Here is a 57,010-nt window from a genome sequence, read left to right on the forward strand (position 1 = left end):
TCACGGCGATCGCATCAATATCCACGCCGTCCTTGCGCATGACCGCTTGCAGATAGTCGCGGTTGGTGACGATGTTGCGAACAACGAGCTTCGGAAGCGGTCCGTCATCATCCAGATAGGACGACAGGTAGCGAAGCGCACCCTGCTTCCCGACAAAGGCTTCCAACAAACCGGAAGTCGAGGGAAACGCAGCAGATCCTTCCGGTCCGGCGATCAGCAGACCTTCGGTCCGCTTAGCAAAACTGCCATTGTTCAGCAGACCTGGCAATCCGCCGACATGATCGCCGTGGAAATGGGTGAGCAATATGGCGTCATGATCGGTAAACTGAGCGCCCGCTTCCGCGTGACGGATGAAGCTGCCTGGACCGGCGTCGATCACCACGCGCGCTTTGCCATCAACCCAGATGAGATTGCCTGCACCGGCACGATTATCGTCGGCAATCGGACCGCCGGACCCCATGATCTGAACGGCCAGGCTATTTGTCTGGCAGGATTTCGGATCGGCATTGACAAGGTTTCGGGATTGTTCCGGTTCAGACGTGCAGGCACCAAGCATCAGAGCAGCAGCAATCGGAAAGAGGGCAAGGCGCATCACATATCCTTGATTGATTTGTTAAATTTCGAATGTCCCGACAATAGCGCAGCCGCGCGGCATCAGCAACTTGCCGAAGTTTCGCGGATCACGTCTTGACGCCATTCGGTCTGCCTGACAGGTTTTAAACTGAAACTTTTGACAGGAGCCCGCCATGTCCGATTTTGCCGCAGCGATCAAAGCCGTTCGTACCCCCGATGATCGCTTCTCCGGGGTTCCGGATTTTGATTATCCGGTTCACTATGTCGAAGATCTGCCGGGATATGAAGGTTTGCGCGCCGCTTATGTTGATGCCGGTTCACCGGATGCTGACCGCAGCTTTCTGTGTCTGCACGGCGAGCCAAGCTGGTCGTTTCTCTATCGCCGGATGATCCCGGTTTTTCTCGAATCCGGTGCCCGGGTCGTAGCGCCGGATTTCTTCGGCTTCGGCCGGTCAGACAAACCGACCGAGCTCGACACCTACACATTTGACTTTCATCGGAATTACATATTGGCTCTGGTTGAACGACTGGACCTGACCAACATCACACTGGTGGTTCAGGACTGGGGTGGTTTGATTGGCCTCACTTTGCCGGTCGATAATCAGTTCAAGGAACGTCTGTCACGTTTGATCGTGATGAATACCGCGCTGGGGTTGGGGCGCTCGCCGGGCGATGGTTTTAACGCCTGGAAGGAGTTTGCGCTCAACACCCCGGAATTTAAAACGGGCCAGATTATCGCCAGCGGGACGCCGCATCTGACAGCCGAAGAAATTGCCGCTTATGATGCCCCTTTCCCAGACCCCAGTTATCAGGCAGGCGCGCGAAAATTCCCTGCGCTCGTGCCCGTTTCTCCTGAAATGGGCGGTGTGGAAGTCAGTATGGAAGCTGCCGTCTTCTGGAAAGAAGAGTGGCAGGGTCAAAGTTTCATGGCAGTTGGCGATGCAGATCCGGTCCTCGGGCCACCGGCTATGATGAAGCTGAAACAGCTGATTAACGGGTGCCCCGAACCGATGATGATCGAGGGCGGTGGTCATTTTGTACAGGAATGGGGCGAGCCCATTGCCAAGGCTGCGCTGAAGGCATTTGGCGATATTTGAGCTGCTGACTTTGAGGGAGAAAACATGACGACAATTCTGGACAAAATGTTTCTGCGTCCGCTTGCCACGACACAGATTTTCCGGATTTCAACAGGCTTAACTGTTGCAGCGGCTATTTATTGTCTAGCCTATACCGCCTTTGCCGGACGTATGGCCACTCTGGAAGAGGCGTTTGTATGGCCGATCCTCAATATCCTTCCCTGGTTTGTCTGTTTTGAAATCGCCAAGCGACTTGCCGGCTGGCCAAAAAAAGTCGCTTTGATCCTGTCAGTCCTTTTCGTCATGGCGATCATTGACAGCCTGTTCTCGCATGACCTTTCTGTGTCGACCGGGACGGTGCTGTTTGAAATGACCCGACGTGTTCCGGGAGCGGGACTGGTTGTGGGGCTGCTGGCTTTGAGTGAAATCACAAAGCATTTTGCTCTGGCAGAAGCACCCGCCAACAGTCCCCTATTGGATTCTGAGGATCTCCCCCTGCTCGCCAGCCAGATTAACTGGATCTCGGCCGCAGGAAATTATGTCGAATTGCACGGGGTAGAAAAACCGGTGTTGCATCGCGCACCAATCTCGATGGTTGAACGCGCGCTGGCTGATCACGGTTTCGTCCGCGTACATCGTTCAGTGCTTGTTTCCCGCCGTGCAATTGCAAGCGTTGCCAAAGGTCTCGTGACGTTGAAATGCGGACGCACATTCAAGATTGGCAACCGGTACCGGTCGGCACTTGATCAGATAGGTTAGTCACCCACAAAAATTTCATCCCTTCGTCACATCTGGCTTCTCCAATGGTGATTCCATCATCCATGTGGTTCTGACCAATGCAAGAAAGGGAAATCCATGCGTATCATGTTAACCGGGCTGGCTCTGCTTTTTTCACAAACGGCCGCACATTCCGAAACACGTTTGAACGGTGATCTGCCGGTCAAGGCAGCGGTTGCTCTGGAGTCGACCGAAGGACTGGAAACCGAATATGGAATGATCCGCACCAGCGAAGGCTTGCGCTTGCGCAGTTTTGTGACGCGTCCGCAAGGAACAAGCGAGCGACTGCCCGCAATATTCGTTACCCAGTGGGTGTCTTGTGGTTCCATGCGTTTTTCCGATGCACGTGATTCACAGTTGAAACTGCTCGCCCGGCAATCCGGCATGGTCATGATCCGGATTGACCGATCTGGTTCGGGAGACAGTGAAGGTCTCGGCTGCGACAAGCTCGATTATGATACTGAAGTCCGGCATTATCGCGAGGCTCTTGTTCAGGTGAAGCAGCACCCTTGGGTTGACCCGGATCGTGTCGTCATTTTGGGTAGCAGTCTGGGTTCAACAACCGCGCCACTGGTTGCGGAAGGTAACAACGTCGCCGGTGTTGTCGTGCAGGGTGGCGGAGCGGTAACCTATATGGAACGAATGATCGGATTTGAACGAAACTACCTCGAACGGTCCGGCAAAGTGACCCCACGGGACATTCATGCGCAAATGGTCCTGCGAATGAGATTCCTGCACCACTATCTCACCGAAAAGAAGACTCCCGCGCAAATTGCCGTGCAATACCCAGATCTCGCAAACGTCTGGAAAAATATTCGTGGCACCGAGGACAACACCCATTACGGACGCCCCTTTGCCTGGCACCAGCAGGCAGCAGACCGAAACTTTCTCTCCGCATGGCTATCGCTGGACGTCCCTGTGATGACCATTTTCGGAGAATATGATCAGTTTGAAACGCGACATGGCCACCGCATGATAGTGGATCTGATAAATCGCAAAAGTCCCGGAAAGGCTGAATGGCTGGAACTTGGCCAGGCGGACCACAGTTTGTGGCTGTATGCGGATGAATATGCAGCATATGCCGATGAAAATGGCACACGCGCACATGCGCTATATGTGACGCCTGTCAGTCGCTGGCTGCAACGTATCACCGGCCTTCCCAGATAGGATGAAGGTCGTGTCCAGAGCTTCTGGCTCAGGCCGCCATTGCGGTTTTGCTGAAATTCTCCGTAAACCGCGGTTGCATCGGCTGACTGGCCACCATGGCCAGCGGCAGAGCGGTTTCGCAATGTGCGCATTCGGCGCTGAAGCGACCGATATGCCAGTGCGATTTTCCGCATCCGGGACAGCGATTGACGATGTCCAGATGATAAATCGGCTGATAGCCGCGCTGCACCTGTTCTTCCTGCGCAGAATGGGATGATCCGGCATTGTGCTGAGGCCGGTTGATGAATGAACGGGGGGACAAATACATCTTCACTTCCTTCTGGTTTGTGCCAAACTCAACTCGCAGATAATCGTCATTTCAGACTGAATTGACGGTGAACCGTTTGTTTCGGTCGGTGAAAGGATATTCGGTTCACAAGATTTAGATAGTATGTTTCTGCCAACCCCCCGTGATGTATCGCACATTGCCACTTAAACCATTGAATCGGGACGGTAAAAAAACGCAAAATCTCGTCCCGATTTGAACCAGTCTGTTTATGGAAATGCTTAATTCAACGATTCATCCAGCAGACGGGCGAGCCGCAGCCCTGCGCGCTGGATCTGGAGTCGGGTGATCGGGACCAGATTTCTGATCTCTTCATTGTCGACACGGGCGCGTCCGGTGACCGGCGGGCCACAGGATGGCGCATCTTCGGCCGTTTTATAACTATGGTCGCGCGAAACCTGCCACGCCTGCATGGCCCAGAAATCCGTGGTTCCAAAGGCCATTTCCGCTTTTTTGTCAGGGTGATAGCGACGGACCAGATCCGGACCGTCGCTGATCGCGCGCTCGGCCATCGGGCCGTCCCATAGGGAATGGAGATTCAAGCGTCCTTCGATGATGCCATAGGCCGCGCTGACGTCATTTCCACCGCGATCCCCGCGGTCACCAATGTGCAAGGGCATGTGCATGTCACCGACAAAATGGACCAGGAAGGTTAACGCCTCCAGCCGGACATGGGCGGGACGTGATTTGTCCTTGAGCAGAGCGGCGTTGCGATCAATCTGCGCGGATACGCAATTGCCGTTTGCACAGGCGGCCTTGAGATCAAATGGCTTGCAGATATCAATATTTTGATAGTGCCAGGGGAAGGTATAATTCCAGCGCAGGCGATCCTGACGGATACAATCTGGCCAGACGCTGGCATCGCTAATGGTCTTTAACTTGCATTGCGGGGTGCCGAGCAGCTTCGATACCCGAAACAGTGCGTTCATCTGCCGTTTGGTGGTGGTTGAAATATTCTTGTCCGCGATACCGGCAATCGTGCGATGGCCATAATCCCACCATGCGAGAGCCGGTGCGGGAGCGCAAAGCATCGCGGTCAAAAGCAGGTGGCTCAACAATCGCATCATCGTGACCCGCATCTCAGGACATGCATGTGACAGGCCCGTGTCATTCCGCCGCCAGTTTCTGCCATGCCAGTTCCGTGAATTCGCACAGCAGCGGGCGCGTATCGCGAGGATCGATGATATCCTCGACGCTGAATTGCTCTGCAGTGCGAAATGGTGACGTAACCTGATTGAGTTTCGCCTTGATTTCGGCCAGCCGTGCCGCCGGATCTTCGGACGCTTCGATATCAGCTTTATAGGCGACCTCCAGCCCGCCCGCGATAGGCAGGGAGCCCCAGTCGCCAGAGGGCCAGGCAAAGCGATACTGGAATTTCTCGGCATTGCTCATAGCGCTGCCGGCGATGCCATAAGCGCGGCGCACGATCACGCTGGCCCACGGTACCGTCGCTTTATATACCGCATTCATCGCCTGGACCCCGTACCGGATCGTGCCGGTGCGTTCGGCGTCCTCACCAATCATGAAGCCGGGATTGTCGACAAGATGGATGACAGGCAGCCGGAACTGATCAGCCATTTTTGCAAAACGTTCGACTTTCTCCGAAGACTTGGCTTCCCATGACCCGCCCAGAAAACTGGGATCGTTGGCCAGTACCGCAACCGGATATCCATCGAGCCGCGCAAAGGCCGTGATTGCCGCCCGGCCCCAACGCTTGCCCATCTCAAATACACTGCCTTCATCGAACACGCTCTGCATGATCTTGCGCATCGAATAGACTTGCTTGTCTTCCCGCGGCACCGCGGAGAGCAAGCTCTCGTCCCGCCGGTCGACCGGGTCCCGGCATTCGGTTCGGGTGGCGCGCTGGTTGACGTTGCTCGGCAAATAAGAGAGAAACTTGCGCGCTGTCGCAAAGGCTTCGGCCTCGCTGCTCACTTCTTCGTCCACGACACCATTGGTGGCATGAATCTCGCTGCCGCCCAGTTCTTCCTTGGTCAGTGTGTCGCCAATGGCCGCTGCAACGGCGGGGCCAGCTGCGAATAATTGCGACAGGCCGCGCACCATGATCGAATAATGGCTGGCTACCGTGCGCGCGGCACCCATGCCGGCAGTCGGGCCCAAAGCCAGTGCGACGACGGGAACGGTTTCCTGATTTTTGATAATGTCTTCCCAGCCAGGCACTGCCGGGACATACGTAAATCCCATATCTTCGAGGCTTTTGACCGAACCACCGCCGCCAGTGCCGTCGATCATCCGGATCATCGGGATGCCCAGAGTGTGTGCCATTTTCTCGCATTGCGTGAACTTGCGATGCAACGCTGCATCCGCTGCCCCGCCGCGCACGGTAAAATCATCCGCCGATGCCACGACAGGCCGACCTTCAATATTGGCGCGACCAAAAATCAGATTGCTTGGAGCAAAATCCTCAAATTCGGCCTTGTCATTATACGTGCCGCGCCCGGCAATTTTCCCGATCTCACGAAAGCTGCCTTCATCGACAATACCGGCGATACGCGCCCGCGCGTCCAGTTTGCCGCGTCCGTGCTGACGCGCGACTTTCTCCTCGCCGCCCATTTTCTCCGCGAGCCGTTCGCGCTCGCGTAATTCTTCTATCTCAGGTTTCCATGTCATGGCAGAAGCTTAACCGAGCGATTAAGTCAGGGGAAGCGTGAATCTCAACCCAAAGTCGGGACAGGCGAGGCGCCTATTCTTCGTCGCCGTAAATCCCGACCATTTTTACGCCCCTGCTGTTCGCCTTGCCGCGATACATGCCGGGGGTGTTGTAGCTCCAGGCGAATGTCCCGTCCGGGGCCGCGACAATGACGCCGCCGGTTCCGCCCAGTTCACCCAGTTCCTTCATTACCTGATCAGCAGCGGTCTTCGCATCTTCGCCTTTGAACCGCATCCGGGCACAGATTTCATGGGCAACGCCGAGGCGGATATAATATTCACCTGCTCCAGTCGCCGAGATCGCGCAGGCGCGATTGTCAGCATAGGTGCCAGCGCCAATAATCGGCGAATCGCCAATCCGGCCCCAGCGTTTTCCGGTCAGGCCGCCGGTAGATGTCCCGGCCGCGACGTTGCCGGCCTGGTCAACAGCGACTGCGCCGACGGTGCCATATTTCATGTCGATATCGAAATAACTGACCTTGTCGCCATCTTTACCGGCCTGTCGTGCCTTGAGTTCCTCCAGCTGACGGTAACGCTCGTCTGTAGCAAACCATTGTGGTCCGGCCTGTTCGAGACCGCGCAACTGCGCAAATTCATTCGCGCCTTCGCGGCTGAGCAGAACATGGGGGCTTTGATCTTTGACCGCCCGGGCCAGCTTGATCGGGTTCTTGGTGGTGGTGCTGCCAGCCACGGCTCCGGCTTCACGGGTTTCGCCGTCCATGAACGCGGCGTCCATTTCGTTGCGGCCTTTATAGGTAAACACGCTGCCACGCCCGGCGTTGAAATTGGGATCATCTTCCAGCACGACAATCGCAGCTTCGACGGCATCCATCGATGTTCCGCCACCGTCCAGTACCGCTGATCCGGCTTCCAGCGCACGTGTTAGAGCTGCGCGGACTTCACTATCTTTCTCTGCAGTCAGTCGATTGCGTTCAATAACACCCGCACCGCCGTGAATCACCAGGGACCAGTTTTTATCAGACATAGGTTCGGCTTTCTTCTCTTGAGCGGTGGCCGCGCTGCCCAAAGACAGGGCGGCGATTGCGGCAATCAGGGATTTGAACATTGCGCATCTCCTCTTTGTCACGGGATTAGCGCGGACCGGAAAACCCCGCAAGCGAATAGCGGGCCTGCTTACCAGGGAATGCTCTGCCCGTCATAATTGTGGAATGTTCCGGTCTGATCATGATTCAGTCCATCAATTACCTGCCGCATTCCGCTGACGCTTTCTTGTGGGGACAACGGGGCCTGCGGGCCTCCCATATCGGTTTTTACCCAGCCGGGGTGCAGCATCGCCAAAGTCAGGCCGTCGTCTTTCCACTGCAGTGCAAGAGATTTCCATGCCTGATTCACGGCGGCCTTGCTCGAACGGTAATACATCATGCTGCCGGTGTCATTCTCGGCAATGCTGCCCACCTGACTGGAAAGCACCATCATTTTCTTGTCCTTTGATCGCGCGACATTGTCCTTGAGCGCGGTGGCCAGTTGAACAGGTGCCACGACGTTAACGGCGAAAAGGTCCAGCCAGCCACTGCGATCCAGGTCCATCGGTCCGTAAATGCCGGCATTGTTGATAAACAGATCGATCGGTTGATCGCCAATTTCGGCAGCAAATTGTGCAATGCTGGTCTCGTCTGCGGCATCCAGCGCCATGACTTGCACATTGCCAATCGCGTTCAGTTCTTCCGCTTTTTCCGGCGCTCGTGCAGTCGCCATGACATCCCAGCCATTGTTCGAATATTGCTTTGCCATTTCGAGGCCAAGGCCGCGATTGGCTCCGGTAATCAATACTGTTCCCATGGCTATTTCCTTTGAATCTGGGGTTTTTTCGTGCGGGATGCAATCGCCCCTCGCACCAGTGATGTGAAGCCGCTATATAGCGCGTAATGAACAACAGTGTAGCAGGTTTTCGAGCATGACCACCCATAATCCCTCATTGCGTCCGTGGCGTGACATCGAGCGCCGCAAAAGCCGCCAGATCATGGTCGGCGATGTGGCCGTGGGCGGCGATGCACCGATTACCGTGCAGACCATGACTAACACGTTGACGTCGGATGCCAAGGCAACGATTGACCAGATTCGCCGCTGCGAAGATGCGGGTGTGGATATTATTCGTGTCTCTTGCCCCGATGTCGAAAGCACCACGGCATTGAAGCAGATTGTTCGCGCCAGCCGTGTGCCTGTGGTTGCGGATATCCACTTCCACTACAAGAGAGGCATAGAGGCGGCCGAGGCAGGCGCGGCCTGTTTGCGTATCAATCCGGGCAATATCGGATCGTCGGCGCGGGTAAAGGAAGTGGTCGATGCGGCCAAGGCCAATGGATGTGCCATCCGGATTGGCGTCAACGCGGGCAGCCTCGAAAAAGACCTGCTCGAGAAATATGGCGAACCTTGCCCGGAGGCTTTGGTCGAAAGCGCGCTGGATCATATCAAGCTGCTGCAGGACCATGATTTTCATGAGTATAAGGTCGCGGTAAAGGCATCGGACGTGTTTCTGGCGGTGGCGGCTTACATGCAGCTCGCTGATGCGGTGGATTGCCCTCTGCATGTCGGGGTTACCGAAGCCGGCGGGTTAATCGGCGGCACAGTGAAAAGCGCTATCGGTATCGGCAACTTGCTGTGGGCAGGAATTGGCGACACAATCCGTGTCAGCCTGTCCGCCGATCCCGAGGAGGAAGTTCGCGTCGGTTATGAAATGCTGAAATCACTGGGTCTGCGGACGCGCGGTGTCCGGGTGGTCTCCTGCCCATCCTGTGCGCGCCAGGGATTTGACGTTATCCGCACGGTTCAGACGCTGGAAGAACGGCTCCAGCATATCCGCACACCGCTGTCGCTCTCCGTGCTCGGCTGCGTTGTCAATGGACCCGGCGAGGCACGCGAAACTGATATCGGCATCACCGGCGGCGGCAAGGGCAAGCATATGGTCTATCTGTCCGGCGTGACCGATCACCATGTCGAAGATGGCGATATGGTCGATCATATCGTGAAGCTCGTCGAAGCCAAGGCAGCGGAGATTGAGGACGCCGGAGAGCAGGTTGAAGCGGCGGAGTGACGGTTGACCAAACTGTCAACATCTGGCTACCGACTTTCCCAAAGGCACGGCCTCCGCATTCAGCCAGCCCATGACATCCAGCAAATGCTCCTGCTCTGAATCCTGTACCACTTGCGCACCGAGTTCGGCCAGCGTTGTCGCCTTCAACATATCGCGAAATGCTGTTTCTGCGGCGGTAAAAGCGGAGGCTATCTGACACGGGTTTTTGCAATCTTTCCGCTTCAGACCGCACGGCCCGTTCTGCCGGATTTCGGTGCAGCGAAAAGCAGGCCCCGTGCCTTCAATGGCCGCCGTGATGTCCCACAGATTAATCTCGGTTGCCGGTTTCGCCAGCCGATAGCCGCCGTGAGCACCACGTGAACTTTGCACGATTCCGGCCTTGCTGAGTGCCTGCAGCTGCTTCGCCATATAGGCGGTCGGAACTTCATGATATCGCGCCAGTGCTTCTGCCTTGAGACCCCGACCTTCCGGCAATGCGATCATCATGGCCGCGGCGTGCGCAGCCCATTCAACGCCCTTGGAGATTTGCACAGCTTGACTCTTTTCTTAATTCAGACAATATATATCCGAATAACATGAACTCGCGCCTTTCCAAAGGAAAAAATCATGCAGACCGGCAAAACTGACTTTCTTGATCGTCTCGCGCAATATCTGGTACTTGCTGTCGGCTTGTTTGCGCTATTGTTCGGTGCGTTCATGATCATCAGTCCGCTCGACTGGTACACTGCCCTGCCGACCGTCATCACTACCGGTCCGCCCAACAAGCATTTCATTCGCGATATCGGCATTGCCTATTCAGCCTGCGGATTGATCCTGCTTTATGCGGGCGTTAGCATTCACATGCGATGGCTGGCCGCATTTGCGGGTGCGTTGTGGCTGTCGCTGCATGGCGTTCTCCATATTTACGAAGTTTCCGTGGGCATTTGCTCGCCTGATATATTCTGGGCCGACGCACCCGGTGTGCTGGGCCCGCCATTGCTGGTGTATCTGGCGCTGGCGATTTTGTTTGTCCGTCAGCGCGTGGCGCCAGCGGGAATTCCGAATTCCGCCTTCTTGAAGATCATTGATCAAATGACGCCTGACGAGAGCGCCTATGTCCACGAAATTGCTGCTGCCCCGGGTCATGCGCTTGAAAAGTTCAAACATTTTATGCCGGTCAGCAATCATCGCCGGGAGGCTTCTGCCGAAATGCTGGCGGCGGTCAGAATCGGGGCGACTCTGATCGAGGATTGCGGTCCCTGTGCGATCACCGCAGCACAGGGCGCTCTTGCCGATGGCGTCGACAAAGACACGGTCAACAGGATGTTGGCCGGTGATGTTGACGGGGAGGTCAAAACGGCGTTCGATTTTGGTCAGGCCATGGCCCGTCAGTCGGATGACAGCTTTGCGCTGGGAGATCAGATTGAGGCGCAGCATGGCCGGATAACACGGCTGGAACTGGCGATGGCCGCCGCAACAGTGCGGGTATATCCGGCAATGAAGCGAGGTCTGGGCCTCAGCAAGGCCTGTTCAATGACACCACTGCAAGTTTGATTGCTCCAGCCTCGTTTGATCGTTAGAGGATCAGGAGCCTTATCGAAAAGGAAGCCTGATGCCGAACGCCGAAACCGATTATCTGATCATTGGCAGCGGCGCTGTTGGAATGGCCTTTGCAGATACGTTGCTGGATGAAAGTGATGCGCATATCACCATTGTCGATCGGCACGGCAAACCGGGCGGGCACTGGAACGATGCCTATCCTTTTGTTTCACTGCATCAACCTTCTGCCTTTTACGGTGTGAATTCCACCCAGCTGGGTAGCGGAGAGATTGACAGCACCGGGCCAAATCAGGGCTTTTACGAGCTGGCAACCGGTACCGAGGTTAGCGCCTATTTCGAGCATGTCATGCACCAGCGTTTCCTGCCCAGTGGTCGGGTCGATTATCATTCCATGACCGACTATCTTGGTGACGGGAAATTTGTATCGTTGCTGTCGGGCAAGGAAACCCAACTGACGGTGCGCAAAAAAATTGTGGATTCCACTTATTATGGCACGACCGTGCCATCGACCCACAAACCAAAATTTGATCTGGCTGACGATGTGAATTTCATTCCGCCCAACGATTTGCCAAAACTGTGGCAGGGTCAAGGCCCGCGTCCGGAGAAGTTTGTGATCGTTGGAGCAGGCAAAACCGCGATGGATGTCGGTGTCTGGCTTGTGCGATCCGGCGCGGATCCGGACAGCATCATCTGGGTCTGTCCCCGCGATTCCTGGATACTCAATCGCAATAGCACCCAGCCGGGCAATGAGTTTTTCCACCAAACCATAGGCGGCCAACGCGATATCATGGCGGCCTTGTCTCAGGCAGAAGATGTCGATGATCTGTTCGCCCGTCTCGAAGCCAGCGGCGTGATGCTGCGGATTGATCCGTCCTGCAAACCTGCCATGTTTCACTATGCCACGATCTCGCAGGGTGAAGTCGATATCTTGCGGACGATCAAGAATGTTGTGCGCATGGGCCATGTCGAAAGCATCGACGCGTCTGGCATGCATCTTGTTGATGGCGACTATCCCGTGGAAGGTGAAGCCATTTATATTGATTGCACGGCCACAGCGGTCGAGCGCCGTCCTCTTGTACCGCAATTCCAGGGGGATCTCATAACCCTGCAGATGATCCGTATTCCGCAACCCGCCTTTAGCGCTGCCTTGTCAGCTTTTCTTGAAGTCACCTATGACGATGATGAAACCAAAAACCGCCTGGGCGCACCTATCCCGCTGCCTGACGGCATTGAAGGCTATCCGGCGGCAACCATGACCAACATGATGAACCAGTTTCAATGGTCACAGGACGAGGTTGTGAACAATTGGATTACCGAAAGCCGGCTCGACGGGTTCGGAAAAATGATATTCGGCGTCGCGCCGGATGATGCCGAGAAGATGGCCGTGCTGGAGCAGTTCCGGGCACATGCCATGGCTGCAATGGGAAATATTCCAAAGCTCATCGCGCAGGCAAACGGTTAGATGTTCAAGTGTTTGATAACTGCCTTGAGCCTGCTCATGCTGGTACCCGCTGTGGCTTCAGCCGCGGCTAAATCGGGGTCAGAGCATCCCGAAGCCCGGCCCTATGACAAGACGGCTGAGGCTTCGGTCGTGGTTGATCAGGCGCTGGAACGCGCTGCGGCAACTGGCAAGAAGGTGATCCTGGTGATGGGGGCCAACTGGTGTCACGACAGCCGGGGACTGGCTGGATGGTTTGCGAAACCGCGCTTTGCAGACATGCTGACGGAGCGCTACGAGACCGTTTATATCGACGTCGGGATGCGCGACCGCAATATTGATATTGCCCAGCGGTTTGGAATCAAGCAGATCAAAGGCACTCCCACGATTTTGGTTCTGTCGTCCGCCGGGGTGCTGCTCAACCCGAAATCAGCTCCCAAATGGCGCAATGCAGCGAGCCGGGACGAAGATGACATTTTTCACTATTTTGAAAGTTTTGAGCCAGAGACCGAGAGCAAGACCGAAACAGGGAAACAGGAAAACAGGTGAAACGCGCTTTGACTTATTTGCTCATCCTTCTGGGACTGCTGGCCGTGCTTCTGTTTTTTATGCCGCTGCGTCTGGCGGTCAGCATGGCGGGTCTCGAGGAAACGAAATTTTCTGCGCGTGAAATTAGCGGCAGTATTTGGAACGGGCATATCGAAGCCGCGCGGCTCGGTTCGTTTGATCTCGGTGATCTGGACGCGGGTGTACAATTTTGGCCCTTGCTGTCGGGGCAGATCAAGCTGGATCTGGAACGTCCTGCAACCACTGAGAAAGACGGGCTGACGGCGACTATTGGCAAGCAGGGCAATAGCCTGCTGGTCGAAGGTGCCACGACACGGTTGCTTTTGGGATCACAATTTGCGCCCCTGCCGGCATCCGAAATCGATCTGGATGCCGTGAGCGCCACCTTTGCCAACGGTCGTTGCCAATCAGCAAGCGGGAAAGTCAGACTGTCTCTCGACGCCAATATCCCCGGGTTGGATCTGCGGCAGGGTCTGCTGGGCAATGCAAAATGTGAAGACGGTGTCCTCATCCTGCCGCTGGTAAGTGGATCCGGAATGGAAGAACTCACCATGAAACTGGAAGGCAATGGCTTCTATACAGCGCGCCTGCTGCTGCGCGGTAATCAGAGTGCATGGACGCTCATCCTGCCGACTCTGGGGTTTTTGAAAACACCGGATGGTTATGCGATCAAGATTGCGGGGCAACTGGGACAATAAACCCGGAAGAGTGCCTTCAATATTTGTGGTAGGCTGAACTTTTTTTGTAGGTTTTCTTGCCAGACAGTATTTCAAACGCACGGCGGGTCATTTTTCCCGGAATTCTGATCAACAATGTCATGGCGTGCTTCAGAAGGTACATAAAAACGAAGATCGGGATGAACGGAAAGAGATAGAAATGTTTCCGCAAGGTCTTCGCCACAGGCGATTGATCAGCGAAGCGCACATAAAGTGCGGAAAAAATGAAACTGCTCAATAAATAGCATGTTGATGCAATAGTGATGGTCAACGTCATCGCGACATCCCTCAAATACCGTGTTCCGTTCCCTTGTTTTAAAGATCGTCCTGGTTGGCCCTTCGGCAAGTTTACACTGGTTTCGAAGCTACGCAAATCTGTCCGAACCTATTTGTCGTTCGGTTCAACCCGGGTTCCCGACTCAATCGGGCTTGCTGTTCGTACCTCAGCGCGCTAGCCAAACCGGCGAACAGGAACCATCTACCATGCACGACTCCGTAAAATTCTCTATTCTGGATCTGTCTCCTGTCCCGCAGGGCGCGGATGTAAAGACCGCACTGGATCGTTCTCTAGCGCTTGCACAACATGGAGAGAAGCTTGGTTTTGAGCGCTTCTGGATGGCGGAACATCACGGCATGGCGGGAATTGCCAGTGCCGCGACCTCGGTTGCACTGGCCCATATCGGACAGGGAACATCACGCATTCGCATCGGAGCGGGCGGTATCATGCTGCCCAATCACGCACCCATGGTCATCGCCGAGCAATTCGGCACGCTCGAAGCTTTATTCCCCGGTCGTATCGATCTCGGACTGGGCAGGGCGCCCGGTTCCGATCAACGGGTGGCTCAGGCATTGCGGCGCAATCTTGATACGGACCCCAACGCATTCCCGCGCGATGTTGTCGAATTGCAAGCGTTGTTCGAAGGCGATGAACGGCTGGGTATTCAGGCGACTCCGGGCAGTGGAGCCAAAGTACCACTCTATATATTGGGCAGCAGCCTGTTTGGCGCCCAGCTTGCCGCCGCACTCGGCTTGCCTTACGCCTTTGCATCGCATTTTGCACCGCAGGCACTGGATGATGCTCTGGCAATTTACCGGCGGGATTTCAAACCGTCGGCACAGCTGGCCGAGCCATATGTCATGTGTGGATTTAACATTTTTGCAGCGGATACTGATGATGAGGCGGAGCATCTTGCTACCAGCATGATGCAGAGCTTTGTCGCGCTGCGTACCGGAAATCCGGGAAAATTACCACCACCCGTGGAAGGTTATCGCGACAGCCTGCCGCCATCCGCTCAGGCGATGCTCGCGCAGATCATGCAGGGCAGTGCCGTGGGTGCTACCGACGCTGTTCTGTCGGCCACACGTGCGTTTCTGGATCGGACCCGGGCCGATGAACTGATCGTCAGTGGATCGATCTTTGATCAATCCGCCCGAGAGAAATCCTATGGGCTGGCCGCCGAAGTTCGTGACCTTATAGCTGCCTGAACCAAATCTGGTTCGAGTTGGCTCTTGATTTTACAAATCTGTCTGCGCAAGAGAATCACAACATATCCCAATCACAAGGTCCCCTATGTCGACTGAAAAAATAGCGCGATCCGGAACAGACTCAGCACTCCGCGAATTTTTGAAAAGCGAAGCCGCTGGCGGCATCTTGCTGATGGTCGCGGCGGCTCTGGCGATGATCGTCGCCAACAGCCCGCTCTACGACATGTACCATCACTTTCTCCACGAAATGAAAGGCCCGACCCTGTCGAGCAAACTTGGTCCGATGACCCCGCATTTGTGGATAAATGACGGTCTGATGGCGATATTCTTCATGCTGGTTGGCCTGGAGATCAAGCGTGAATTTGTCGATGGCAGATTGAATACATGGGAGCGACGGCGCTTGCCGGTGCTGGCCGCAGCGGCAGGCATGGTGGTTCCTGCATTATTTTTCCTCGCGATCGTCAAGGATGTTCCGGCGCTCTATAATGGCTGGGCAATTCCTGCTGCTACCGATATTGCATTTGCAATTGGCGTACTGGCGCTGCTCGGGCCGAGGGCCCCGGCCTCGTTGAAACTGTTTCTGGTTACTGTCGCGATTGTCGATGACATGGGCGCAGTTGCGATTATCGCCCTTGTTTACACAGCAGAAATCAACGGTGCCGCGTTACTCGCCAGTGCCGTTATTCTGGCGGTGATGTACACGATGAACCGCAACGGAGTGCTGAAACTCTGGCCCTATCTGATTGGTGCGATCCTGCTTTGGTATGCAGTGTTGATGTCCGGTGTGCATGCGACCATAGCCGGGGTGCTGGCGGCGATGACAATACCGATTGTCCGAACGCCAACATCACCTGATGCCGAGGATTCTCCGCTGCATCGTCTCGAACATGCGATTGCACCTTGGAGCGCGTTTCTGATTGTCCCGATTTTTGGTTTCGCCAATGCCGGCGTGTCCCTCGAAGGTATCGGATTTAACGAGATATTCGCACCGCTCCCGCTGGGTATTGCGGCTGGCCTGTTTTTCGGGAAGCAAATTGGTATTTTTGCTTCGGTCTGGATCGCGGTGAAAACCGGCTTTGCCGGGCGTCTCGGCGGCGCGAGCTGGTTACAGGTTTATGGTGTGGCGATGCTGTGCGGGATCGGGTTTACGATGAGCCTGTTCATTGGCGCCCTTGCATTCCCCGGCAACGAACTGCTGATTGAGGAAGCCAAGATTGGCGTTCTCGGCGGCTCGTTCCTGTCGGCGATTATCGGTTTTTGCATTTTGCGCTTTGCCCCGCAGGCAGAAGATCAGGATTCTGCGGACAGCCCGGATGCAGAAAAGCTGAAGGCAGCATCTTGAGAACCGCCTGCGTCCTTGTTTCCGCATCGCTGGCCCTTGCCAGCTGCACGTCGGAAAAACCGGCCAGTGTCTCCACTCCTGCGCAGGCGGTTCCAGAGAAGAACACAGTACTCGACAGAATTGCGCAGGATTATGTGCAACTTACACTGGAACTGGGCGAGCAGGAAGCGGGATATGTGGATGCCTATTATGGCCCTGCAAAATGGGCCGAGGCTGCAAAACTCAAACCGCGCGATATGCGCGAACTGGGCAACGGGATCGTGGATCTGATGCTGCGCCTTGACGCGCTGCCGGCAAGCGATGATCCTCTTGTCGAAGCTCGCAAACGCTTTTTGTCGGCGCAGTTTGAAGCGGCCTGGACCCGCCATGCGATGATGCAGCAAGAGCGCTTTCCGTTCGACAAGGAAGCCAAGGGCCTGTTTGGCGTGACGCCCGAACTGGAGCCGCTGGAATCATATAACGATGCATTGGCGAAGATCGCAAAGCTTGTGCCGGGCGAGGGTCCGCTGCACGAAAGGGTGGAAGCCTATCAGACGCGCTTCACAATTCCGGCTGACCGCCTGAAGCCGGTTTTTGATGCCGCAATTGCCGAGTGCAAGCGGCGCACAGCCGTCCATATCAAATTACCGGATGACGAAAATTTCAAGATGGAATTTGTCACGGGCAAAAGCTGGAGTGGCTATAATTACTATCAGGGCAATTTCCAGAGCCTGATCCAGATCAATACCGACCTGCCCATCCGGATCAGCCGCGCCGTCGATCTCGGCTGCCATGAAGGCTATCCCGGTCACCATGTCTACAACATGTTGCTGGAACAGCGCCTGACCCGCGAAATGGGCTGGCAGGAATTCTCCATCTATCCGCTCTATTCCCCGCAAAGTCTGATTGCCGAAGGCTCTGCCAACTACGGCATTGATCTCGCTTTCCCGGGCGAGCAACGACTGCAATTCGAGCGTGAAGTCCTGTATCCGCTGGCCAGACTCGATCCCGCCGGTGCGGCCGAATATTTCGAACTGCAGCAGGCGCTGGGCGAGATAAAAGGGGCGCGTTTTACCATCGCCAGATCCTATCTGGACGGCGAGATCGGCAAAGAAGAAGCCATTGCGCTCATCCAGAAATACCAGCTGGTCAGCCGCAAACGCGCCGAACAGTCGCTATCCTTCAACGACCAGTATCGCAGCTATGTCATCAACTACGGCCTCGGTCAGGACATGGTCAAGGCGTGGGTCGAAGCACAAGGCGACGGTCCGGTCTGGCGCTGGAAAGCGATGGAGCGCTTGTTGAGTGAACCGATGTTGCCGGGGGATTTGAAAATAGACTGACCCTGACGGCCTGCCGAGTATTTCATCAACCCCCAATCATCTCCTGCGCCGCCTCAATCCTGCAATGTTTTGCGGTATATGACCTTGTCATCGCCATCGTCGTAAAAATCGCGAATAATCGCCTCCTCGGCATATGCTTGCCGCTTGTAGAACGCGCGAGTTGCGGCAAAGGCCCCGGTGCCAGACGTTTCGACCAGCAACACACGTTGACACAGGTGCACCAGATGTTCCTCGACTTGGAGGAGCAGCTTCGTGCCGATACCTTTGCCATGATGGTCTGGATCAACCGCGAGCAATAGTAGATTCCATGTTCCCATGGTCATTTCTTCCATCCTGTATAAAGCAACCCCGACTGGCTTTGGATTGTCGCTGACAAGCCAGTATTCCCGATCGACTGTTCCCGCCAGATAGCCGGCAATCATGTCGTCAAGCATTGCTGGCGGAAACATGTCAGTAGCTTCTATAATATGTTTTAGCGCTGGAATGTCGCCAGGCCTTGCAGGCCTGATTTCATTTTGAATGATGTTTTTCATGTCGATACTTTCTATCTGTTGTTGAGCTGCGATCGCACTGATTTTCGGCCCAGAAGCGAAATGCGGTAGGGCTTGCCGCCATGCGATCTGATCAGACCGCGGCGTTTCAGACGTGCAAAGACGGATAATGTGCAATCGGATAGCGCGTAGCCATCCCGGGTTATGCACATAACCTCGTCAATTTTGGCGTTTCGGCAGCGTTTGTGGCGGATGTGGCCGCCTTGAGCCAGCGTGTGGAGCACACGCTGTTCGGCTTTGGAAATATTCATTTTTGTTCTCGAAGGTTAAACCATAGGACATGACAAAACCGCCTTTGCGCTTGGCGCATCGGTCTCGTCGTGGCTGTGATTTGATGCGTCAAACGGACGTCAAATCAGCGGTTGGTTACATTCTCTAACAAAAAAGCTCCGAGTGTGAATAAAGGCGTCTGGCCTTCAAGAATCAGAATCTATTGCAGCTTCGGTCAAATTTCAATGTTTTTTGGGGGTCCACGCCCAGATGCTTACGCCGGGTTAACCATTCGCTAACCATTTTCCTTCAATCCGGTTTCTGAACCTTAAACACATGCTCGTGGGGGCATGGTTTCTGAACAGGGACGGGACAATATGACTGAAGCAAATGCACCTGTAGATGTAGCTGTAATCGGCGCGGGGCCAGCGGGACTGACCGCGGCCTATCTGCTTTCCAAAAAAGGCTATTCGGTCACCGTGATCGAAAAAGATCCAACCTATGTCGGCGGGATCAGCCGGACGGTGGAATATGAAGGCTTTCGATTTGACATTGGCGGGCATCGCTTTTTCTCCAAATCAAAAGAAGTGGTGGATCTGTGGAACGAGATCCTGCCTGACGATTTTATTCAACGCCCGCGGATGAGCCGCATCTATTATGAAGGCAAATTTTATAGCTATCCGCTGCGCGCATTCGAAGCGCTGTGGAACCTCGGCATCTGGCGTTCGACCCTGTGTATGGTCAGCTATGCCAAGGCGAAGGTTTTCCCGAACAAGAATGTGAAGAGCTTTGAAGACTGGACGGTCAATCAGTTCGGCTACAAGCTCTATTCGATTTTCTTCAAGACTTATACCGAGAAGGTTTGGGGCATGCCGTGCGATGAAATGTCGGCTGACTGGGCGGCGCAGCGGATCAAAGGTTTGAGCCTCTGGAGCGCCGTGACCGATGGTTTGAAACGCTCGCTGGGCCTCAACAAGAAACCCAATGACGGGATGGAAACCAAAACGCTTCTTGAAACCTTCCGCTATCCTCGCCTCGGCCCTGGCATGATGTGGGATGCCGCCAAAGCGCATGTCGAAGATAAAGGTAATGACGTCCTGATGGGCCATAGCCTGAAACAGCTTGCTCAGGATGCCGACGGCAACTGGCGAGTGAGCGCTTCCACCGATGATGGCGAAAAAGTCATAACCGCGAAACATGTGATCAGTTCCGCGCCGATGCGCGAACTGGCAACCCGTATTCATCCGCTGCCGCAAACAATGCCACAGGCGCAGGAGCTCAAATATCGGGACTTCCTGACCGTCGCCTTGATGGTCAAATCCGCAGACCTGTTCCCGGACAACTGGATTTATATCCATGATGACCGTGTTCAGGTGGGTCGGGTACAAAATTTCCGCAGCTGGTCACCCGAAATGGTGCCGGATGAGTCCATTGCCTGTGTTGGCCTGGAATATTTCTGCTTTGAAAATGATGGCTTGTGGTCATCGACAGACGAAGATCTGGTCGAACTGGCCAAAAAGGAAATGGCTGTTCTTGGTCTTTGCAATCCCGAAGATGTGGTTGGCGGTGCGGTTGTGCGTCAGGAAAAAGCCTATCCGGTTTACGACGATACCTACGAACAGAATGTCGCTGAAATGCGCGATGATCTGGAAAACCGTTTTTCAACCCTGCACATGGTCGGCCGCAATGGCATGCACCGGTATAACAATCAGGATCATGCGATGATGACCGCGATGTTGACCGTCGAGAATATCGAAGCCGGTTCGCGCAAATGGAATGTCTGGAATGTCAACGAGGACGCTGAGTATCATGAAGCAGGCGACGAAGGTGAGCAGGATCAGATCTCTGCAGAAATTTCCGAAGATCGCGCTGCGGCCCTCGAATCCATGCGCGATGTTCCAACCCGGATAGAAGAATCCGCTGACGACAAGGCAGAGGAAGTCAAAGCCGGCAAGAAAGCGGCCTAAAACCTATGGCACTTCGACATTCGGATCGGCGCTCGACAATAGGAAAGGCGGTTGGAAACCTGCCGCAACCTATTGCGATGCTGAATCGTTTTTCGATCACGCGCTATCTGATTGCCAGCGTCATATCACTGGCCTTTGATGTCGCTGTGCTTTTGGTTCTGGTCGATTTCAAAGTCGATCCCGGACTGGCAGCAGCGGCAGGTTACAGTGCGGGCATTATTGTTCACTGGCTGATATCATCCAATTTTGTGTTTCCTGGCAAGACCCGTGAAGGGGCAGCGCTGCAGCTTCAGCGGCTGGGCTTTATCGGTACCGCAATATTGGGGCTGGGCATCACGGTCAGCATTGTCAGCGCATTGACTGAGCTGGGCGTTCTGCCTGTTCTGGCCAAAGGTGCAGCCGTTTTTGTGAGTTTCTTTGCCGTCTATGTGACGCGCAAATATGGAGTGTTCCGGTGACAGCAATTGCGATGGAAAAACCAAAGCCGGGACTGAGTACGGATTTCCGCAAGTTCCTGAACTGGGCCCTGGTCTGGATTGGTCTTGCCAATATTCCCTTCATGGCAATGTGGTTTGTCGGTGCACCGCCACGCTTTTTTGCGATTGCGATTGCCGGTTTTGTCGGTCTGATCGTCAAACGCATGCCGCCTGTGGTGCAATGGATCGCCTTTGCTGCGGTAATGGCTTATTCGCTGCTGTCCTTTGTTGCCGGATTGTTCAATCTGGCGATGGACAGCCTGCTCTATTCGCTGCAGTTTTTTGCCGAGATCCAGCCCAGCGATTCTGCGGAATATATCGCCGCTGCCGTGGTCATCGTCGGCATATTGATTGCCAGCTGGTTTCTGCTCAAGCGTGACACCAATTTTGACAAGCCGCTGCACATCCTGCTCGGCGGGGCGTTGATCTTTGGCCTTGTTGGGGCCGATGTCGCCATGGGGCAGGGCATGCGCGGACATTATTTCCGGGAAGCACCGGTCGGTGCCAATTTTGAATCTGCAGCTCAGAAATCCGATTTCGCAGCACGAGCGGATGGAAAACGGCATCTGGTGCTGATCATGGTCGAATCTCTGGGTGTGCCCCACGAAAATCAGACCATGTCAGACAAGCTGTTTGCCTATTACAAGAACAGCGCGATCCAGGCGCGTTACGACGTGAGCCGGGGGACCAGCCTTTATTACAACAGCACAACCGCCGGTGAATTCCGGGAAATGTGTGGCAGTTGGGGAGATTATTACCAGTTGCTTGATCCGGAAGAAGCCAAAAAGGAAAACTGTCTTCCCGCTCAGTTGGCGGCGAAAGGCTATGCCACACATGCGATGCACAGCTTCAAGGGTGAATTTTTCAAGCGGGCCGAATGGTATCCAAATATCGGATTTGAAAAGCAGGAATTCTGGCCGGAACTGGAAAAGCGCGGCGCGGAATGGTGTGGCGGCGTGTTCGCCGGTGCCTGTGATCGCCATGTACCTTCGCTGCTGGCTGAAAATCTGAAGAAAGCGACCCAGCCAACCTTTCTCTACTGGTTGACCCTCAACGCGCATCTTCCCGTCCCGACGGAAGCCAATCTCAACGCGGGCAATTGCGCTCGTATCTCTCACGAGCTGGCCAGCGAATTTCCAATGATCTGCCGCCAGTTTGCGATATTTGATGATATCGACATCGCGTTGATCAAGGAAATTACCGCCAGCGATTTTCCCGAAGCAGATATCCTGCTGGTTGGTGATCATATGCCGCCTTATTATGACCGGCATAATCGGTCCCAGTTTGACCCCGAGCGGGTTCCGTGGCTTTATCTGAGAGCCAAGCTGCAAGTGAATAGCAGCGCACAAACCGGGGAATAAGACATGGCCGCCAAATGGGTCGCTAGATTTCCAATATTATGGATATGGCTTGCCGTTTGCGCGGTGTTGATTTTCATATCCTGGGGACAAATTGGTTCCGGTCTTGGCTGGGGGCCCGACGATCAATTGCGCCAGGTGCAGTTGCGCGACTGGATGGCTGGTCAAAGCTGGTTTGACACGACACAATACCGGATTGGCGAACCTGACAGCCAGCCGATGCACTGGCCGCGTCTGATCGAGATCCCGCTGGCCCTGATCATTATGTTGCTTTCGCCCCTTACCGGCCCCGCCCTCGCAGAAACGATTGCCATGGTGACTGTGCCGCTATTTGCCATCGGTCTGGCGATGATAATGGTCGCGAAAATCACGATGGAGGTTTTTGATCGTCCGGTAGCGCTGCTGGCTGCGGCTCTGACCGCAGCCGCGGTGCCGGTCATGCTCCAGCTCAGACCGATGCGGATTGATCATCACGGCTGGCAGATCGTTCTGGCGTTGCTTGCGCTGTGGACCATGTTCTGGCCAGACAAGAAACGCGGCGGGATTGTCATGGGGGCGGCACTCGCGCTGTGGCTTTCCATTTCACTGGAAGGACTGCCGCTTTCGATTGCGTTCATCGCGTTGCTGGCCTGGCGCTGGGTCGTATCGCTCGATGAAGGCGTGCGTCTGTTCTGGACCTTGGTCAGTTTTCTGATTGCCAGTCTGTTGCTGTTTTTCGGTACACAAGGCGCCATCAGCAGCATTATCAATTATTGCGACGCGATCTCGCCTGCTCACCTGATGGCCTGTGGAGCAGGAGGTGCAGTCATCTTGCCGGCTATCCTTTTTGCACCGCAGAAGATTATCGTGCGTATCCTGGTACTGGCTGTGGCAGGCGCTGCCGCCTTTTCGGTCCTCTATTTCACTGTGCCCCAGTGCATTGGCAGCGCATTTTCTGATCTGGATCCGATCGTACGCGATTATTGGCTGGTCAGCGTTCGCGAAGGTCTGCCGATCTGGGTGCAATCCTGGAAAACAACCGTGACGTTGCTGGGCGGCTCGATATTCGTGGGCCTGTGCAGTCTGATATTTATTGTGATGCGTCGCGCGCAGGAGTTCGACCTGGAAAAGCTGGTACTGCTCGCCTATGCATTTCTTTGGGCCTTGCTGGTCTCGCTGCTCGTACAGCGTGCTTCTGCTGTCGCGGCAGCTTATGCCCTGCCATTCATGGCCTGGGTCGTGCATCGGGTTTTTGTGGCCGCGCGACGGGTCAAAAGTCCGCTTGTTCGCATTTTGGCAACAGCGTCGGTTGTGTTTGTGATCATGCCCGGTCCGCTGGCTGTGGCGGCGATAAACAGCTTAGACACGCCAAAGCCAAAGGAAGACGATGGTACGAATGACTTATCGGAAACATCAGCCTGTGATTCCACGGAATCCTTGAGCCGTCTGTCCATTCTGCCGCGTTCCAACATTGTCGCTCCGTTCGACTTCGGCCCCACGATTTTGGCGCTCACGAAACATAATGTGCTGGCTACAAGCCATCATCGCAACAGCGCCGCCATGGCGGATCAGATTCGCCTGTTCACCTCTGCTTCGGACAAGGCGCGTACGATCCTGACAGCGCGAAACATTGCTTATATCATTGCATGTCCGAAAGAGGATGAGCTGAAACTCTATCGCGAGAGAAATCCGGATAGTTTCATTGCCGACTTGCTGGACGACAAGGCGCCAGACTGGTTGCAAACCGTTCATATTCGCGGCAGTAATCTGATGGTCTGGCGCGTTATTCCAAAAGAATTGCACACCGGAAGCTGAATCGTGATAGCCTCGTACCCCGGGGCGCGAAACACTCAGAACCGTGGAGCAGGAAATGGCAGCAATAACCGGTTTGGGCGGCGTGTTTCACATAGTGCAAGATCCCGCAGCTACGCGCAAATGGTACAAGGATTATCTGGGGTTGGACGGTGAATATGGTCCGATGCTGAACTGGTCAGAAGAAACAGGTGAAAAGCCTTACAGCCTGATCAGTCATTTTCCCGACACCAGTGATTATCTGGATCCCAGCCCTTCAAAATTCATGATCAACCTGCGCGTGGATGATCTTGAGGGCTTTGTCGAACAACTCAAGGAAAAGGGCCTCGAAATTCTGGGACAGGTCGACGAAGGCTATGGGAAGTTTGCCTGGATACTCGATTGTGACGGGGTCAAGATCGAGTTTTGGCAGCAGGTGGAAGCACCCGATGCGGGCGGCTGATCAGGCAGGGATAAATCGAAGAGCGAGACCGTTTATGCAGTGCCGTTCGCCAGTGGGTTTTGGTCCATCGCTGAAAATATGGCCTTGATGTCCCCCACAGCGACCGCAATGAACCTCGGTGCGGCGATAACCGATTTTATAGTCGACTGACGTTCCCACCCGGCCCTTGATTGGTGCCCAGAAACTGGGCCAGCCGGTGCCGCTGTCATATTTGGTGTCTGATTTATACAGCCCAAGATTACAGCCTGCACAAGCATATACGCCTTTGCGTTTTTCGTTGTTTAGCGGACTTGAATAGGGGCGTTCAGTACCTTCCCGCCGGAGAATACGATATCTCGCACCACCCAACCGCTTTTTCCATTCCTCGGGAGTCCGGTTAATCTTGAACTTGCCTTTGGCTTGCGCTTCGGTGCCAAATATTCCCGTCAGTCCGGTCATGCTGGCGGCGGCACAGGCGCCAATTCCCAGCAATCCTGTTTTCACGATCGTCCGGCGGCTTACCAATTTTCGGGCCATATTCTGCACATGTCCTTGTCCAATGCTTACCTGCTATTCGGTGCGGTTCTGCGGATGGTTACAATATGGTGACTGAACGGATGCTGATCAATATTTGGCCAGATCAATATTTGGTAAGCTCGACTTCCAGTTCGCGGAAACCATGGACGAAACAAGCATGCACGCGGCGGTTTTTGCCGGTTGGATTGACCTGCATCCGGCGTTCATGCATTTCTTCGAGTAGGATGCGGATTTGCAGTTCAGCCAATCGGGCGCCCACACAGCGGTGGATGCCATAACCAAAGGCCAGATGGCGCCGCGCATTTTCGCGATCGACGATGATCTTGTCCGCTTCCGGGAAGACTTCTTCGTCGCGATTGGCAGAAATATACCACATCACGACCTTGTCGCCTTTTTTGATATCATGACCAAACAGGTCATAATCCTCAAGGGCCGTGCGTCGCATATGCGCCAGAGGTGTTTGCCAACGGATTAGTTCCTGCACAGCATTGGGGATCAGGTCCGGATTTTGCTGCAGTTTCGCACGTTCTTCAGGAAACTGTCCCAGACCATAAGCTACACCGGACATGGTGTTGCGAGTTGTATCGTTGCCACCGACAATCAGCAGTACCAGATTGCCCATGAATTCCATGTGATCCATATCCCGCATATGTTCGCTGTGAATCATCATCGAGATCAAGTCAGGCGTTGGCTCCTTGTTTACGCGCTCGTTCCAGAGCTGCATGAAATAGGCGCCCATTTCGTACAATATCTGTCGGCGCTGTTCGGTTAAATCTTCGGCTATCGACAGCTCGACATCACCTGCCCAGTCGGACCAGTAGGTGAGCATCCGTCGATCTTCCCACGGGAAACCAAACAAAATCGCGAGCATTCCGGTGGTCAGCTCGATCGATACCTTGTCGACCCAGTCAAATTTTTCACCCCAGGGCAGACCGTCGAGTACTTCGGCCGTGCGCTGGCGAATCTCGGTTTCCATCCGCTTCATTTCGGTCGGAGTGAACGCGGGGGCTACCGTCCGGCGCTGTCCGGTATGTTTGGGGCGGTCCATGGCAATGAACATGGGCAGCTGGAAATCCGAATCGTCGAATTCCGGATTAGCAATGGTGATGCCGCCCTGATCGACATCTGACGAAAAAATGTCCGGCAAAGCCTCGACATGTTGAATGGGTTTATAGGTGGTTATATTCCAGTAATCGCCATGCACACCGCCTTCGACCTTGTTGATGGGGGCCTGTTCCCGCATTTCGGCAAAAGGCTTGCGCCACAAGTCTTTACTGTACAATTCAGCCCGGCTGACATCCCAGGGATTTGAATCTCCCCCCGCTACTGGCGGGTTGCGTTTATACCACCCTTCCAGTGCTTCATCTGCCGTGGGCGATGTGGTCAGATTGTTTAAATCAATAGTCGGGACGGATGCCATTTTCTCTCTCCTGCCGTCGCCATTTCGGCAATCGGTTGCGTTTCAAAACCGGATCAGTGTGTATTTATTGACAGTAATGTCAATGAATTTTCTACCGGAAGCAGTTTCGCCAGTTTGTCTGGTGCGATTTTAGCGACGGAAACGAGCCAACAGGCTCCGTTTTCGACCGCTGTTACCTGACTTCATCACATTGCGACGGAACAGCATCACGCTGAACCGGATGATGATCAAAGTGAACATCCCCTGCCAGAGCAGCGCCAGCCCATGCTGCCAGACATTATCCATCTGAGCAGCCCGCGCGATCATCGCAAAAGGAGAGCTAAACGGGAAGATGGTCGCAAACCATTCGATGGGCTCGCCCAGCTTGGTGATCGAAGAGAAGGCGATGAAGAACACCAGCAGCTGTCCCATTGTGACCGGCATCGAAAGCGTTTGCACTTCCCGAACCGTAGTCGCCATCGCGCCAATCCCAAGAAACAGGGATCCAAGGAGTAAATAAGCCATCGAGAAATAGAAGATCATCAATATTCCGAACAAGGGCCATCCAACCGCGGGAACCGGAAGGTTGGACAATTGCCCGCCGAGAGACCAGATCGCAATGAATCCGAGGCTGGCCCAGACGGTTATTCCGACCAGCGCCATTGCGAGCATCGCAAAAAGTTTCCCGAGGAAAATCGCGTCCATGGGAATAGCAGCAGCAAGGATTTCAATAATCTTGTTGGTTTTCTCCTCGACCAGATTGGACAGGACCATGCCGGCGAGGATCATCGTCAGCAGAATCAAAATGGCTTGCCCGCCCTGAGCTGTAATCAGGCGGTCACGTTTGGTTGCACCGCCCGTTGAGGTGACGATATCGAGTTCGACATCAACAGGAGTGGGCCTGGCTTGTGCCATCTGCACAAGCAAACCGATGCGGCCCTTCCACCGGTTGAGGTCGCCGGGCGGGCCCGTAATTCTTGGATTGTCGAGCGTGCCGGAAATGATCAGTGTCAACGGCTTGTCAGCAGCATCGTTTAGCCGACTGGCAAAGTCTGTATCGGCAGGATTTTCATCCGGCAATTGTACAAGATTTGCAAAATCACCCAGACTTTTGCTCAAGCCAATATGTGCTGCGACCAATTGCCGCGATTCTTCGGTGGACATTGCCACCCCAAAATCGGGGCGGCCAATATCCTGATTAACCTGTTTTCCCAATCCGCCCGCAGCAATGGCGACCAGCACCGGGAAAAGCGGACCGAGCAGGAAAAAGAAGAATGACTTTGAAAAAATGATCGCTGTGAAATCGCGGCGAGCAATAACGAAGGCGGCGCGTATAGTTTCCATCATGCCGCATCTCCCGCGCTGTCTCGAGCCGCATCTTCTTCCATCTTTTTTGCAACAGCTTCGCCAGCGATTGAAACAAAGGCATCATGCAATCCAGGCCGCTCGATCGAAAGGGACTCAATGCCGGCATTGCCTTCCACCAGTGCGCGCAGCAGAGGTTCAACGCCATTTACCGGCAGCGTGAAATGCCAGTTATGCCCCAGTGGCTCGCAATCCTCGGGAATAGCCGAGCGCCAGGGCCCATCGAGATTACGTGTTTCGAGATGAACCTGGGGGCGTAATCGGTCGCGTGCGGTGGATACTTTTCCGGTAAACGGAATCTTGCCATGGGCAATAATGGCGATTTCTTCACAAAGTCGTTCTGCATGGGCAATCACATGGGTCGAAAAAATCACCGTGACCCCTTTGTCAGCCTGAGCCCGGATCAGGCGTTCCAGCTTGCCCTGGTTGAGGGCGTCCAGTCCGGAAAATGGTTCGTCGAGGATGATCAGATCAGGCTCGTGCACAATCGTGCCAAGCAGTTGCACGGTCTGGGCCATGCCTTTGGACAATTGCCGGATTTGTTTGTCGATGGCATCACCAAGCCCATGGTTCTCCATCATCTCGCGCCCGCGTTCCCGGCCGATTGCCAAGGGCAGACCCCTGAGTGCACCCATGAACGCAATCGCGTCATAGGCCTTCATTGACTGGTATAATCCCCGTTCTTCGGGCAGGTAGCCGACTTGATGGGCCTTGCTGATGGGATCGCTTGAACCCAGCAGATATCGTTCGCCTTCATCCGGATCGATAATTCCAAGCAACATCCTTAGGGTCGTGGTCTTGCCGGCACCGTTCGGGCCCAAAATTCCGAATATGCTGCCTTTACGGATGTTCAGATCAATACCGTCAACCGCAATGTCACCGTCAAAGCGTTTGACGATATTGCGGGCTTCGATCGCGTTTTCCTGGGCAATAAAAGTCATTTACGGCTTTCATATAGGGGCTGACTGTCTGATAGTGTGCACATATGGCGAATGACAAGTTAAGATTGACCGAAGAGCTTGAAAAAAAGGCGTTGGGCGAGGGTTTCGCCGCTTTTGGAATTGCGCCTGCCGATCAGGCTCCGGAAACTGCGGAACGCTTGCAGAACTGGCTTCGTAGCGGTGGTCACGGTGATATGATCTGGATGGAAGAGCGCTCCCGCCAGCGCGGACAACCCAAAGAGCTTTGGCCAGACGTGCGTTCTGTGATCATGCTGGGCATGAGTTACGCCCCGAAAACAGACCCGTTCGCGCTGGAAAAAGTAACTGACCATGGCCGGATATCGGTCTACGCGCAGGGCAAGGATTATCATGACGTCGTCAAGAAGGCGTTGAAGCGAACGGCGCGTTGGCTGGTTGAGCAGGCGGACTGCGAGGTCAAGGTGTTTGTCGATACGGCTCCGGTTATGGAAAAACCATTGGCCGCTGCGGCAGGTCTGGGTTGGCAGGGCAAACATACCAATGTTGTCAGCCGGGACCACGGCAGCTGGCTGTTTCTTGGTGCGATCTACACGACACTGGATCTGGAACTGTCACCAGCCGGACAGGATCGCTGCGGGAGCTGTTCTGCCTGTCAGGACATTTGTCCGACCAACGCATTCCCGGCACCCTACCAGCTTGATGCCAAAGCCTGCATTTCCTATCTCACAATCGAGAATAAAGGCCCGATCCCGAAACAATATCGCAAAGCGATGGGCAATCACATCTATGGATGTGATGATTGCCTGGCAGTTTGTCCCTGGAACAAATTTGCCGTCGCATCCGCTGCTCAAAAAGCCTTTCTGCCACGCGCGGAACTGGCCGCACCGGCGCTTGCGGATTTGCTGGCGATGGATGACAACGCCTTTCGCAAGATATTTTCTGGCTCACCGATAAAACGATCCGGTCGGAACCGGATGGTGCGCAACGCGCTGATCGGGGCGGGGAATAGCGCGGATCAGTCGCTGCTGTCGGCTGTGATCAAGCTGCTGAATGATGACGAGCCGATTGTACGCGGCGCCGCAATATGGGCGTTGGCCGAATTGGACCATGACAGATTTGAACATGAAAAGAGCCGCCGTCAGATTGAAGAAACCGAGGCTTCAGTACTGGTGGAATGGGAGAGCTGCTAACGAACGCGCAGCGCGTTGACGCAAGACACCCGGTCGACAATCGCTCCATCACTTCGCCTTGCATCGATATGTGTCACGCGACCTTCGCCGCCATTGGCCGGTGGATAGAGATAGGCGTCCAATATACAGGCGCCGCTGGAAAACTGTAATTTTCGGGCAGGGGGTTCCGAGAGGTCGGCTTGCGGATTGCCGAACAACCGGGTCAGCTGCCGGGCTGTTTTTCCCATCACCAATTCCAATCCCTGGACGTTATTCAGGGGAGAATCAGAAGGGGTGGGAAGCGCCGGAGCACTGGGAACTGCTGTGGATACACAGGCGGCAAGCGCCGGTAAAACAAGTAAGATGGATAGCTTGCGGATCATGTCTCGGGGCTTTCATCGCGCTTCGTATGTACCAGGTGGGTAGCCATAGCGGCTCCCAGTATTGGCGCAAGAAAATTGACGAACGGAATGGCCAGCAAGATAGCGGTGATCAAACCCAGACCAAATCGCGGGAATTTGGACAACGTCCACTCGTCCGCGTCAGTGCCTTGATCAGCCGCGTGGCGGACAACAATCATATCCTGCAAATCGCGTCCGATCAGCAACGCGTTGACCGCGAAAAACGCGGCCGGTGTTCCGACCGCTGTGAACAGCAATAACACATAAATCGGTAGCGCCAGAATATTGTAGCCAATCGCTCTGCCAACCGAGGCCAGCCCCATTTTTACGCCCACGATATGACCCGGCTGGCGTGCTTGCGCTGCGCGCTCGGGATAGTGTTTTGCCTCGACGGCATCGACAATTTCGTCGGAAAAAATGTTGAGGACAAACATGGCAATGACCCGAAACAGGAAAACTGCAGCAAATATCGCAATCAATACGGCAGTCGCAGCTGCCGCAAACCCGCCACCCTCCAGTTCAAAATAGGAAAATAACCCGGTCAGCCCAAAAAAGACGGCAATCCCGAAAATCACCAGTAGCAGCAGGGTAATCAAGATGACCTTGAGCAGCAGCACGAGGATGGGACGGTCGGTCAATTGACCCAAGGAGAGCAGCAGCGCGTTGATCATGGCCGGGTCATGTCATGCTTTGATGCTGCTGGTCAATTCTGCTTGAAGCGTTGGTGAGTTGTGACTATCGGACGGCGCTTGCATAGCTGAACAGCCAAAGGATCTGAAATGACCACCGAAGCCCGCTACGATATTGTTGCCGTAGGTAATGCCATTGTCGATGTTATCGCGCAGGCCGATGACAGTTTTCTCGAAGAAGAGCAGCTCGCCAAAGGTGCGATGACCCTGATTGATGCAGAGCGCGCAACCGAACTCTATCGTGATATGGGTCCGGCACGAGAAATCAGCGGTGGCTCGGGATCAAACACTCTTGCTGGGGCATCCACTCTTGGCCGCCAGTGCGCGCTGATTGCGCAGGTCGCGGACGATCAGCTGGGTGAGGTGTTTACCCATGATATCCGTGCAACGGGAATTGATTTTGACGTACCCCCACTCGGCAAGGAACCGCCGACTGCACGCTGTCTGATTTTTGTGACACCGGATGCCCAGCGCACGATGAACACGTTTCTAGGGGCCTCACAATTTTTGCCGCCGTCGTCCGTTGATGCTGATCTGATCGCCAGCGGCGCAATACTATATCTCGAAGGTTATCTCTGGGATGCCGACGAACCCAAAGCGGCGATGGCACTGGCGATGGACATTGCCCGGAAAAATGGACGCAAAGTGGCGTTCACCCTGTCTGATGGCTTCTGCATCATGCGACACAGGGACGAATTTGCGAAGCTCATCGCAGATGGCAAGATTGATATTCTGTTTTCCAATGAAGATGAAATCATGTCGCTATGCGAAACCGATGATTTTGACGGAGCGGTAGAACAGACCGCAGCACAAGTCGAAACTCTGGTAGTGACCCGGAGTGAAAAAGGCGCAATTGCCGTGCAAGATGGTCAGCGGGTCTCGGTTGCCGCAGAGCCGGTGGACAAGATCGTTGACACCACAGGCGCCGGTGACCTGTTCGCAGCGGGCTTCCTGAGCGGTTATACCGAAGGTCGATCGGTGGAAGACAGCCTGACAATTGGCGCAATTGCGGCGGCTGAGGTGATTTCCCACTACGGCGCGCGACCCGAGGCAGACATTCGCGCGATGGTTGAGGAGCGCCTGGGCTAATTGAGGTTGGTTCGGGCTAGCTCTTCATCTTGAACAGTTTCCGGTCCTCGGGCCCGAAGCCCCATTTCCAGATTACGAATGCATAGCTGCCCAGGATCATTGGAATTCCTATGATCAACTCCGCCCATTCCGGCAGGAATGTTGCGAGATAGCCAACTGCAGTTCCGACAATGATTGCCAGTATCAGTGACCAGCGCCAACCGTTGACCTTTGCTTCCAGCAATCGCGACAGGAACATCGCTTTCACCACCGATGCATAGGCCAGCGCAACCATCAGCGCAGCAGCGACAGCCGCGGCCTGAAAGAGCGGGCTCCACCCGAGGCGGAGACAAATCTGGATAAAGGCGACGCTGAGTCCGGCTTGCAAAAGAAGCATCGACAGCGAGATCAGCAAATTGCGATGCCGGGCGATGTAGACCAGTGCGGATTCGCTGACCACTGCGGTGGCGGCAACGGCTTCAGCGGCCAGCAGGAAGGCGAGCGCACCGGTACCACCAACGAAATTCGGCCCGACCAGGCCCATGACGGCTTCCCCGGGTATTGCCAGCGCCAGAGCAATGCCGACCTGTGCCGCGATAATCCAGAATCCAACCTGACTGACCTGGGCTGCAATGCCCTTGAGGTTGCCGGCCTCGAGATTGCGGGTGATGACCGGGCCAAGGATCGGATCAAAACTGGTTTTGAGTTTTTGCGGCAGGCTCGCGACTTGCTGCGCAACGTAATAGATACCGACAATGGCAGGAGAAGCGAATAGCCCCAGTATCGCGAGATCCAGGCGCCGCGATCCCCATTCCGCTGCATCGGCCGCCGCAAGAGGCATGTTTCGGCGCGCGATATTCGCGAGTGCGAGCGGCTTGGGACGCCAGCCCCAAGGCAGACCATAGCTTCTGAAAAGCGGCCAGAGCGAAGCGATCAACGCCGCCACCATCGAAACGACGTAGGAAATAATCAGGCCGTCTCGCAGCGAAAAGAACGGCATGAGCGGCCATGCGAACAGCACGGCGACAATGCTGATCGTCCAGGGTTCAATGATGGATCGTGCACGAACAGTCGAAGCGATGTCATAGCGGTAGGCGAGGGCCGCCAGCGCGATATCAGCGCCCGCGATGGTGAATATCACGACCGGAAGAAACCGGTCAAACCCGTTGATCTCGCTATTGGGAAACATGATCTGCGGAAAGGCGATCAGAAATAACGCAGCGACGGCAGATGCAAAGAAACTGACCAGCATGCCATCCCAGACAACATGCACATGCGGCCGTTTCGTGCGGCTGAGCTGCTCGGCCAGTCCGCGTTTCATACCCAGCGTGGCCAGTTGGGCGGCAAATTCAATCACTAATATCGCATAGGCAAAGCGTCCCAGCGCTTCCGCACCATACATCCGGCCCGCAACAAACAAAAAAGGCAGGCGCGCAGCCAGCCGCAGCAGAAAACCGAAAATATTGGTTCGTCCGCCTTTGGCAAGTGCGGCAATATCCTCCTGACCTTCGGCACTCTCTGCAGGAGGGCCGGATGAAGCATTGCCGGTAGATCCCGAGGCTTCAGGGCTGTTCAAAAGGATGTTCTCCGGCCGTATTCGACGTTGATTGAATAATGCCCACCCGCTTAGCCGAGCCGGTCTCGCTTGTCATCTTTTGGGATATTCCGCTGGTATCGGTTCGCAATTAGCGCTGTTCGGCAACCAACGGGCGGCTCATCAGCTTCTCAACCACCATTTTTGTATCAGCTTCGCCGGAAAGAAGGCTGCAAACGGCCTTTACGATGGGCATCTCAATCCCACGCATCTCTGCATCCTGCTGCAACACCGGTGCTGTAAAAGCGCCTTCGGCAACGGTCGACCGATCGGCCATCAAAAATTCTGCAGTGGCCCCGGCTCCAAGTCCTTTGCCAAGTGCATAGTTTCGGGAACTGGTTGATGAACAAGTCAGCACAAGGTCACCCAGACCGCACAGTCCACCCAGTGTCTCCTGCCTTGCACCGCGGGCTGCGCCATAGCGCAACATTTCCGCAAACCCCCGCCCAATCAAAGATGCACGGGCATTTTGCCCAAGACCCGCACCGTCCACCACACCGCAACCAATGGCGAGAACATTTTTCACCGCCCCGCCGATTTCAGCACCAATAATGTCATCCGAGTAATAGGGACGGAAGCTGGGTTTTGCGATGATCGGATAGAGCTGATCCCACAGCCTGCGATCGTCACAGGCTAGAGTAAGGGCTGTTGGCAATCCTTGCGCGACTTCGTGCGCAAATGTAGGTCCTGACAGGACCGCCAGCGGATTATCTGGACAAATTTCGCGCGCCACTTCACTCATCAGCAATCTTGAATCTGCTTCGATACCTTTGCTGCAGAGGATAAGAGCGGCACCTGAAGTGGGTAGGGCTTCCAGACTGTTTCGCAGATGCTGTGCAGGTGTCACCAGAAGAATGGCATCGCAATGTGCCAGATCGCCGATTTCCGTGGTTGCAGTTATATTGTTCCGGAGCTGGTAGCCGGCCAGAAAACTCAGATTCTCGCGCTGATCATTTACTTGATCCACAACTTCGGGTTCGCGTGCCCAGAGCAATAATTCATCCTGTCCTGCAGACAGAACTTGTGCCAGCGCAGTTCCCCACGCTCCGGCACCGACAACTCCGACACGCGCTCCGGTCATGCCTTCACTCCCGCGCCGCGCGCTTTTGCGGCATCCGGATCGAGCGGCCAGCGCGGACGTGCGGCAAAGTCCAGCGAATCAGTCAAGCCGGTGGCAAACCGCTCTGCACCTGCCCATCCAATCATTGCGGCGTTATCTGTGCACAGCCATAGCGGCGGCGCCGTAAATTTCATGCCATGCTTTTCTGCCATTTGTTCCAGCATCTCGCGAATAGGCTGGTTTGCTGCAACGCCGCCTGCAACGACGAGATGCGGTACGGGATCATGCTCTGCAATGGCCTTCTCCAGACGATCTTCGAGGCAATCGACAACCGCTTGCTGAAACGCTGCTGCGATGTCCTCATCCTTGTGGATACCCTCTTCGTGCGCGCGCACCACGGCGCTTTTGAGTCCGGCAAAGGAAAAATGGGGTTCTGCAGAACCCTTGAGCGGACGCGGCAGCGGGACGGCTTGCGGATCGCCGGTCTGCGCCAGCGTTTCGACTTTGGGACCGCCGGGATATCCGAGTCCCAGGATTTTGGCCGTTTTGTCGAAAGCTTCGCCGGCAGCATCATCGATCGTGGTGGCCAGACGGCGATAATCGTTCACTCCCTCAACCCGCAATATCTGGCAATGCCCGCCTGATGCCAAAAGCAGCAGATAGGGAAACTCCAGTTCCGGATTGGCGAGGCGGGGAGAAAGCGCATGTCCTTCCAGATGATTGACGGCGATCAGGGGTTTGTCCAGTGCCATGGCCAATGCCTTGCCGGTGACCAATCCCACCATCACTCCGCCGATCAGTCCGGGCCCGGCTGTAGCCGCTACAGCATCGACAGAGTTCAACGAAATTCCTGCCTCTGAGAGCGCGTTACCAATGAGCGATGTCAGTATTTCGGCATGTGCCCGTGCTGCAATCTCGGGAACAACCCCGCCAAACGGGGCATGGGCTGCTTCCTGACCTGCCAGCGCGTGCGCCATTATCTGACGATCAGACGTGACCAGCGCGGCTGCGGTTTCGTCACAGCTTGATTCGATGCCTAAAATGATGCTCATGACGCGTTTACTTACGCGCTGAAGTGATTAGGACAAGGTCTATGACGACGAAAGTTGACCAAAAAACTGAAATTCGTGTGGGAATAGATCGTCCATTGCGGCTGGGAACCCGACAATCTCCGCTTGCTTTGGTGCAGGCTGAAATGGCAGCGAAAGCGATTGTTGATGCGCAGGGATGGCATGCGGAGCAAGTCGAACTGGTGCCGATGATCGCCAGCGGCGATAAAATACTCGATCGTGCACTGGCGGACGCCGGCGGCAAGGCTCTTTGGACAAAGGAACTTGATCGCGCGTTGTTTTCCGGCGAGATTGATTGTGCTGTTCACAGCATGAAGGACGTGGAAACGATCCGTCCAGAGGAATTTGTGATCGCCGCGATGCTGGAGCGAGCGGATATTCATGATCGCCTGATTGGCGCCGAGAGTATTGCGGCGCTCCCGGATCGCGCAATTGTGGGAACGGCTTCACCGCGGCGCAAGGCCCAGCTGCTGCGCCTGCGTGCTGATCTCGATATTCGGCTGATCCGGGGCAATGTCCAGACACGGTTGGGAAAGATTGAATCGGGTGAATTTGCTGCGACATTGCTGGCTGCGGCGGGTCTCGACCGGCTGGAGATGGAAAACATCGGTCACGAAATATCAAACGAAATAATGCTTCCCGCACCGGCACAAGGCGCAATCGGGATAGAAACATTATGTGAGGCCCAATCCATTCGTGCACTTCTGGCCACAATATCCTCCGAACCTACCTTTCGGGCGGTCATGGCAGAACGCGCATTTCTGGCGGAGCTGGCTGCCGACTGCCACAGTCCTGTTGCTGCTAGTGCTGCCGTGACCGGAGACAGGGTAAATCTGCGCGGTGAGATATTGCTGCCGGACGGGAGTGAACATGTTTCCGACAAAGCCGAGTTTGATAGCGATGATGGAAAGGCACCCGGACAACTCGCGCGCAGCCTGCTGGATCGCGCCAGCGCAGAGCTGAAAGCTGTTTTCGGCCAGTGAGCCCGAAGCTGAATCTGCCACTGCTAATCCTGCGCCCGGAGATTGGCGCCAGCCGGACTGCGGAGAAAGCGCGACTGCTGGGGCTGACGCCTGTCCTTGATCCGCTATTTGTCATCGAGCCGATGGGGTGGGATGCTCCCGCTGCTTCTGAATTTGACGCCCTCATGCTTACCAGCGTCAATGCCATCAGATTTGCCGGCCCGGCGCTGGCGGCATATGCCTGCCTTCCGGTTTTGGCCGTCGGCAAGAAAACGGCAGATGCCGCGCGTGCTGCCGGATTTTGTGTTGATCTGACCGGTTCGGGCGGTGCCCTGGAATTGCTGTCAGCCCTGCCGCCGGGTCAATATCGTGACATCCTGCATCTGACCGGCAAGGACCATATCACCATCGCAGCAAAGGATCGGTTCATCGATTGCCAAGCTGTTTACAATGCACGCGCACTTTTTCTGGGAGAAGCGGCACAGACCGCGCTGTCCGGGGGATGTGTCGTAATGGTTCATTCTGCCCGGGCCGCCCGGACGCTGGAGCAGGAAATGGCCCGACTGGCATTGAAACCGGGCCAAACCCGCATTGCGGCTTTATCAGACAATATCGCCAATGCGCTGGAAAAGCAGTGGAAGGCTGTCCATGTCGCGGATGAACCCACGGACGATGCTTTACTGTCTCTTGCCGCATCTCTATGCTCGAAAGGATGACTGCTGGCATGCGCATGCCTGACCAGCCAAAGGAGATGGAATGAGCCGGGACTATGAAAATTTGAGGTCGTCGGGCGGAAAAAGCAATCTGACCCGGAACGTGCTTGTCTTGATGATTGTCGCGTTTATCGGTGGTGCCATTCTGACGGGATGGATTATTTCCCGCTACAATCCGTTTGGTAGCTCTGCTGACACCGCGGTTACCGAAAATACAGGTGCACCGGTGGTGGAAGTCAAAAATGATCCTGCAGCCGCGCTTGCCAAACGGATTGATGCGGATGGCACGGTTCTGCCCGCTCCGGCGCAAGTCAAAACAACCGAACCCGAAGCACCGGCTTTAACTCCGGATATTGAACGGGCCCTCGCCGTACGTGTGGCCGATCTGGAAGACCGGTTATCCCGAATTAACGTTCAGGCCCAGGCGGCCTCTGGCAATGCTGCGCGCGCTGAGGGATTGCTGATCGCATTTGCTGCCCGCCGGGCGCTCGATCGCGGCTCCCCACTGGGTTATATTGAATCGCAGCTACGTCTGCGATTTGGTGATGCACAGCCAAAGGCAGTGACGACCATCGTCAATGCCTCGCGTGAACCCGTAACGCTGGAAGAGCTCGCGGCAGGGCTGGATGATATTGGCCCGACGTTGACCAGTGGATCCAGTGGCGAAGGTTTCTGGACCGATGTGCAAAGAGAGCTTTCCGAGCTATTCGTCATTCGCCGGGAAGGGACGCCGTCACCGGCACCGCAGCAAAGGCTGTTGCGCGCCGAGAGATACGTGGAAAATGGTAATGTCGATGCCGCTATTGCCGAAATCGACCGGTTGCCGGGCGACGTGGAGAATAGTGAAGAAGCCAGCGGGTGGATGGAAAGCGCGCGGCGATATAATGAAGCCCGGCGTGCACTTGATGTTATTGAGACAGCAGCGATTCTCGAACCGCAGCAATTGCGCACGGCTGAGGGCGTTCGCGTCGATCAGCAGTCACCGCTGGCACCGGTAACTCCAATACCGGCTCCCTGAGCAATCCTAACTTTTTTCGAGGAATAGTGCAGCCAGATCAGGCGGAACCCGAACGGGACGACCTGAATTCCGGTCGATAATCGCCCAGTTGGTTTTGGCCTCGACCTTGATGTTCCCATCCGGACCGGTGAATCTGACATTTCTCCAGAAGCGTGCGCCTCTGGGCGGCTCCGATATCCACGTGCGCCCGGTAACCGTCTGTCCGGCTTCGACATTACCGCGATAGTCAATTTCGTGCCGGGTTACGACCCAGATATAGCGATCAATATATTCCTTCGTCGCGACTGCATTCCAATGGACAGTTGCGATGTCCTGTATCCAGCGTACCCAGACAGCATTGTTGACATGACCCAGTTCGTCAATGTCGCCTGCCCGTGCAGTGATATGGAGAAAATGCTCGTTCATTCTGACTTTTCGGCCATGCCCATTTGCCACAAAATAAAGGCAAATTCTTCAGCTACTTCTTCAACTCGGTTCCAGCGACCGGATTTGCCGCCGTGTCCTGCACCCATATTGATTTTCATAAGCAACATGTTGTTGTCGGTTTTGGTCGCGCGCAACTTGGCCGTCCACTTGGCGGGTTCCCAATAGGTGACGCGCGGGTCGTTAAGGCCGCCGGTGATCAACATCGCAGGATAATCCTGCGCGCTGACCTGGTCATAGGGGGAATAGCTGCGGATATATTCGAATGCTGCCTTGTCGGTAATTGGATTGCCCCATTCCGGCCATTCGCCAGGAGTGAGCGGCAGGCTTTCGTCCTGCATGGTGTTGAGCACATCAACAAATGGAACGTGGGCAACAACCGCGCCCCAAAGATCGGGATCACTGTTGACAACCGCCCCCATGAGCTCGCCGCCCGCAGACCCGCCTGATGCGGTGATCCGGCCTTTCGCCGTATAGCCTTTGTCGGCAAGGCCTTTGGCAACATCAACAAAATCGTTGAACGTGTTGGTGCGCTGCATCAGCTTGCCCTGCAGATACCAGTTGCGTCCCAGATCATCTCCGCCCCGGATATGGGCAATGGCATATACAAAGCCGCGATCAACAAGTGAAAGCCGCGTGGTCGAGAAGCTGGGCGGCACGGCGTACCCGTAGGCGCCATAGGCATAGAGATGCAGCGGCGCAGAGTCGTCCAGTTTTGTTCCGTTTTTGTAGACCAGCGAAACGGGAACCATTGCCCCGTCGCGGGCTTTCACCATCAGCCGCTCGGTCGTGTACTGGCTGGCATCATAGCCTGAAGGGATTTCCTGAACTTTCAGCGTGGTCAGCTTTTTGTCGGACAGTGCATAGTCGTAGATTGTGTCGGGTGTGACCATGGATTCATAACTGATCCGCAACTTGCTGCTATCATATTCCGGATTGTCATCCAGCCCGGCATTGTAGCTGGCTTCTGGAAAGGTGATACGTTCGATGCTCAACGGGTCAGCATAAGATCGGATTTCAACCTGATCGAGACCATTCTGACGTCCCTCGGTCACATAAAAATTCTTGAAGGTTGTTACGTCCGTCAGGTAAAAATCATTCGAACCCGCAATCAGCGTGTTCCATTCTCCCGGATTTTCTAGTGTCGCTGTCGCGAGCCGAAAGTTCACATGGTCGTCATTGCTCAGGATATAGAGCTTTCCGTCATGTTCCTCGACTGAATATTCGCGGCCCTTCTGGCGTGCGGAAATCAGAATTGGTTCTGCGGTGGGATTGTCGGTGGGCACCAGACGGACTTCGCTGGTTTCATTATCACCCGTCGCAATGCTGATGTATTTTTCGGAATGTGTCAGCCCGATGCCGACAGTAAACCCATCCTGCGTTTCCTTGTAGAGCTCGATATCTTTTGCGATATCCGTACCCAGCACGTGCAGCCGCGCATTGTCGGTGCGCCAGTTGGCGTTGGCGAGGCCGTATAGCAGGTTCTTGGAATCCGCAGACCAGACCAGGCTGGACAAGGTGCCCGGAATGACATCCGCCAGCATTTCTCCGGTTTCCAGATTCTTGATCCGCGCTTCAAAGCGTTCGGAGCCATCATCATCGACGGAAAAGGCCAGCAGCTTGCCGTCGTGACTAACCGCCATTGCGCCGAGCCGGAAATAGTCCTTGTCCTTGGCCAGTGTATTTTCATCCAGAATCAATTGCGCTTTGCCGCCTGAAACAGATTTCCTGTAATGCTGTTTATATTGCATGCCTTCTTCGAATCGAGTCCAGTAGATCCAGTCGCCGTCCTTCTGCGGAACCGATGAATCATCTTCCTTGATCCGGGCTTTCATTTCCTCAAACAATGTCTTCGTGAGCGCCTTTTGTCCTTCCATATTTTGCTCGAACCACTGATTCTCCGCTTGCAGATAATCAAGGACATCCTTGTCGTCGACCTCGGGATAACCCTGATCCTTGAGCCAGTGATACGGATCGCTGATCGTGTAGCCATGGCGCTCATAGCTATGGGGCCGTTGTTCGGCGACAGGCGGTTTCTCAAGTTTCTTTGTCATGGTATCTTTGGTCGTTTCGGTTTGAGCGGATACAGGAACAGCTGCTGTATGGGCAGCCAGGATTAACGACAATATAATCTGTTTCATAACACCTCACATTGGGGGGCAGGTGGCGGAAATCGGTGGCGGAAATCGTCTGAAACACCTATGTGTTTGTGGAACCGCTAATTCAAGGAGTTTTGCAGCCCATGTTGATGTCCACCTACGAAGCCAGGCTTGCTGCCCTGCGCGAACAAATGGCCAGAGATGGTCTGGATGGCTTTGTCGTGCCGATTTGTGACGAACATATGAGTGAATATGTCGGGGACTATGCCCAGCGTCTGGCCTGGTTGACCGGCTTTGGCGGTTCCGCCGGATCGGCTGTAGTTCTCAAGGACAAGGCGGCGATTTTTGTGGATGGGCGATACACTATTCAGGTGCGGGATCAGGTCGATGGCAAGCTTTACGAATATGTGGGCACTGCCGATCAAAACGTGATTGGCTGGCTGGGAGAACATGCTCCGCATGGATCCAGCATTGGCTATGACGCTTGGCTGCACACGCGGGACTGGGCCAGATCAGCAGAAGCAAAGCTGGCGAAGAAAAACGCGAAACTGGTCGCCGTGAAACACAATCCGATAGATGCGGTCTGGGAAGATCAACCGCAACCGTCACTGGCGAAGCTGGACGTTCAGCCCGACGAGTTTGCAGGCAAAACAGCAGCAGTAAAGCGCGCCGACATAGCTGCATGGTTGAAAGCGGAAGGGCTTGACGCAACCGTGATTGCCGCGCTCGATTCCGTGGCATGGGCCTTTAACATTCGCGGCAAGGATATCAGCAACACGCCGGTTCCTCGCGGCTATGCGATTGTCAAAGCAGACGGCAGCGCAGAAGTATTTGTGGCGCCGGAAAAACTGACCGACGATGTTCGTGTGCATCTGGGCAATGCGGTGGCGTTGCGCAGCTATGATGAATTTCCGAATGCTCTGACCGAATATCGGGATCAGAATATTGGGGTAGATCCGGAACGCTCGGTCGCGGCGATTTTTGCCCAGCTTGAGGACGCGGGAGCGAATATCGTCGCAAAACGCGATCCGACTGTGCTGGCCAAAGCGATCAAGAATGAAGCGGAAGTGTCCGGGCACAGAGCTGCTCAGGCCCGTGACGGCGCGGCGCTTAGCCAGTTTCTGCACTGGTTCTCGCAGGAAGCTCCGAAAGGCGGGCATGACGAACTGTCGGTCGCCGCAAAACTCGCCGAGTTCCGCGGGCAGTCCGACAAGCTCATGGATCTGTCATTCCGGACAATTTCCGGTGCGGGACCGAACGGTGCGTTGTGCCACTATAGCGTGAACGAGGAAACCAACCGCAAGATTGAGACAGGCACGCTCTATCTCGTCGACAGCGGCGGGCAATATCGTGACGGGACGACTGACGTCACCCGAACAATGGCAGTGGGTGAACCAACGGCCGAAATGATCAAACGCTATACGCAGGTATTGCAAGGTCATATCGCGCTGGCACAGGCGGTTTTCCCCAAGGGCACAACCGGTGGTCAGCTTGACATATTGGCGCGCCAATATCTCTGGGCCGATGGCGTCGATTATGCGCACGGGACCGGACATGGCGTCGGTGCCTATCTTTCGGTCCATGAAGGGCCGCAGCGGATTGCAGCCTTTGGCGGATTTGGCGAACCGCTGGTGGCCGGCATGATCTGTTCGAACGAACCAGGCTATTACAAGGATGATGCATTCGGGATCCGGATCGAAAATTTGATTCTGGTGGAAGAGCGTGATGTCCCGGGTTCCGAGCAGGATATGCTCGGGTTCGAGACTCTGACTTTCTCTCCGCTCGACCGGCGGCTGATAGATACCAGCATCCTGTCAGACAGCCAGCGCAAGTGGGTGGATGATTACCATGCCGAGGTGTTGGAAATTGTCGGTCCGCAACTGTCCGATGATCCGCTGGTCTGGCTTCAAGCCCAGTGCTCTCCTCTGATTTGACGGAAACACCATGACTGACACAAGCAACCCCCGGGATGGGTTCCGGCTGATCACATCCATACGCGTGCGCTATGCCGAAGCCGACATGCAAGGTATTGTTTTTAATGCGAACTACCTGGCTTTTGCCGATGTCGGCGTCACCGAGTATTTTCGGGAGCTGGTCGGAGCGCAAGGCAATGAAAAATCCTACAATACGTTTCTGGAACTGTTTGGCGGTGACAACTGGGTGCGCCATGCAGAAGTTGATTTTCGGGCCCCGGCAAAAGCAGATGAATTGATCGACGTGTGTCTGCGCATCACAAGATTTGGGCGGACAAGCTATTCAGTGGTCGTGAATATTGTCCGGGATGACACGTTGCTCAACGTGATCAAGCTGACCTATGTCTGGTTCGATCCTGCGACAGAGCAAGTCACGCCAGTGGCACAGAGTTTTATTGATGCGGTGACAGAATTTGAGATCATCAAACCGGAATTGGCGTCCGCGACAGTTTAGCCGTCAGATTCGCTAATCGGGGTGCCGGAGTTTAGGTCTTTGGCCTGTGCCTTGCGCCGCCTGAGATTCGCGCGAAGCTGTACCGCCAGACGCTCGGCTTTCGCGGCTTCCTTGCGCTGCTTTTCGGATCGGGATTGCGGCTTTGGCATGGCGGGCATGTGCCAGCCATCGCAGAAAAATGCAACTCCGCTTGACAAGAGCTTAACCATTTGGTCTTAGGCGCGAGGCTTGGAGCAGGCGGCTCCGGCAACGAAAACAGTGCTGCTGTAGCTCAGTGGTAGAGCGCGTCATTGGTAATGACGAGGTCGGGAGTTCAATTCTCCCTAGCAGCACCATTTCTTTCCCCGATTTCAGACATCTCCAGCGACATGAACTGGTCGCCAATTTAGTCCCTAAGTTTCCGTAACTTAGCCTCTATGATTTGTGGTAGTTGTGTCCCAGAGACCATTTGTCACCGGCCATATGACCGCAAATAGCCAGATTGTCTCCATGCCCCGAAACACTGGCACCGGATGCACTTTAGAGATTTGAGTGATTTGGGGTTTATTCGAACCCTAGAAGCGTTCGCTGGCCCGCCCAATCGAGCGGGAGGTCACCAGCGCGTAGAAGGCGTCTTCCAGTCAGATTGACCGGCTGCGATCTTGTTGAACTCAAGATTGCTGATCTGGTCCATTGAGCAGACGAGAACAATCCTTCACCAGATCAACACTCGGCCGTTGCAAAATGTACTAATGATTGTGCTACAGAATTGCGAATAAGTTAGTAATTCCACATTGTGCCGTCTTCCAGTCTCACTATGGGGTGGTAGCGGCGATCAAACGAATACTTCTTTGCTTCTTTCTCGTCGAATTCCACGCCCAGACCGGGCGCATCGCTCACATAGAACAAGCCATCTTCAACAAGGTGATCAGACGGGAACAGCGCGTCGCACTCTGGCGTACCAAGAACGAGATATTCCTGAATGCCAAAATTAGGGGCCCAGGCATTGAGATGCGCTTGTGCTGCCATTGAAATTGGCGAATGACTCGGCGCGCCGTGAAACCCGGTTCTGATATTGTGAATCGCGGCCAGTTCGACGATGCGCCTAACATGGGTAATACCGCCAGCGTAAGTGACAGAAACCCGGATGAAATCGAGTAATTCTTCTTCGATCATGTCCTTGCAGTCCCAGATCGAGTTAAACACTTCGCCAATGGCGATCGGGACGGTCGTATGTTGCCGGATGAGCCGCAATGCATATTGATCATCAGCCGGCGTCGGATCTTCCATCCAGAACAGATTGTATTTTTCGATTTCTTTGCCGAATGCCGCTGCCTCACGGGGATGCAGGCGATGATGAACGTCATGCAAAAGTTTCAGTTCCGGCCCAAACCGATTTCTCACGGCTTCAAAAACGGTTGGCATGTAGCGCAGATATTTGTCTGAATCCCAGATCTCCTGATCCGGCAACATGCCATATTCCGTGATGAAATGTTTCGTATCACCTCCTTTACCAGTCGCGTAGCCGCCCTCAGGCATACCCGGTACTCCGCATTGAAGACGAATGGCTTTATATCCCTGATCCACATAATGGGCGACAGAATCGAGCAATGCATCCAATGTCGGTCCGGTAGCGTGAGCGTAGAGCAACGCGCTGTCGCGGCTCTTACCGCCAAAGAGCTGATAGAGTGGAAGACCGGCGATTTTTCCTTTGATGTCCCAGAGTGCCAAATCAATCGCACCATAGGCCGCCATCGCGATCGGGCCTCGCCGGAAATAAGCGCCCCGATAGAAATATTGCCAGATATCTTCGCTGTTGCGCGGGTCCATCCCAATCAGGCAGGGTATAAGATATTCTCTCAGATATTCTGCCGTCAGTGTCTCACGGGTGTTTAGCGTGCCGTCGCCAATTCCGTATATTCCTGCATCCGTCATGATTTTCACGGTGACGTAGTTTTTACCCGGCCCGCCAACGAAAACTTCCGCACTTGTAATCTTCATGTTTTCCTCCAAGAGTGACTTGACTAAGTCAGGAGAGAGAGATGAGCAATGCACTAAAAGTTTTGGTGCATGGAACTGGTTTTGCCGGACAGGGGCATGCCGATGCGTTTCGCTCTTTGGGTGCAGAGGTCGTGGGCATGGTCGGTCGCACGCCGCATGTTGTGAATGACGTGACTGCGAAAATGTCCATTCCGTATGGCGGCACGGATTGTGTTGAAGCACTACAGGAATGCCGACCCGATATTGTCTCCATCGGGACGCCTGGCGGTGCCCACTACGATGCGATCAAAGACGCTATCGCACATGGCGCCCACATTTTTTGTGACAAACCCATGGCGACGACAGGTTTGGAAACACGAGAGCTATTCGACCTAGCGCAGGCCAAAGGCATCAAAACCGCCTTTGCGGCGAGTTTCCGATATATGCCCCATGTCATCCATGCCAAGCGTCTTGTTGAGCAAGGGATCATTGGCGAACCCCAAGAGGTGGAATGCATCTCCCACTTTGAGCTGGAAAAGGACATTCCGTTTGGTTGGTCCCACCGTGCCGAGGATGGCGGCGGGCGGTTAAACAATAATTTCACCCACAAATTATCCATCGTAACCTCTGTTATCGGTGAAACTATTCTTGCGGTTTCAGGTGATGTTCGGGACGACCTTGAGCGCGCGCCCATTGTGGATGGCGTGCATAATTTCAAAACTCGCCGCGAGCATATTCCAGAAGATCTGAACGACCCGTCGCTAAACTGGGGAAAGTCAAATGTAGAATGGAGCTATACGGTTTTGGCCCGACTGGAGAGCTCAATGGCGAGCGAGCCTGTATCGGTTCTGTTTAAGCATGGCGGGCTGCAGCCGCGCTTTAATGAAGATCATATCGCTTTCTATGGCAGCGAAGGGGCCATCTATATCAAGGGCCATTACGGTAGCGGTCCTTTTTTTGTCTTTGGCAAGGATAAGAGTTGGGAGGAAAGAGAGCTGCCTGCTGATATTGCTGCGGATGCACCAAAGGTCAAAGGCGATACAGAGCAATGTTGGCACTATCTCATTCGAGAATTCCTCCATGACATCAAGGGCGAGAAATCGCTGGATTATCCGACGTTTGACGACGGTAGCCGTTACCAGCAGATCATAGATATCATTCGAAAAAACGACAGTTGGGTCGATGTTCAAAATCTTGCTGCAGGTCGTTAGACCATGTCACAAATCGAGATCTCAAATATCGAATATCTGGTGATCGTCGGTTATTTGGTTTTGATTGTCGCCGTTGGTATCGTCTTTCGAAAATTCTCTTCCGATACGAAAGACTATTTTATTGGTGGCGCCAAAGGGAGTTGGTGGCTGGTTGGCAGCAGTGCCTTTATGAGCGCTTTTAGTGCCTGGACCTTCACGGGCGCCGCAGGTGTGGCTTTTGAGTCCGGCTTTTCAGTGATGATTATCTTCTTGGGAAATGCCTTTGGGTTTTTCCTGAACTTTCTCTTTCTGGGGCCGTGGCTCCGACAAATGCGAGTGACCACGTTCCCAGAAGCCATAGCTGGGCGCTTTGGTGAGGCCACGCGGAACTTCTACGCACTGTTTGAGGTTCCCATTCGGATACTTTACTCCGCGATGGCTCTCTATGGGCTCGGGATATTTTGCTCCGCGGTATTTGGCTATGACATATATCACGTCATCATGGTTTGCGGTGTTGTGGTGTTGTTTTACTCAGCCACAGGTGGCCGCTGGGCCGTCATGGCAACCGATTTTTTGCAAGGCCTCATTTTGGTGCCGCTCACGCTGATCATCGCTTGGCTTTGTCTCAGCCAGCTTGACGGAATTGACGGCATGTTTGCACAAATCGACGCGCAAGGGCTCTCGGACAAGTTCAAGATGATAAATTCTGCTGAACTTTTTGCCGGGGCGTATACATGGGGATGGGCCAGCGCGATGGTCACAAAAGGGTTTTTGGTCTTCAATTCCATGTATGCTGGTCCGAGATATTTCTCGGTCAAAGACGGTAGGGAAGCGCGCAAGGCAGCAATTTTTGCTTCAGTTCTCTTTCTGGTTGGGGGTCTCGTCTGGTTCTTGCCACCTATCACAGCGAAGCTCCTATATGCCGAACAAGTTGTGGGGCTGGCTATCAGTAAACCAGCCGAAGCCGCATATGCTATTGCCAGTATCAATGTTTTGCCAGTCGGGCTGATCGGATTAGTCGTTGTGGCCATTTTGACCGCCACAATGAGTTCGATGGACACCGGCCTGAACACCAATGTCGCCATCATGATTAAGGACATCTATCCCAAGCTCGTCCGCCGGTTTCAATGGACCGAGAAGCCCGAAACTGTCTTGCTGGGTTATGGCCGTTTACTGACGTGGATAATGGGCGTTCTGGTGATCTTGCTCGCCCTACAACTGGCCAGGCAAGAGGGAAAAGGCATATTTGAAATCATGCTCGATATTGGCGCGCTGCTGATGTCCCCTATTCAAATACCGCTCATATGGGGTTTGTTTGTCCGAAGAACGCCGTGGTGGGCAGCATTGTCGTCCATCGCCTTTGGTTTTACAGTATCGGTAATAGCATTTCTAAACGTACCCCTATCTACATTTGGTTTTCCAGTTGAGGCGACATGGACGTTTCAGATGAAATTTTTTGGTGTGCTTGCGGCGGGTTCTCTGGGGTTCTTACTTTCTATACCTTTCGCTCCGCCCAAAGGGTCTCCACACCGGATCAGAGTTGACGCCTTCATAACTAACATGAAAAACCCGATCAATTTCAGAACAGAAATTGGCGCCGGGAATGATTCGGCCCAGTTACAGATTATCGGCAGGTTTGGGGCCGCGGTAGCACTCTTCATTGCGGCGATGTTAATCATTCCCAACCCACCGGACGGACGTTTGGCCATCGCCGTATTGGCGCTGGCTATCGGAGGGATCAGCGTGTTGATGATACGACAAGGGGCAAAGGTTTGATTTTGCCCAATCAAGCCTAGCGAGATAACCAACCCCCATCTACAGGCAGGGTTATGCCCTGGACATAATCTGAGGCATTTGAGGCAAGAAACACAATGGCACCAGCCAAATCGGACGGCTGTCCCCAACGACCGCTCGGGATGCGCCCAAGTATTTCGGCATTACGTTTTTTGTCAGCCTTCAAAGCTGCCGTATTGTTCGTATCGAAATAACCCGGTGCGATAGCGTTGACATTGATTCCATACTGGGCCCATTCATTGGCCAGTGCTCTGGTCAACCCACTGACGCCACTTTTCGATGCGGTATAAGAGGGCACCCGAACACCGCCTTGAAAACTTAACATTGAGGCGATGTTTATGATCTTTCCAGGTTGCTCAAGGTCAACAGCTTGTTTTGCAAAAACCTGACACAAAAAGAAAACAGCCCGAAGGTTAACATCCATTACAGAGTCCCACTGGTCTGGCGTTAACTCAAGAGCCGCATTGCGTTTAATAGTCCCAGCGTTGTTGACAAGAATATCGGCTCGTCCAAACTTCTCTATGACTTCGGGAACAATTTTACTGATTGTACTCGCGTCACCCAAATCGGCGAAGATGAGCTCTGACCTTACCCCGGTCTTGGCGATGTCATTCAGGGTCTCTGTTGCAGGAGTTCTCCCAATGAGAGCTATATCAGCGCCAGCCTGGGCAAGGGCTATCGCCATAGCTTGCCCCAGCCCAGTATTAGCGCCTGTCACAAGGGCAGTTTTTCCGCTCAAATCAAACAAGGTGCGCTACGTCCAATTGCAACATTGGTAACTCCAATAGTGATCAGCTGCTGATCGTATATTGAATCATGCCACATAGGCCAAGCAACATTAGAAACATCATTGTTACTAGTATCTGCGTCTGCCTCCATTGGAGTCAAAACTCGGCTTAGTCACTTCGGAGCTGTCGATGGTGCCAAATCCGGATAAGTCAGACGCTCTCCGTCGCCATCGCCGTTTCATAGGTCTGATCGCATACGCCCAGTAGACTCCAGATCAAACTATCCACGAGAACTCCAATTCGGTCAGGATAAGAATGGCAAGTTCGGTACCCCTGGAATACGAAGCCGACGCTCCGAAATCGGCCCAGTTGCTGTCGTTAAAAATGACCTAAGCTAATGTCCGCTTTCGGGATAAAGCGGACTCAACGCTAGTGTCCGCTATGGGCGCAAAAGCGGACATTAACGAAAAGGCCACACTCGTCACTTTGAAGGCGCTCACTAAAAACCATCCGTTGGCACTCCGATCGTGATGACCCCGTCTCCCGCACGGACTGGGGGGCCTTGAATACCGTAAAGTGCATAGCCATCGATTGGTGAGTATAGCTGTTCGACTTCATTGCCGGCATAGTCGCGGATGGTGCCAATCAACTCACCTTTCGAGAGGTATCGACCGCCGGTCTTGGCAGGGAAAAACAAACCGGAATGGGATGCTGTTACGCCCTTTGATCCCTCAAATAATCTAAGTGCGGGGGGCGTCTTGTGCGGCGGTTTGGTCGACATTTTCAAAATACCGAGTGCGTTCTCTACCCCCTTCACAATGGCATCGACATGCTCTTCTTCCCTGCTGCCATTTTGTCCGATTTCCACCAATATCGTCGGGACACCAGCCGCCACGCCTTGACGATTAAGGGATCGCCGACGGTCTACCTGCTCCTGCGTGTTCATGCTGTAGCGGACCAGATTGGGAAAACCAAAACCCTTCGCGACTTTGAGCGCCAGGTCGAAGTCGGTCGAGAGGGGCCCGCCGTATACGCCGACAAACGCCTCAAGAAATTCTGCGCCATCGCCGCTGTGAATGTCCATCAGGAAATCCGCTCGGGCAATGATTTTGTGAGACAGCATATTGGCAATGCGTTCGGTCTGTGTACCCTTGGCGCTACCGGGGAAGGAGCGGTTTAGGTTCTTGTCATCGACCGGATTTACGAAGGGTGATCTTGCCTCGAAAGCGGGAATATTGGCGATCCTGACAATGATCAGTGTGCCGGAAAGCGCATCAAAGTTGCCGGCTGGATGATGCCATTGGACAACGGGGCAAGGCAGAAAAGATTTGTGTTGCTCGCCTACCCTCCGGGATGTCCCTTCCATTTTCACGCCATGCCCAACCAGTTCATCGAAGTGCTGGCCGACATTCCTTTTCCGACTGACGAAAGAAAAATGCATGTGGTCAGCGGCGTACTTGAGCTCACCGGCCAAGACGAAAGCGGAATTTTCTACCGGCTGAAAGCGGCTAGTCCATCTTAGCTTGGCCTCTTGGTTTCCAAGATATTCCTTTTTGGAGTAATCTGGTCAGATTTTGGATCTATACCAGATCGGCGATGAGTAGGCGCGTTCCTGTTGAATCTTGATCGTGTCGGCTGGCAACTCGATACCATATTTCAACGCATCATAGACTGGCCAAGTCGGCGTCGGAATTTCCAGTACGCGGACATAGTAGAAGGCGTTTTGCGCAGAGTCGAAGTCCGGGTCTTGCCACCATGCAGTCAATTCAGGCGCGCCGGTGCTGTTGTCCCAGGTGCCTTTGGCCAGGTCGACGTTGCTTGCCACCGGCGTCACTTTGCCATTGCTATCCATCGTGCGTGAATCAGGATGGCTCCAGCTGACCGTGTAGACTTTCTCATGAATCTTGCCACCTGCATCAATCCAGCCTTTGATAATCTGAATGCGATCTAAGCTGGCGCTTTCCGGATCCATCAAGGCACTGACCAGGAAATTGGGCGCCTTGCCTTCGCCGCCAGATAATTCACCGCCCATCGGCATGCCTTTGGTATAGCCGGCCTTCACCAGATTAGCGGTATCTCCCTCCGAAAAATCGAACCCTCCAAAGAAGCGCACTTGTATCCTAGGTCCGGTCGTGGCGTAAACTTCACGTCGCATCATCGCATCGAAAATGGCTTCGCGCGTGTTGTTGGTGGCCCACACAGCGGCATAGCCACTCGACAGATAATGCCAGCCCATTCGTGCTCTGGGCCCACCCAGCAAAGACTTGGTGGATGCTCGCTTTGGATTGTTAGCTTCGAGACCGCTATGTTTGCCGAAAAAATTATCTTCGTCAGCTGTGGCCAAAGATGTATGACTATCCGTCGAACCAATCATTCCCAGCTGGAAGGGATTGGCGCCGAATTTAACGGTTAGTTCCAGACCGCGCTTGAGTGCCTCACGCACATAGGATCCGCTGTAAGTTTCAGGCGCTGTTTCCTGGGCGCAAATAAGATTGCAACGGTCCCAACCAGCAGTTCCAAAGCTGGCAAATTCGTCATTGGGCGAAAGAAAAGGATGTGCTTCACTGTCGCCCTTGATCTGGGTGACTTCAACAATCGGTTCTCGCTTTGCGCGGGTTTTGACATAGGCTTCGTCCAGCGAGCTGCCGTCAAATTTGGTCATCGCAAACATCCGGCCTCCGGAAATATTACTATTGTGCGGGATGGCCAAAACCTGACCGCCGGTTTTTTCTTCATAGGCATCCATATAAGCCCAGAGCATTTCCGGATCGGGCTTTCCAAACGCGCTGAACGGCAAAGTATCGCCCATTTTCTCTGGGGCATCGCGGAACATCACTACACGGTGAAGATTGTCGCCGCCCGGTCCCGGTGTATATTCAAACCCCATGAATGCGGTGAACTTTCCGGGTTCATTATATTGTTCGACAACCTTTCCATGTTCTGCCCAGAGACTGGTGGTGCGGCGTTTCGAGGTTTCGGGATCGAGCAGGCCTTCGGGCAAGGTACCTTTACCGGCGCGGTCGATAATTTCTGCTGTCGCTCTCAGACCGGCATTGGAATCCGGGTCATCGTCGTTGAACATATCATGCCATTTCAACAACAACTCCTTGCCCAGTAATTTAGCGCGCGGGGTATCGGCGATTTCCTTTGTTGCGCCCATGGCGCCAGCGTGATCGGCGATCACCAGAAAATCGAGCGGGCGGACCAGTTTTGCCTTTGCACCTTTGGTCGCGGTCACTTCCTCGCCGCGCGCAAATCGCAGAGCTGCTTCGGAATTGAGTCGATTGCCAAAGCCAAAAGCATCGCCGCTATTATCGGTGTGGAGATGGGTGTCACCCCAAAATACCTGCGTTGGATATTCGGTGTCGGAGACATTTGCGCTGGCGGTTTCCCCGTTTGTTGGATCAGTGCATCCCGTGACCCCCAACGCCATAATGCAGGCCGAAGCTATCAGGTATTCCCTCATAAATTCCCTCCCAAAATTTCGTATCTACGCACTAGCTTTGTCATCAATTTCTTCAGGTTTCTGATCTTTGCTCAATTCATCCAAAATGCGATTATGGTCCGCTCGCGTCAGTCTATATCTTGCGTAAAAAACAAGCGATACCAGAGCGGCAGAGACCATGATCGGCCCGGACATCACGCCAAGGCGCCAGACAACACCGCTATCTAATTCGCCGGGAACGGCCTCAAACGGCAAGACAATAAACAGGTCCAGGCTAATACCCGCGACGAAGTGACCAGCTGAATTGGATGCCTTTGCAAAAAAGGCGCGCGCGGAAAAGATCAGGCCTTCCTGACGCAAGCCTGTGTGGAGCTCGTTCTGATCGGATATATCACCTAACATCGAGAGGATTGCAACCAAACCAGCTGCAAAGCCAACCGCCGCGATCATCACGCTGGCAATCAAGAGTGGCATGAGCATTTCCGAGCCATTGGCGGGCATCAACCCAAGCAATCTCAGATCAATTGGCAATTGCACAAAGATGGCTAGAGTAAGTAACCCGCCGATAACCACATTTTTCCGCTCAAATCGTTTCATCAATAAAGGCGACAAGGTTGCGCCCAATATGATGGCGGGAACTGAGGCCAAACCGAACCATCTGATCTGTTCGGTCTGAAGCTCCCAAAAATAGGTGTAGACGAAAACCTGCAATGTCTCGTTCATGCCCACCGATATCATGAGGAGAAAATAACCGGCCATGATGAAGGCGTAGTTCGGGTTTTTCAGCGCACCCAGCAGGTCTTTGTAGAAACTCGTCAAGGAGAAGCGCTCTTGGTCAATTGGCGGTTTGCTGAGAAGCGGAATCCGGTTTTTGGTGCCCATGGCGCTCAGGAAGATCGACACGAGGATGATGCTGCAAGCGGTCATCACAACCGGGCCATATGCCTTGGCGTCGAGATGCCTGGGGATAACTGTGCCATCGGCGAGCACAGATTCTCCGGCGAGGAAAAACCCCCATGCGGTGAAAGCAAACAAAGCTCCCGATGCATATCCGAATACGGAGTTGATGCTGAACAATTTCGACCTGTCGTTCGCATCTTTGGTGAGCTCTCCGCCCAGCGCGAAATGGGGAATGGTGTAGAGCGTGAGAAACAAACGCGCCAATACCGTCCAACACATCAACCAGAAAAACAATCCCATCTGATCTGGGTCGCCAGCAACGCCGCCACTCAACATTTCCGGAGGATTGAAAATCAAGTAGAGCGAGATCGCGAGCGGGATTGGTGCGGCGAACAGGAATGGATGGCGCCGACCTAGTCTCGAGCGCCAACGATCCGATATCATGCCAACCACCGGATCGGATATCGCATCTCCCAATATCGCCAGCATGATCGCCGTACCAATCAAGGAATTGGAAAGCCCGATTGCTTGATTATAATATATGGAGATGAAGGTGTTGAACATGCCGAGGAAGACAATCTCCCCCATCGAGCCTACGCCAAAAGCAACTTTCGTCATGAAGGGCAGTTTTTGACGAATATCGTTCATTTTCAGCCCGTTCTCCTATATGATCATGTTATACAAGATTTATAATAATGAAACCGCAAATATGAATGGAAACAAGCAATGAAGTTATACCATCAGGACGGTGCACCCAACCCGCGCAGGGTCAAGATATTCGCTGCGGAAAAGGGCATTGACCTAGAGCTTGTGCAGGTCACCATGTTGAAGCGTGAGCATAAAACACCTGAGTTCCTTAAGAAAAACCCAAGTGGGAAAATTCCGGTGCTCGAACTCGACGATGGGCGCTGCATTCCGGAGTCGGTTGCAATTTGCCGCTACCTGGAGGCGGTTGAACCGGAGCCAAATCTGTTTGGCCGCGATGCTTATGAGCTTGCCTATATCGAAGCGCGTAATCGCCAGATAGAATTTGAATATTGGCGAGAAATCGGAATTTCTTGGGTCCATGGTCCAATTGTTGCGCAGCTCGGTATCATCAAGTCGATCCCCGAAGCCAAGGAGGCAAGTGACAAGAACACACATCACTATTACAAACGCCTCGATCAGGAATTTGCTTCAACTGCCTATGTCGCCGGTGATCGTTTTACGGTCGCGGATATTACGCTGCTAACTGGCGTTGATTTTGCGACGGCCTTGGTGGGATTGAAGCCGGATGAAGGCTTGAAAAATCTCGATCGCTGGCACAAGGAAGTTTCGTCTCGTGCCAGTTGCCAGGCCTTTGGCGCCATGCCCGACGGGTCGTCCTAAACGAAACTTCTCATGCCAGAGTTTATAAACTGGATCGCGTCTTCGATCATCCTCTTGCGATTGCCGCCATGGATACGCCATTGCGCTGCAGCCGCTTGTGAGACGCCGGAAGCAAAAACCGTCATCTTGGTCGCCTGACCGCGCGTCACCGGATAGAATTCCATCAAGCGATCGACGAGCAGCTTACCAACGCCCAGGGTGTCCTTCATATTCGTTGGATGCAGAGAGGCTTCAATGTCCGGCTGACTGCGGAGAATCGACACGATATTGCCATTCGCGCCCTCATCAAAATTTGACGTAACCGCGATCCGGACAACATCTTCATATGAGCCCGCTTGTACCAGCTTCAGTTTGATATCGCCATAGAAGCGGATCAATTCGCGCCCAAGCAATTCCTGAAGCAGCGCCAGCCGCGTATCGAAATATTTGTAGATCAACGGATTACTTACACCCGCTTCCTTGGCCACCGCTTCCATCGTCAGCGACGCGAACCCGCGCGACAGGATGATGTCGCGCGCGCTATCGAGCAGCTGATTGCGGCGCTCTTTGGGAGCGAGGCGAAGGCGTTTTTCCTTAAGCATGGTTCACAAATAAACGTCGTGGCGCGAGAAACAACAGATTAGTCTGTGCGATCCCTAAAGCCCCATTAGATCTTCAAAATTCTTGGTATAAAAATGATCCAGTTCTTCTTTGGTCGCATCGACAGCGTCGAGACTGCGTTCAAAATCGCCAAAGGGATCGCTGCCGCCTTCGGGATGCGGATAATCAGTATTGAACATCAGGATTTCCTTGCCAACGCTTCGCAGACACCAACCCGCATCTTCAAAATGAAAAGGCGTGGCACGGACCTGACGTGTCACATATTCGGATGGTTTTATCGAAAGATCGCGCAAGGCGACGTCAAACTTACCCAGTTCCTTTACGCCGATATCAAGGTTCTGCATCATCGCCGGAATCCAGTTGGCGCCCAGTTCAATCAGGCCGATTTTTAGATTGGGGAAACGTTCCAATACGCCATCATAGATCATGCAGGTCATCCACCGTTCGATCGAGTGGTGCAGGACGTTCACGTCCTTGGGCTTGGTCGTTTCCAGATTGAAGGGGTTGCCTTCCAGCTTCCGTTCTACGCCCGTGTTCATATATTCTGAAGGCATCCGAACGCCACTGCCGATATGCAATACAATGGGAACTCTGGCTTCTTCCAATACAGCCCAAATCGGATCATAACTGCGGTGCGACGGTGCCCGGCCATTGACCGCATCGGAAAACAGCCAGAATGCCTTTATGCCAAATTCTATACCCTGTTTCGCACTCGCCAGTGCTTTTTCAGGATCGTTCTGCGATATGAACCCAACGGGTAGGAGGCGATCATCTGCGGAACAGAAATCCGCCATGCCGCGGTTCAGGGCTTCGGATCCTTCATAGACGACGCGCTCATCTTTCGACCGGGCAAAGCGCGAAAGCGCGGCCAGCGGAAAAACGATCTGCGACTGAATGCCCATGATGTCGAGCGCTTCGCTGCGCTCTTTCTTGTCAATCGCGCCAAAGGCCGCCCATTGGTTCATCTTGGCCTTGTGGCCGAAGATATTGGATTTCAGTCCCTCGGTCAGTTCAGGGCTTCCGCCAGTCAGCCTCTTGTCCGCCATTTCGACAATCGGTTCAATGCCGGGGAGCGACTTGGAAATCAGGCCTTCAATCAGATTCTCCTTCACATATTCGCTGGCATATTGATCCAGCCAATCGAAGGAGTCTGTTATATGACTATCCGCATCATGGATGATCCGACCCGCGCGATGAGAGTTCTCTGGAATTTCCTGGGTTATTGTCGTTGCCATTGCGCCATCCTCTTGAAAGTCGTTTTTGCTATTGTTGAATTCCGTTATTAGTTA

General features: G+C 54.3%; 55 protein-coding genes and 1 tRNA gene (1 of these 56 cut by a window edge). 28 read left to right on the forward strand and 28 right to left on the reverse strand.

What is annotated here, in order from left to right; translation table 11 throughout:
* Positions 1–592: the 5' portion of an MBL fold metallo-hydrolase gene (locus ABJI30_RS01680; protein ID WP_348015160.1), read on the reverse strand. It extends 362 nt beyond the left edge of the window; the window shows 592 of its 954 coding nt (coding positions 1–592); its start codon is at positions 590–592; the stop codon falls past the left edge of the window.
* A 154-nt stretch (positions 593–746) separates the two neighbouring features.
* On the opposite strand from ABJI30_RS01680, the gene ABJI30_RS01685 reads away from it, so the two are divergent.
* The 3 genes from ABJI30_RS01685 (at position 747) to ABJI30_RS01695 (ending at position 3,593) form a co-directional block, all read left to right on the forward strand.
* Positions 747–1,670 carry a haloalkane dehalogenase gene (locus ABJI30_RS01685; RefSeq protein ID WP_348015161.1) on the forward strand — a complete coding sequence of 308 codons (924 nt, stop codon included), beginning with the start codon at positions 747–749 and terminating at the stop codon, positions 1,668–1,670.
* Between the two features lie 24 nt (positions 1,671–1,694).
* The gene (locus ABJI30_RS01690) at positions 1,695–2,408 is read left to right on the forward strand and encodes a LytTR family DNA-binding domain-containing protein (protein WP_348015162.1); all 714 of its coding nucleotides are present in this window, start codon (positions 1,695–1,697) and stop codon (positions 2,406–2,408) included.
* Positions 2,409–2,504: 96 nt separating this feature from the next.
* Positions 2,505–3,593, forward strand: a complete 1,089-nt coding sequence (locus ABJI30_RS01695; RefSeq protein ID WP_348015163.1) for an alpha/beta fold hydrolase — start codon at positions 2,505–2,507, stop codon at positions 3,591–3,593.
* 28 nt (positions 3,594–3,621) lie between these two features.
* On the opposite strand, the gene ABJI30_RS01700 is transcribed toward ABJI30_RS01695, so the two are convergent.
* The 5 genes from ABJI30_RS01700 to ABJI30_RS01720 all read right to left on the reverse strand — a co-directional run bounded on the left by ABJI30_RS01700 (position 3,622) and on the right by ABJI30_RS01720 (position 8,388).
* Positions 3,622–3,900, reverse strand: coding sequence for a hypothetical protein (locus tag ABJI30_RS01700; protein WP_348015164.1), 279 nt, complete (start codon positions 3,898–3,900; stop codon positions 3,622–3,624).
* 239 nt (positions 3,901–4,139) lie between these two features.
* Entirely contained in the window at positions 4,140–4,985 is an 846-nt protein-coding gene (locus ABJI30_RS01705) for a S1/P1 nuclease (protein WP_348015165.1), read from the reverse strand.
* Between the two features lie 40 nt (positions 4,986–5,025).
* A complete protein-coding gene (locus tag ABJI30_RS01710) occupies positions 5,026–6,549 on the reverse strand; it encodes a carboxyl transferase domain-containing protein (RefSeq protein WP_348015166.1) in 1,524 nt (507 codons plus the stop codon).
* Between the two features lie 73 nt (positions 6,550–6,622).
* Positions 6,623–7,573 (reverse strand): isoaspartyl peptidase/L-asparaginase, encoded by a 951-nt coding sequence (locus tag ABJI30_RS01715; protein ID WP_348015225.1) that lies wholly within the window; start codon positions 7,571–7,573, stop codon positions 6,623–6,625.
* Positions 7,574–7,722: 149 nt separating this feature from the next.
* Positions 7,723–8,388 (reverse strand): SDR family oxidoreductase, encoded by a 666-nt coding sequence (locus ABJI30_RS01720; RefSeq protein ID WP_348015167.1) that lies wholly within the window; start codon positions 8,386–8,388, stop codon positions 7,723–7,725.
* Positions 8,389–8,503: 115 nt separating this feature from the next.
* On the opposite strand from ABJI30_RS01720, the gene ispG reads away from it, so the two are divergent.
* Positions 8,504–9,640: a flavodoxin-dependent (E)-4-hydroxy-3-methylbut-2-enyl-diphosphate synthase gene (gene ispG, locus ABJI30_RS01725; protein WP_348015168.1), complete on the forward strand. Its 1,137-nt coding sequence runs from the start codon at positions 8,504–8,506 to the stop codon at positions 9,638–9,640.
* Between the two features lie 15 nt (positions 9,641–9,655).
* On the opposite strand, the gene ABJI30_RS01730 is transcribed toward ispG, so the two are convergent.
* Positions 9,656–10,171: an Rrf2 family transcriptional regulator gene (locus tag ABJI30_RS01730; RefSeq protein WP_348015169.1), complete on the reverse strand. Its 516-nt coding sequence runs from the start codon at positions 10,169–10,171 to the stop codon at positions 9,656–9,658.
* A gap of 75 nt (positions 10,172–10,246) precedes the next feature.
* Between ABJI30_RS01730 and ABJI30_RS01735 the strand changes: the two genes are divergently transcribed.
* The 7 genes from ABJI30_RS01735 to ABJI30_RS01765 all read left to right on the forward strand — a co-directional run bounded on the left by ABJI30_RS01735 (position 10,247) and on the right by ABJI30_RS01765 (position 18,049).
* Positions 10,247–11,173, forward strand: a complete 927-nt coding sequence (locus tag ABJI30_RS01735; protein WP_348015170.1) for a hypothetical protein — start codon at positions 10,247–10,249, stop codon at positions 11,171–11,173.
* A gap of 58 nt (positions 11,174–11,231) precedes the next feature.
* The gene (locus ABJI30_RS01740; protein ID WP_348015171.1) at positions 11,232–12,641 is read left to right on the forward strand and encodes an NAD(P)-binding protein; all 1,410 of its coding nucleotides are present in this window, start codon (positions 11,232–11,234) and stop codon (positions 12,639–12,641) included.
* A 36-nt stretch (positions 12,642–12,677) separates the two neighbouring features.
* Positions 12,678–13,166, forward strand: a complete 489-nt coding sequence (locus ABJI30_RS01745; RefSeq protein WP_348025382.1) for a thioredoxin family protein — start codon at positions 12,678–12,680, stop codon at positions 13,164–13,166.
* A complete protein-coding gene (gene gspN / locus ABJI30_RS01750) occupies positions 13,163–13,882 on the forward strand; it encodes a type II secretion system protein N (protein ID WP_348015173.1) in 720 nt (239 codons plus the stop codon). The genes ABJI30_RS01745 and gspN overlap by 4 nt, the downstream gene beginning before the upstream one ends.
* 501 nt (positions 13,883–14,383) lie before the next feature.
* Complete coding sequence (locus ABJI30_RS01755) at positions 14,384–15,385, forward strand: LLM class flavin-dependent oxidoreductase (protein WP_348015174.1); 1,002 nt, start codon at positions 14,384–14,386, stop codon at positions 15,383–15,385.
* 85 nt (positions 15,386–15,470) lie between these two features.
* The gene (gene nhaA / locus ABJI30_RS01760; protein ID WP_348015175.1) at positions 15,471–16,727 is read left to right on the forward strand and encodes a Na+/H+ antiporter NhaA; all 1,257 of its coding nucleotides are present in this window, start codon (positions 15,471–15,473) and stop codon (positions 16,725–16,727) included.
* Complete coding sequence (locus tag ABJI30_RS01765; RefSeq protein WP_348015176.1) at positions 16,724–18,049, forward strand: hypothetical protein; 1,326 nt, start codon at positions 16,724–16,726, stop codon at positions 18,047–18,049. Before nhaA ends, ABJI30_RS01765 begins: the two co-directional genes overlap by 4 nt.
* 53 nt (positions 18,050–18,102) lie before the next feature.
* Here the strand turns inward: ABJI30_RS01765 and ABJI30_RS01770 are convergent, their stop codons facing one another.
* Both ABJI30_RS01770 and ABJI30_RS01775 read right to left on the reverse strand, forming a co-directional pair.
* Complete coding sequence (locus ABJI30_RS01770; protein ID WP_348015177.1) at positions 18,103–18,582, reverse strand: GNAT family N-acetyltransferase; 480 nt, start codon at positions 18,580–18,582, stop codon at positions 18,103–18,105.
* Positions 18,583–18,593: 11 nt separating this feature from the next.
* On the reverse strand, positions 18,594–18,851 hold the full coding sequence (locus ABJI30_RS01775; protein WP_348015178.1) for a YjhX family toxin: 258 nt from the start codon (positions 18,849–18,851) through the stop codon (positions 18,594–18,596).
* 336 nt (positions 18,852–19,187) lie between these two features.
* On the opposite strand from ABJI30_RS01775, the gene ABJI30_RS01780 reads away from it, so the two are divergent.
* The 5 genes from ABJI30_RS01780 to ABJI30_RS01800 are packed head-to-tail and all read left to right on the forward strand — an operon-like array spanning position 19,188 to position 24,844.
* Positions 19,188–20,777: an NAD(P)/FAD-dependent oxidoreductase gene (locus ABJI30_RS01780; protein WP_348015179.1), complete on the forward strand. Its 1,590-nt coding sequence runs from the start codon at positions 19,188–19,190 to the stop codon at positions 20,775–20,777.
* Between the two features lie 5 nt (positions 20,778–20,782).
* Entirely contained in the window at positions 20,783–21,235 is a 453-nt protein-coding gene (locus tag ABJI30_RS01785) for a GtrA family protein (protein ID WP_348025384.1), read from the forward strand.
* Positions 21,232–22,614 (forward strand): sulfatase-like hydrolase/transferase, encoded by a 1,383-nt coding sequence (locus tag ABJI30_RS01790; RefSeq protein WP_348015181.1) that lies wholly within the window; start codon positions 21,232–21,234, stop codon positions 22,612–22,614. Before ABJI30_RS01785 ends, ABJI30_RS01790 begins: the two co-directional genes overlap by 4 nt.
* 3 nt (positions 22,615–22,617) lie before the next feature.
* Complete coding sequence (locus ABJI30_RS01795; protein ID WP_348015182.1) at positions 22,618–24,405, forward strand: hypothetical protein; 1,788 nt, start codon at positions 22,618–22,620, stop codon at positions 24,403–24,405.
* A 55-nt stretch (positions 24,406–24,460) separates the two neighbouring features.
* Positions 24,461–24,844, forward strand: a complete 384-nt coding sequence (locus ABJI30_RS01800) for a VOC family protein (RefSeq protein WP_348015183.1) — start codon at positions 24,461–24,463, stop codon at positions 24,842–24,844.
* Here ABJI30_RS01800 and msrB read toward each other — a convergent pair whose 3' ends face one another.
* The 4 genes from msrB to ABJI30_RS01820 all read right to left on the reverse strand — a co-directional run bounded on the left by msrB (position 24,845) and on the right by ABJI30_RS01820 (position 29,065).
* On the reverse strand, positions 24,845–25,360 hold the full coding sequence (msrB, locus tag ABJI30_RS01805) for a peptide-methionine (R)-S-oxide reductase MsrB (protein ID WP_348015184.1): 516 nt from the start codon (positions 25,358–25,360) through the stop codon (positions 24,845–24,847).
* A gap of 103 nt (positions 25,361–25,463) precedes the next feature.
* Entirely contained in the window at positions 25,464–26,780 is a 1,317-nt protein-coding gene (locus ABJI30_RS01810) for a cytochrome P450 (RefSeq protein ID WP_348015185.1), read from the reverse strand.
* A 129-nt stretch (positions 26,781–26,909) separates the two neighbouring features.
* The gene (locus tag ABJI30_RS01815; protein ID WP_348015186.1) at positions 26,910–28,106 is read right to left on the reverse strand and encodes an ABC transporter permease; all 1,197 of its coding nucleotides are present in this window, start codon (positions 28,104–28,106) and stop codon (positions 26,910–26,912) included.
* Positions 28,103–29,065 (reverse strand): ATP-binding cassette domain-containing protein, encoded by a 963-nt coding sequence (locus ABJI30_RS01820; protein WP_348015187.1) that lies wholly within the window; start codon positions 29,063–29,065, stop codon positions 28,103–28,105. The genes ABJI30_RS01815 and ABJI30_RS01820 overlap by 4 nt, the downstream gene beginning before the upstream one ends.
* 44 nt (positions 29,066–29,109) lie before the next feature.
* On the opposite strand from ABJI30_RS01820, the gene queG reads away from it, so the two are divergent.
* Positions 29,110–30,234: a tRNA epoxyqueuosine(34) reductase QueG gene (gene queG / locus ABJI30_RS01825; RefSeq protein ID WP_348015188.1), complete on the forward strand. Its 1,125-nt coding sequence runs from the start codon at positions 29,110–29,112 to the stop codon at positions 30,232–30,234.
* Here queG and ABJI30_RS01830 read toward each other — a convergent pair.
* Both ABJI30_RS01830 and ABJI30_RS01835 read right to left on the reverse strand, forming a co-directional pair.
* Complete coding sequence (locus ABJI30_RS01830; protein ID WP_348015189.1) at positions 30,231–30,461, reverse strand: hypothetical protein; 231 nt, start codon at positions 30,459–30,461, stop codon at positions 30,231–30,233. The genes queG and ABJI30_RS01830 overlap by 4 nt on opposite strands.
* A gap of 131 nt (positions 30,462–30,592) precedes the next feature.
* The gene (locus ABJI30_RS01835) at positions 30,593–31,285 is read right to left on the reverse strand and encodes an EI24 domain-containing protein (RefSeq protein ID WP_348015190.1); all 693 of its coding nucleotides are present in this window, start codon (positions 31,283–31,285) and stop codon (positions 30,593–30,595) included.
* A 108-nt stretch (positions 31,286–31,393) separates the two neighbouring features.
* On the opposite strand from ABJI30_RS01835, the gene ABJI30_RS01840 reads away from it, so the two are divergent.
* Positions 31,394–32,392, forward strand: a complete 999-nt coding sequence (locus tag ABJI30_RS01840; RefSeq protein WP_348015191.1) for an adenosine kinase — start codon at positions 31,394–31,396, stop codon at positions 32,390–32,392.
* 16 nt (positions 32,393–32,408) lie between these two features.
* Here the strand turns inward: ABJI30_RS01840 and ABJI30_RS01845 are convergent, their stop codons facing one another.
* The 3 genes from ABJI30_RS01845 to tsaD form a co-directional block, all read right to left on the reverse strand.
* Complete coding sequence (locus ABJI30_RS01845; RefSeq protein WP_348015226.1) at positions 32,409–33,866, reverse strand: lipopolysaccharide biosynthesis protein; 1,458 nt, start codon at positions 33,864–33,866, stop codon at positions 32,409–32,411.
* Between the two features lie 190 nt (positions 33,867–34,056).
* Complete coding sequence (locus ABJI30_RS01850; RefSeq protein ID WP_348015192.1) at positions 34,057–35,046, reverse strand: NAD(P)H-dependent glycerol-3-phosphate dehydrogenase; 990 nt, start codon at positions 35,044–35,046, stop codon at positions 34,057–34,059.
* Entirely contained in the window at positions 35,043–36,077 is a 1,035-nt protein-coding gene (tsaD, locus tag ABJI30_RS01855; protein WP_348015193.1) for a tRNA (adenosine(37)-N6)-threonylcarbamoyltransferase complex transferase subunit TsaD, read from the reverse strand. The genes ABJI30_RS01850 and tsaD overlap by 4 nt, the downstream gene beginning before the upstream one ends.
* 41 nt (positions 36,078–36,118) lie before the next feature.
* Here tsaD and hemC point away from each other — a divergent pair, with 41 nt between their 5' ends.
* Genes hemC through ABJI30_RS01870 form a run of 3 tightly spaced genes read left to right on the forward strand, consistent with a single transcriptional unit; the run spans position 36,119 to position 38,788 of the window.
* Positions 36,119–37,078 carry a hydroxymethylbilane synthase gene (gene hemC / locus ABJI30_RS01860; RefSeq protein ID WP_348015194.1) on the forward strand — a complete coding sequence of 320 codons (960 nt, stop codon included), beginning with the start codon at positions 36,119–36,121 and terminating at the stop codon, positions 37,076–37,078.
* The gene (locus ABJI30_RS01865) at positions 37,075–37,773 is read left to right on the forward strand and encodes a uroporphyrinogen-III synthase (RefSeq protein ID WP_348015195.1); all 699 of its coding nucleotides are present in this window, start codon (positions 37,075–37,077) and stop codon (positions 37,771–37,773) included. Before hemC ends, ABJI30_RS01865 begins: the two co-directional genes overlap by 4 nt.
* Positions 37,774–37,813: 40 nt before the next feature.
* Positions 37,814–38,788: a mitofilin family membrane protein gene (locus ABJI30_RS01870; protein WP_348015196.1), complete on the forward strand. Its 975-nt coding sequence runs from the start codon at positions 37,814–37,816 to the stop codon at positions 38,786–38,788.
* Positions 38,789–38,794: 6 nt separating this feature from the next.
* Here the strand turns inward: ABJI30_RS01870 and ABJI30_RS01875 are convergent, their stop codons facing one another.
* Both ABJI30_RS01875 and ABJI30_RS01880 read right to left on the reverse strand, forming a co-directional pair.
* Entirely contained in the window at positions 38,795–39,193 is a 399-nt protein-coding gene (locus tag ABJI30_RS01875) for a thioesterase family protein (protein ID WP_348015197.1), read from the reverse strand.
* Positions 39,190–41,265 (reverse strand): S9 family peptidase, encoded by a 2,076-nt coding sequence (locus tag ABJI30_RS01880; RefSeq protein ID WP_348015198.1) that lies wholly within the window; start codon positions 41,263–41,265, stop codon positions 39,190–39,192. The genes ABJI30_RS01875 and ABJI30_RS01880 overlap by 4 nt, the downstream gene beginning before the upstream one ends.
* Before the next feature lie 194 nt (positions 41,266–41,459).
* Between ABJI30_RS01880 and ABJI30_RS01885 the strand changes: the two genes are divergently transcribed.
* Positions 41,460–43,244 (forward strand): aminopeptidase P family protein, encoded by a 1,785-nt coding sequence (locus ABJI30_RS01885; protein WP_348015227.1) that lies wholly within the window; start codon positions 41,460–41,462, stop codon positions 43,242–43,244.
* A 10-nt stretch (positions 43,245–43,254) separates the two neighbouring features.
* On the forward strand, positions 43,255–43,737 hold the full coding sequence (locus tag ABJI30_RS01890; protein ID WP_348015199.1) for a thioesterase family protein: 483 nt from the start codon (positions 43,255–43,257) through the stop codon (positions 43,735–43,737).
* On the opposite strand, the gene ABJI30_RS01895 is transcribed toward ABJI30_RS01890, so the two are convergent.
* The gene (locus tag ABJI30_RS01895) at positions 43,734–43,934 is read right to left on the reverse strand and encodes a hypothetical protein (protein WP_348033096.1); all 201 of its coding nucleotides are present in this window, start codon (positions 43,932–43,934) and stop codon (positions 43,734–43,736) included. The genes ABJI30_RS01890 and ABJI30_RS01895 overlap by 4 nt on opposite strands.
* Before the next feature lie 63 nt (positions 43,935–43,997).
* Between ABJI30_RS01895 and ABJI30_RS01900 the strand changes: the two genes are divergently transcribed.
* Positions 43,998–44,072: transfer RNA gene (locus ABJI30_RS01900), tRNA-Thr, on the forward strand.
* Between the two features lie 424 nt (positions 44,073–44,496).
* On the opposite strand, the gene manD is transcribed toward ABJI30_RS01900, so the two are convergent.
* Positions 44,497–45,717, reverse strand: coding sequence for a D-mannonate dehydratase ManD (gene manD, locus ABJI30_RS01905; RefSeq protein ID WP_348015201.1), 1,221 nt, complete (start codon positions 45,715–45,717; stop codon positions 44,497–44,499).
* Positions 45,718–45,758: 41 nt separating this feature from the next.
* On the opposite strand from manD, the gene ABJI30_RS01910 reads away from it, so the two are divergent.
* Positions 45,759–46,907 carry a Gfo/Idh/MocA family oxidoreductase gene (locus tag ABJI30_RS01910; protein ID WP_348015202.1) on the forward strand — a complete coding sequence of 383 codons (1,149 nt, stop codon included), beginning with the start codon at positions 45,759–45,761 and terminating at the stop codon, positions 46,905–46,907.
* Between the two features lie 3 nt (positions 46,908–46,910).
* Positions 46,911–48,662 carry a hypothetical protein gene (locus ABJI30_RS01915; protein WP_348015203.1) on the forward strand — a complete coding sequence of 584 codons (1,752 nt, stop codon included), beginning with the start codon at positions 46,911–46,913 and terminating at the stop codon, positions 48,660–48,662.
* 16 nt (positions 48,663–48,678) lie between these two features.
* Here ABJI30_RS01915 and kduD read toward each other — a convergent pair whose 3' ends face one another.
* Together kduD and ABJI30_RS01925 are read right to left on the reverse strand one after the other, a co-directional pair.
* Positions 48,679–49,428 carry a 2-dehydro-3-deoxy-D-gluconate 5-dehydrogenase KduD gene (gene kduD / locus ABJI30_RS01920; RefSeq protein WP_348015204.1) on the reverse strand — a complete coding sequence of 250 codons (750 nt, stop codon included), beginning with the start codon at positions 49,426–49,428 and terminating at the stop codon, positions 48,679–48,681.
* A 479-nt stretch (positions 49,429–49,907) separates the two neighbouring features.
* The gene (locus tag ABJI30_RS01925) at positions 49,908–50,774 is read right to left on the reverse strand and encodes a succinylglutamate desuccinylase/aspartoacylase family protein (protein ID WP_348015205.1); all 867 of its coding nucleotides are present in this window, start codon (positions 50,772–50,774) and stop codon (positions 49,908–49,910) included.
* On the opposite strand from ABJI30_RS01925, the gene ABJI30_RS01930 reads away from it, so the two are divergent.
* A complete protein-coding gene (locus ABJI30_RS01930; protein WP_348015228.1) occupies positions 50,703–50,930 on the forward strand; it encodes a hypothetical protein in 228 nt (75 codons plus the stop codon). The two genes, ABJI30_RS01925 and ABJI30_RS01930, sit on opposite strands and share 72 nt — an antisense overlap.
* A 45-nt stretch (positions 50,931–50,975) precedes the next feature.
* On the opposite strand, the gene ABJI30_RS01935 is transcribed toward ABJI30_RS01930, so the two are convergent.
* Together ABJI30_RS01935 and ABJI30_RS01940 are read right to left on the reverse strand one after the other, a co-directional pair.
* Entirely contained in the window at positions 50,976–52,874 is a 1,899-nt protein-coding gene (locus tag ABJI30_RS01935) for a DUF3604 domain-containing protein (protein WP_348015206.1), read from the reverse strand.
* 24 nt (positions 52,875–52,898) lie between these two features.
* A complete protein-coding gene (locus tag ABJI30_RS01940) occupies positions 52,899–54,401 on the reverse strand; it encodes an MFS transporter (protein WP_348015207.1) in 1,503 nt (500 codons plus the stop codon).
* Between the two features lie 78 nt (positions 54,402–54,479).
* Between ABJI30_RS01940 and ABJI30_RS01945 the strand changes: the two genes are divergently transcribed.
* Positions 54,480–55,121, forward strand: coding sequence for a glutathione S-transferase family protein (locus ABJI30_RS01945; RefSeq protein WP_348015208.1), 642 nt, complete (start codon positions 54,480–54,482; stop codon positions 55,119–55,121).
* On the opposite strand, the gene ABJI30_RS01950 is transcribed toward ABJI30_RS01945, so the two are convergent.
* Together ABJI30_RS01950 and ABJI30_RS01955 are read right to left on the reverse strand one after the other, a co-directional pair.
* Complete coding sequence (locus ABJI30_RS01950) at positions 55,118–55,702, reverse strand: TetR/AcrR family transcriptional regulator (RefSeq protein ID WP_348015209.1); 585 nt, start codon at positions 55,700–55,702, stop codon at positions 55,118–55,120. The two genes, ABJI30_RS01945 and ABJI30_RS01950, sit on opposite strands and share 4 nt — an antisense overlap.
* 54 nt (positions 55,703–55,756) lie before the next feature.
* Positions 55,757–56,956, reverse strand: a complete 1,200-nt coding sequence (locus ABJI30_RS01955) for an amidohydrolase family protein (RefSeq protein ID WP_348015210.1) — start codon at positions 56,954–56,956, stop codon at positions 55,757–55,759.
* Positions 56,957–57,010: the final 54 nt, after the last annotated feature.

Source organism: Parasphingorhabdus sp. (genome assembly GCF_039968395.1).
Lineage (GTDB): Bacteria > Pseudomonadota > Alphaproteobacteria > Sphingomonadales > Sphingomonadaceae > Parasphingorhabdus.

Coding starts and splice junctions, on each gene's coding strand:
- ABJI30_RS01695 (WP_348015163.1), top strand. CDS start 2,505: ATGCGTATCATGTTAACCGGGCTGGCTCTGCTTTTTTCACAAACGGCC.
- ispG (WP_348015168.1), top strand. CDS start 8,504: ATGACCACCCATAATCCCTCATTGCGTCCGTGGCGTGACATCGAGCGC.
- ABJI30_RS01890 (WP_348015199.1), top strand. CDS start 43,255: ATGACTGACACAAGCAACCCCCGGGATGGGTTCCGGCTGATCACATCC.
- ABJI30_RS01955 (WP_348015210.1), bottom strand. CDS start 56,956: ATGGCAACGACAATAACCCAGGAAATTCCAGAGAACTCTCATCGCGCG.
- ABJI30_RS01930 (WP_348015228.1), top strand. CDS start 50,703: ATGCCATTGGACAACGGGGCAAGGCAGAAAAGATTTGTGTTGCTCGCC.
- ABJI30_RS01875 (WP_348015197.1), bottom strand. CDS start 39,193: ATGAACGAGCATTTTCTCCATATCACTGCACGGGCAGGCGACATTGAC.
- ABJI30_RS01770 (WP_348015177.1), bottom strand. CDS start 18,582: ATGAAAAACATCATTCAAAATGAAATCAGGCCTGCAAGGCCTGGCGAC.
- ABJI30_RS01945 (WP_348015208.1), top strand. CDS start 54,480: ATGAAGTTATACCATCAGGACGGTGCACCCAACCCGCGCAGGGTCAAG.
- ABJI30_RS01835 (WP_348015190.1), bottom strand. CDS start 31,285: ATGATCAACGCGCTGCTGCTCTCCTTGGGTCAATTGACCGACCGTCCC.
- ABJI30_RS01820 (WP_348015187.1), bottom strand. CDS start 29,065: ATGACTTTTATTGCCCAGGAAAACGCGATCGAAGCCCGCAATATCGTC.
- ABJI30_RS01700 (WP_348015164.1), bottom strand. CDS start 3,900: ATGTATTTGTCCCCCCGTTCATTCATCAACCGGCCTCAGCACAATGCC.
- ABJI30_RS01815 (WP_348015186.1), bottom strand. CDS start 28,106: ATGATGGAAACTATACGCGCCGCCTTCGTTATTGCTCGCCGCGATTTC.
- tsaD (WP_348015193.1), bottom strand. CDS start 36,077: ATGAGCATCATTTTAGGCATCGAATCAAGCTGTGACGAAACCGCAGCC.
- queG (WP_348015188.1), top strand. CDS start 29,110: ATGGCGAATGACAAGTTAAGATTGACCGAAGAGCTTGAAAAAAAGGCG.
- manD (WP_348015201.1), bottom strand. CDS start 45,717: ATGAAGATTACAAGTGCGGAAGTTTTCGTTGGCGGGCCGGGTAAAAAC.
- ABJI30_RS01740 (WP_348015171.1), top strand. CDS start 11,232: ATGCCGAACGCCGAAACCGATTATCTGATCATTGGCAGCGGCGCTGTT.
- hemC (WP_348015194.1), top strand. CDS start 36,119: ATGACGACGAAAGTTGACCAAAAAACTGAAATTCGTGTGGGAATAGAT.
- ABJI30_RS01925 (WP_348015205.1), bottom strand. CDS start 50,774: ATGGAAGGGACATCCCGGAGGGTAGGCGAGCAACACAAATCTTTTCTG.
- ABJI30_RS01705 (WP_348015165.1), bottom strand. CDS start 4,985: ATGATGCGATTGTTGAGCCACCTGCTTTTGACCGCGATGCTTTGCGCT.
- ABJI30_RS01690 (WP_348015162.1), top strand. CDS start 1,695: ATGACGACAATTCTGGACAAAATGTTTCTGCGTCCGCTTGCCACGACA.
- ABJI30_RS01910 (WP_348015202.1), top strand. CDS start 45,759: ATGAGCAATGCACTAAAAGTTTTGGTGCATGGAACTGGTTTTGCCGGA.
- ABJI30_RS01735 (WP_348015170.1), top strand. CDS start 10,247: ATGCAGACCGGCAAAACTGACTTTCTTGATCGTCTCGCGCAATATCTG.
- ABJI30_RS01935 (WP_348015206.1), bottom strand. CDS start 52,874: ATGAGGGAATACCTGATAGCTTCGGCCTGCATTATGGCGTTGGGGGTC.
- ABJI30_RS01720 (WP_348015167.1), bottom strand. CDS start 8,388: ATGGGAACAGTATTGATTACCGGAGCCAATCGCGGCCTTGGCCTCGAA.
- ABJI30_RS01870 (WP_348015196.1), top strand. CDS start 37,814: ATGAGCCGGGACTATGAAAATTTGAGGTCGTCGGGCGGAAAAAGCAAT.
- ABJI30_RS01775 (WP_348015178.1), bottom strand. CDS start 18,851: ATGAATATTTCCAAAGCCGAACAGCGTGTGCTCCACACGCTGGCTCAA.
- ABJI30_RS01785 (WP_348025384.1), top strand. CDS start 20,783: ATGGCACTTCGACATTCGGATCGGCGCTCGACAATAGGAAAGGCGGTT.
- ABJI30_RS01795 (WP_348015182.1), top strand. CDS start 22,618: ATGGCCGCCAAATGGGTCGCTAGATTTCCAATATTATGGATATGGCTT.
- ABJI30_RS01940 (WP_348015207.1), bottom strand. CDS start 54,401: ATGAACGATATTCGTCAAAAACTGCCCTTCATGACGAAAGTTGCTTTT.
- ABJI30_RS01685 (WP_348015161.1), top strand. CDS start 747: ATGTCCGATTTTGCCGCAGCGATCAAAGCCGTTCGTACCCCCGATGAT.
- ABJI30_RS01800 (WP_348015183.1), top strand. CDS start 24,461: ATGGCAGCAATAACCGGTTTGGGCGGCGTGTTTCACATAGTGCAAGAT.
- ABJI30_RS01780 (WP_348015179.1), top strand. CDS start 19,188: ATGACTGAAGCAAATGCACCTGTAGATGTAGCTGTAATCGGCGCGGGG.
- nhaA (WP_348015175.1), top strand. CDS start 15,471: ATGTCGACTGAAAAAATAGCGCGATCCGGAACAGACTCAGCACTCCGC.
- ABJI30_RS01840 (WP_348015191.1), top strand. CDS start 31,394: ATGACCACCGAAGCCCGCTACGATATTGTTGCCGTAGGTAATGCCATT.
- ABJI30_RS01885 (WP_348015227.1), top strand. CDS start 41,460: ATGTCCACCTACGAAGCCAGGCTTGCTGCCCTGCGCGAACAAATGGCC.
- ABJI30_RS01915 (WP_348015203.1), top strand. CDS start 46,911: ATGTCACAAATCGAGATCTCAAATATCGAATATCTGGTGATCGTCGGT.
- ABJI30_RS01710 (WP_348015166.1), bottom strand. CDS start 6,549: ATGACATGGAAACCTGAGATAGAAGAATTACGCGAGCGCGAACGGCTC.
- ABJI30_RS01810 (WP_348015185.1), bottom strand. CDS start 26,780: ATGGCATCCGTCCCGACTATTGATTTAAACAATCTGACCACATCGCCC.
- ABJI30_RS01715 (WP_348015225.1), bottom strand. CDS start 7,573: ATGTCTGATAAAAACTGGTCCCTGGTGATTCACGGCGGTGCGGGTGTT.
- ABJI30_RS01830 (WP_348015189.1), bottom strand. CDS start 30,461: ATGGGAAAAACAGCCCGGCAGCTGACCCGGTTGTTCGGCAATCCGCAA.
- ABJI30_RS01745 (WP_348025382.1), top strand. CDS start 12,678: ATGCTGGTACCCGCTGTGGCTTCAGCCGCGGCTAAATCGGGGTCAGAG.
- ABJI30_RS01850 (WP_348015192.1), bottom strand. CDS start 35,046: ATGACCGGAGCGCGTGTCGGAGTTGTCGGTGCCGGAGCGTGGGGAACT.
- ABJI30_RS01880 (WP_348015198.1), bottom strand. CDS start 41,265: ATGACAAAGAAACTTGAGAAACCGCCTGTCGCCGAACAACGGCCCCAT.
- ABJI30_RS01755 (WP_348015174.1), top strand. CDS start 14,384: ATGCACGACTCCGTAAAATTCTCTATTCTGGATCTGTCTCCTGTCCCG.
- msrB (WP_348015184.1), bottom strand. CDS start 25,360: ATGGCCCGAAAATTGGTAAGCCGCCGGACGATCGTGAAAACAGGATTG.
- ABJI30_RS01950 (WP_348015209.1), bottom strand. CDS start 55,702: ATGCTTAAGGAAAAACGCCTTCGCCTCGCTCCCAAAGAGCGCCGCAAT.